This window comes from Geobacillus lituanicus (assembly GCF_050994965.1).
GTDB lineage: Bacteria > Bacillota > Bacilli > Bacillales > Anoxybacillaceae > Geobacillus > Geobacillus stearothermophilus.
Map to the genome: position 1 here is coordinate 2660397 of NZ_CP194773.1, position 57479 is coordinate 2717875.

58 protein-coding genes, 1 other RNA gene and 1 other annotated feature (2 of these 60 cut by a window edge) are annotated in these 57479 nt (G+C 55.7%); of the genes, 4 read left to right on the forward strand and 55 right to left on the reverse strand.

What is annotated here, in order from left to right; translation table 11 throughout:
• Positions 1 to 394, reverse strand: the 5' portion of a protein-coding gene (mtnN, locus tag ACR1UW_RS13655) for a 5'-methylthioadenosine/S-adenosylhomocysteine nucleosidase (RefSeq protein ID WP_033011949.1). Its footprint begins 311 nt before the window's first position; 394 of the gene's 705 nt are visible here — the first part of the coding sequence; its start codon is at positions 392 to 394; its stop codon lies beyond the left edge, outside the window.
• A 14-nt stretch (positions 395 to 408) separates the two neighbouring features.
• Complete coding sequence (locus tag ACR1UW_RS13660) at positions 409 to 1056, reverse strand: class I SAM-dependent methyltransferase (protein ID WP_033011948.1); 648 nt, start codon at positions 1054 to 1056, stop codon at positions 409 to 411.
• A gap of 202 nt (positions 1057 to 1258) precedes the next feature.
• Between ACR1UW_RS13660 and ACR1UW_RS13665 the strand changes: the two genes are divergently transcribed.
• Positions 1259 to 1468: a YrzA family protein gene (locus ACR1UW_RS13665; protein WP_063165193.1), complete on the forward strand. Its 210-nt coding sequence runs from the start codon at positions 1259 to 1261 to the stop codon at positions 1466 to 1468.
• 44 nt (positions 1469 to 1512) lie between these two features.
• Here the strand turns inward: ACR1UW_RS13665 and ACR1UW_RS13670 are convergent, their stop codons facing one another.
• The 22 genes from ACR1UW_RS13670 to ACR1UW_RS13775 form a co-directional block, all read right to left on the reverse strand.
• Positions 1513 to 2142 (reverse strand): YrrS family protein, encoded by a 630-nt coding sequence (locus tag ACR1UW_RS13670; protein WP_033011947.1) that lies wholly within the window; start codon positions 2140 to 2142, stop codon positions 1513 to 1515.
• Positions 2143 to 2192: 50 nt separating this feature from the next.
• Positions 2193 to 3965: a peptidoglycan D,D-transpeptidase FtsI family protein gene (locus tag ACR1UW_RS13675; protein ID WP_289651403.1), complete on the reverse strand. Its 1773-nt coding sequence runs from the start codon at positions 3963 to 3965 to the stop codon at positions 2193 to 2195.
• 114 nt (positions 3966 to 4079) lie between these two features.
• Positions 4080 to 4556, reverse strand: coding sequence for a transcription elongation factor GreA (gene greA / locus ACR1UW_RS13680; protein WP_011232025.1), 477 nt, complete (start codon positions 4554 to 4556; stop codon positions 4080 to 4082).
• Between the two features lie 107 nt (positions 4557 to 4663).
• On the reverse strand, positions 4664 to 5299 hold the full coding sequence (gene udk / locus ACR1UW_RS13685) for a uridine kinase (protein ID WP_033014751.1): 636 nt from the start codon (positions 5297 to 5299) through the stop codon (positions 4664 to 4666).
• Between the two features lies 1 nt (position 5300).
• Positions 5301 to 6569, reverse strand: coding sequence for a peptidase U32 family protein (locus tag ACR1UW_RS13690; protein ID WP_033011943.1), 1269 nt, complete (start codon positions 6567 to 6569; stop codon positions 5301 to 5303).
• A gap of 17 nt (positions 6570 to 6586) precedes the next feature.
• A complete protein-coding gene (locus tag ACR1UW_RS13695; protein WP_033011940.1) occupies positions 6587 to 7516 on the reverse strand; it encodes a peptidase U32 family protein in 930 nt (309 codons plus the stop codon).
• A complete protein-coding gene (locus ACR1UW_RS13700) occupies positions 7513 to 8166 on the reverse strand; it encodes an O-methyltransferase (protein WP_033014754.1) in 654 nt (217 codons plus the stop codon). Before ACR1UW_RS13700 ends, ACR1UW_RS13695 begins: the two co-directional genes overlap by 4 nt.
• A 178-nt stretch (positions 8167 to 8344) precedes the next feature.
• Positions 8345 to 9436 carry an endolytic transglycosylase MltG gene (mltG, locus tag ACR1UW_RS13705; RefSeq protein ID WP_095859702.1) on the reverse strand — a complete coding sequence of 364 codons (1092 nt, stop codon included), beginning with the start codon at positions 9434 to 9436 and terminating at the stop codon, positions 8345 to 8347.
• Positions 9437 to 9535: 99 nt separating this feature from the next.
• Entirely contained in the window at positions 9536 to 9835 is a 300-nt protein-coding gene (locus tag ACR1UW_RS13710; RefSeq protein ID WP_044743322.1) for a DUF1292 domain-containing protein, read from the reverse strand.
• Between the two features lie 15 nt (positions 9836 to 9850).
• Positions 9851 to 10267: a Holliday junction resolvase RuvX gene (ruvX, locus tag ACR1UW_RS13715; RefSeq protein WP_033011936.1), complete on the reverse strand. Its 417-nt coding sequence runs from the start codon at positions 10265 to 10267 to the stop codon at positions 9851 to 9853.
• A 3-nt stretch (positions 10268 to 10270) separates the two neighbouring features.
• Positions 10271 to 10537, reverse strand: coding sequence for an IreB family regulatory phosphoprotein (locus ACR1UW_RS13720; RefSeq protein ID WP_015375467.1), 267 nt, complete (start codon positions 10535 to 10537; stop codon positions 10271 to 10273).
• A gap of 69 nt (positions 10538 to 10606) precedes the next feature.
• Entirely contained in the window at positions 10607 to 13243 is a 2637-nt protein-coding gene (gene alaS / locus ACR1UW_RS13725; protein ID WP_498933730.1) for an alanine--tRNA ligase, read from the reverse strand.
• Between the two features lie 317 nt (positions 13244 to 13560).
• Complete coding sequence (locus ACR1UW_RS13730; protein ID WP_063330515.1) at positions 13561 to 14622, reverse strand: AI-2E family transporter; 1062 nt, start codon at positions 14620 to 14622, stop codon at positions 13561 to 13563.
• Positions 14623 to 14743: 121 nt separating this feature from the next.
• Positions 14744 to 14878, reverse strand: a complete 135-nt coding sequence (locus tag ACR1UW_RS13735; RefSeq protein ID WP_080729662.1) for a YrzQ family protein — start codon at positions 14876 to 14878, stop codon at positions 14744 to 14746.
• Between the two features lie 11 nt (positions 14879 to 14889).
• Positions 14890 to 15081, reverse strand: a complete 192-nt coding sequence (locus ACR1UW_RS13740; RefSeq protein WP_033011933.1) for a YrzR-like zinc ribbon domain — start codon at positions 15079 to 15081, stop codon at positions 14890 to 14892.
• Between the two features lie 15 nt (positions 15082 to 15096).
• Complete coding sequence (locus ACR1UW_RS13745; RefSeq protein ID WP_033011931.1) at positions 15097 to 15570, reverse strand: PRC-barrel domain-containing protein; 474 nt, start codon at positions 15568 to 15570, stop codon at positions 15097 to 15099.
• 25 nt (positions 15571 to 15595) lie between these two features.
• Positions 15596 to 17956, reverse strand: a complete 2361-nt coding sequence (gene recD2, locus ACR1UW_RS13750; RefSeq protein ID WP_237420615.1) for an SF1B family DNA helicase RecD2 — start codon at positions 17954 to 17956, stop codon at positions 15596 to 15598.
• Positions 17957 to 17974: 18 nt separating this feature from the next.
• Positions 17975 to 18637, reverse strand: a complete 663-nt coding sequence (locus ACR1UW_RS13755; RefSeq protein ID WP_498933733.1) for a tetratricopeptide repeat protein — start codon at positions 18635 to 18637, stop codon at positions 17975 to 17977.
• Positions 18638 to 18712: 75 nt separating this feature from the next.
• Positions 18713 to 19828, reverse strand: coding sequence for a tRNA 2-thiouridine(34) synthase MnmA (gene mnmA / locus ACR1UW_RS13760; protein WP_033011927.1), 1116 nt, complete (start codon positions 19826 to 19828; stop codon positions 18713 to 18715).
• Positions 19829 to 19842: 14 nt separating this feature from the next.
• Complete coding sequence (locus ACR1UW_RS13765) at positions 19843 to 20985, reverse strand: cysteine desulfurase family protein (protein ID WP_498933736.1); 1143 nt, start codon at positions 20983 to 20985, stop codon at positions 19843 to 19845.
• A 22-nt stretch (positions 20986 to 21007) separates the two neighbouring features.
• On the reverse strand, positions 21008 to 21424 hold the full coding sequence (gene cymR / locus ACR1UW_RS13770) for a cysteine metabolism transcriptional regulator CymR (RefSeq protein WP_011232042.1): 417 nt from the start codon (positions 21422 to 21424) through the stop codon (positions 21008 to 21010).
• Between the two features lie 148 nt (positions 21425 to 21572).
• Positions 21573 to 22868 (reverse strand): replication-associated recombination protein A, encoded by a 1296-nt coding sequence (locus ACR1UW_RS13775; protein ID WP_033011924.1) that lies wholly within the window; start codon positions 22866 to 22868, stop codon positions 21573 to 21575.
• A gap of 188 nt (positions 22869 to 23056) precedes the next feature.
• On the opposite strand from ACR1UW_RS13775, the gene ACR1UW_RS13780 reads away from it, so the two are divergent.
• Complete coding sequence (locus ACR1UW_RS13780) at positions 23057 to 23707, forward strand: RsfA family transcriptional regulator (protein WP_033011923.1); 651 nt, start codon at positions 23057 to 23059, stop codon at positions 23705 to 23707.
• A gap of 50 nt (positions 23708 to 23757) precedes the next feature.
• On the opposite strand, the gene ACR1UW_RS13785 is transcribed toward ACR1UW_RS13780, so the two are convergent.
• From ACR1UW_RS13785 to ACR1UW_RS13850, 14 genes are all read right to left on the reverse strand, one after another.
• Positions 23758 to 24519, reverse strand: coding sequence for a tRNA threonylcarbamoyladenosine dehydratase (locus tag ACR1UW_RS13785; protein WP_063330511.1), 762 nt, complete (start codon positions 24517 to 24519; stop codon positions 23758 to 23760).
• Between the two features lie 152 nt (positions 24520 to 24671).
• Positions 24672 to 24858, reverse strand: a non-coding RNA gene (ssrS, locus tag ACR1UW_RS13790) — 6S RNA.
• A 76-nt stretch (positions 24859 to 24934) separates the two neighbouring features.
• On the reverse strand, positions 24935 to 26707 hold the full coding sequence (gene aspS / locus ACR1UW_RS13795) for an aspartate--tRNA ligase (RefSeq protein WP_498933740.1): 1773 nt from the start codon (positions 26705 to 26707) through the stop codon (positions 24935 to 24937).
• A gap of 4 nt (positions 26708 to 26711) precedes the next feature.
• Positions 26712 to 27992, reverse strand: a complete 1281-nt coding sequence (hisS, locus tag ACR1UW_RS13800; protein WP_498933742.1) for a histidine--tRNA ligase — start codon at positions 27990 to 27992, stop codon at positions 26712 to 26714.
• Between the two features lie 47 nt (positions 27993 to 28039).
• Positions 28040 to 28270, reverse strand: a binding site (T-box leader).
• Between the two features lie 201 nt (positions 28271 to 28471).
• Complete coding sequence (ahpF, locus tag ACR1UW_RS13805; RefSeq protein WP_498933744.1) at positions 28472 to 30001, reverse strand: alkyl hydroperoxide reductase subunit F; 1530 nt, start codon at positions 29999 to 30001, stop codon at positions 28472 to 28474.
• Between the two features lie 14 nt (positions 30002 to 30015).
• On the reverse strand, positions 30016 to 30579 hold the full coding sequence (gene ahpC, locus ACR1UW_RS13810) for an alkyl hydroperoxide reductase subunit C (protein WP_044730728.1): 564 nt from the start codon (positions 30577 to 30579) through the stop codon (positions 30016 to 30018).
• 183 nt (positions 30580 to 30762) lie between these two features.
• Positions 30763 to 30936, reverse strand: coding sequence for a hypothetical protein (locus ACR1UW_RS13815; protein ID WP_042380609.1), 174 nt, complete (start codon positions 30934 to 30936; stop codon positions 30763 to 30765).
• Positions 30937 to 31016: 80 nt separating this feature from the next.
• On the reverse strand, positions 31017 to 31475 hold the full coding sequence (gene dtd / locus ACR1UW_RS13820) for a D-aminoacyl-tRNA deacylase (RefSeq protein ID WP_160269933.1): 459 nt from the start codon (positions 31473 to 31475) through the stop codon (positions 31017 to 31019).
• Positions 31476 to 31497: 22 nt separating this feature from the next.
• Positions 31498 to 33696, reverse strand: a complete 2199-nt coding sequence (locus ACR1UW_RS13825; RefSeq protein WP_498933747.1) for a RelA/SpoT family protein — start codon at positions 33694 to 33696, stop codon at positions 31498 to 31500.
• A 378-nt stretch (positions 33697 to 34074) separates the two neighbouring features.
• Positions 34075 to 34587, reverse strand: coding sequence for an adenine phosphoribosyltransferase (locus tag ACR1UW_RS13830; RefSeq protein WP_033011913.1), 513 nt, complete (start codon positions 34585 to 34587; stop codon positions 34075 to 34077).
• Positions 34578 to 36944 (reverse strand): single-stranded-DNA-specific exonuclease RecJ, encoded by a 2367-nt coding sequence (recJ, locus tag ACR1UW_RS13835; RefSeq protein WP_160269936.1) that lies wholly within the window; start codon positions 36942 to 36944, stop codon positions 34578 to 34580. Before recJ ends, ACR1UW_RS13830 begins: the two co-directional genes overlap by 10 nt.
• A gap of 23 nt (positions 36945 to 36967) precedes the next feature.
• Positions 36968 to 37903 carry a cation diffusion facilitator family transporter gene (locus tag ACR1UW_RS13840; RefSeq protein WP_498933749.1) on the reverse strand — a complete coding sequence of 312 codons (936 nt, stop codon included), beginning with the start codon at positions 37901 to 37903 and terminating at the stop codon, positions 36968 to 36970.
• A 126-nt stretch (positions 37904 to 38029) separates the two neighbouring features.
• Positions 38030 to 40282, reverse strand: coding sequence for a protein translocase subunit SecDF (secDF, locus tag ACR1UW_RS13845; protein WP_289643080.1), 2253 nt, complete (start codon positions 40280 to 40282; stop codon positions 38030 to 38032).
• 118 nt (positions 40283 to 40400) lie between these two features.
• Positions 40401 to 40691 (reverse strand): post-transcriptional regulator, encoded by a 291-nt coding sequence (locus ACR1UW_RS13850; RefSeq protein WP_044743337.1) that lies wholly within the window; start codon positions 40689 to 40691, stop codon positions 40401 to 40403.
• A gap of 107 nt (positions 40692 to 40798) precedes the next feature.
• Between ACR1UW_RS13850 and spoVB the strand changes: the two genes are divergently transcribed.
• Together spoVB and ACR1UW_RS13860 are read left to right on the forward strand one after the other, a co-directional pair.
• Positions 40799 to 42361, forward strand: coding sequence for a stage V sporulation protein B (gene spoVB, locus ACR1UW_RS13855; protein WP_498933752.1), 1563 nt, complete (start codon positions 40799 to 40801; stop codon positions 42359 to 42361).
• 64 nt (positions 42362 to 42425) lie between these two features.
• Positions 42426 to 42809 carry a TIGR04086 family membrane protein gene (locus ACR1UW_RS13860; RefSeq protein WP_498730424.1) on the forward strand — a complete coding sequence of 128 codons (384 nt, stop codon included), beginning with the start codon at positions 42426 to 42428 and terminating at the stop codon, positions 42807 to 42809.
• 127 nt (positions 42810 to 42936) lie between these two features.
• Here ACR1UW_RS13860 and ACR1UW_RS13865 read toward each other — a convergent pair whose 3' ends face one another.
• The 17 genes from ACR1UW_RS13865 to nadB all read right to left on the reverse strand — a co-directional run.
• Entirely contained in the window at positions 42937 to 44487 is a 1551-nt protein-coding gene (locus ACR1UW_RS13865; protein ID WP_171698435.1) for an IS1182 family transposase, read from the reverse strand.
• 177 nt (positions 44488 to 44664) lie between these two features.
• Entirely contained in the window at positions 44665 to 44937 is a 273-nt protein-coding gene (yajC, locus tag ACR1UW_RS13870; protein ID WP_044743340.1) for a preprotein translocase subunit YajC, read from the reverse strand.
• Positions 44938 to 44960: 23 nt separating this feature from the next.
• Complete coding sequence (gene tgt, locus ACR1UW_RS13875) at positions 44961 to 46103, reverse strand: tRNA guanosine(34) transglycosylase Tgt (RefSeq protein ID WP_100664074.1); 1143 nt, start codon at positions 46101 to 46103, stop codon at positions 44961 to 44963.
• 17 nt (positions 46104 to 46120) lie between these two features.
• On the reverse strand, positions 46121 to 47149 hold the full coding sequence (gene queA, locus ACR1UW_RS13880; RefSeq protein WP_498933755.1) for a tRNA preQ1(34) S-adenosylmethionine ribosyltransferase-isomerase QueA: 1029 nt from the start codon (positions 47147 to 47149) through the stop codon (positions 46121 to 46123).
• A gap of 15 nt (positions 47150 to 47164) precedes the next feature.
• Positions 47165 to 47371, reverse strand: coding sequence for a DUF2905 domain-containing protein (locus tag ACR1UW_RS13885; protein WP_063329408.1), 207 nt, complete (start codon positions 47369 to 47371; stop codon positions 47165 to 47167).
• Entirely contained in the window at positions 47368 to 48369 is a 1002-nt protein-coding gene (gene ruvB / locus ACR1UW_RS13890; RefSeq protein WP_033011976.1) for a Holliday junction branch migration DNA helicase RuvB, read from the reverse strand. The genes ACR1UW_RS13885 and ruvB overlap by 4 nt, the downstream gene beginning before the upstream one ends.
• Positions 48370 to 48402: 33 nt before the next feature.
• Positions 48403 to 48987: a Holliday junction branch migration protein RuvA gene (ruvA, locus tag ACR1UW_RS13895; RefSeq protein WP_033014800.1), complete on the reverse strand. Its 585-nt coding sequence runs from the start codon at positions 48985 to 48987 to the stop codon at positions 48403 to 48405.
• 104 nt (positions 48988 to 49091) lie between these two features.
• Positions 49092 to 49568 carry an intercompartmental signaling factor BofC gene (locus ACR1UW_RS13900; RefSeq protein ID WP_033011975.1) on the reverse strand — a complete coding sequence of 159 codons (477 nt, stop codon included), beginning with the start codon at positions 49566 to 49568 and terminating at the stop codon, positions 49092 to 49094.
• Positions 49568 to 49906, reverse strand: a complete 339-nt coding sequence (locus ACR1UW_RS13905) for a DUF3231 family protein (protein WP_160149214.1) — start codon at positions 49904 to 49906, stop codon at positions 49568 to 49570. Before ACR1UW_RS13905 ends, ACR1UW_RS13900 begins: the two co-directional genes overlap by 1 nt.
• Positions 49896 to 50636 (reverse strand): YebC/PmpR family DNA-binding transcriptional regulator, encoded by a 741-nt coding sequence (locus tag ACR1UW_RS13910; protein WP_277391490.1) that lies wholly within the window; start codon positions 50634 to 50636, stop codon positions 49896 to 49898. Before ACR1UW_RS13910 ends, ACR1UW_RS13905 begins: the two co-directional genes overlap by 11 nt.
• Before the next feature lie 139 nt (positions 50637 to 50775).
• A complete protein-coding gene (locus ACR1UW_RS13915) occupies positions 50776 to 51510 on the reverse strand; it encodes a YhcN/YlaJ family sporulation lipoprotein (protein ID WP_047818796.1) in 735 nt (244 codons plus the stop codon).
• A gap of 115 nt (positions 51511 to 51625) precedes the next feature.
• The gene (nadE, locus tag ACR1UW_RS13920) at positions 51626 to 52366 is read right to left on the reverse strand and encodes an NAD(+) synthase (protein WP_047818797.1); all 741 of its coding nucleotides are present in this window, start codon (positions 52364 to 52366) and stop codon (positions 51626 to 51628) included.
• A gap of 34 nt (positions 52367 to 52400) precedes the next feature.
• Positions 52401 to 53246, reverse strand: a complete 846-nt coding sequence (locus ACR1UW_RS13925) for a phosphotransferase (protein ID WP_498933759.1) — start codon at positions 53244 to 53246, stop codon at positions 52401 to 52403.
• Between the two features lie 81 nt (positions 53247 to 53327).
• A complete protein-coding gene (gene safA, locus ACR1UW_RS13930; RefSeq protein ID WP_498933761.1) occupies positions 53328 to 55118 on the reverse strand; it encodes a SafA/ExsA family spore coat assembly protein in 1791 nt (596 codons plus the stop codon).
• 158 nt (positions 55119 to 55276) lie between these two features.
• Complete coding sequence (gene nadA / locus ACR1UW_RS13935; RefSeq protein ID WP_498933763.1) at positions 55277 to 56380, reverse strand: quinolinate synthase NadA; 1104 nt, start codon at positions 56378 to 56380, stop codon at positions 55277 to 55279.
• Between the two features lie 15 nt (positions 56381 to 56395).
• Positions 56396 to 57226, reverse strand: a complete 831-nt coding sequence (gene nadC / locus ACR1UW_RS13940) for a carboxylating nicotinate-nucleotide diphosphorylase (RefSeq protein ID WP_498933765.1) — start codon at positions 57224 to 57226, stop codon at positions 56396 to 56398.
• A 28-nt stretch (positions 57227 to 57254) separates the two neighbouring features.
• Positions 57255 to 57479 carry the end of an L-aspartate oxidase gene (gene nadB / locus ACR1UW_RS13945; RefSeq protein WP_044744808.1) on the reverse strand. Its footprint extends 1332 nt past the window's final position, so the window shows 225 of its 1557 coding nt (coding positions 1333–1557); its start codon lies beyond the right edge, outside the window; the stop codon is at positions 57255 to 57257.

A 57479-nucleotide genomic window follows, 5' to 3' on the forward strand; every position in this document is an offset into this window, starting at 1 on the left:
CCTGCTTCGCCGCCTCAACAAGCACCCCATCGGCCCGGTAGCGCGCCGGCAAGCCGGGCACTTGCCCGTAGGCGTAGCCAAACGCCGTCACATCAACGTCATGGTGGACGACCTCATCGGAAATGACGAGATCGCCGACGCGCAACGACGGCAAAAATCCGCCGGCCGAGCCGGTGTTGATGACGAAATCAGGGCGGAATCGGTCAAGCAAAAGCGTCGTTCCCATCGCCGCATTCACCTTGCCGATGCCGGACTTGAGCAGCACCACCTCGGCACCGTCAAGGCGGCCGGTGGAAAACTCGCATCCGGCGATCACCGTTTCCTCGCGCCCTTCCATGCGTGCGCGCAAAATGGCCACTTCTTCTTCCATTGCTCCAATGATGGCTGCCTTCATCGTTCTCCCTCTTTCTATGTCGGTTGTTTCACCGCCTCCATCACCCAGACGAACGCGTTTTGCTGCGCAAAGGAGACGGAAAAGCCATGGCTGGCAAACAGCGAAGCCAATACGTCAAGCGTCGTGTAATATTCGCGCTCGAGATCGTCGGCCAAATCGTGGAAGCCGCGCTCCCGTGCGGCTTCGACAGCTTGGCGGAACGCCTTTTTGTCGCGAAACGCCGTATCGGCAAACACTATTTTACCACCAGTTTGGAGCAGTTGGCTATATTTGCCGAGCGCCTCGTCTTTTTCCTCATCCGTCAAATGGTGAAACGCGTACGTGCTGGCAATGGTGTCGACTGGCTCAGGAGGAACCGGAAATTGCAAAAAATCGCCGTCCATAATGACCGCCCGGCCGCCGAGCTTTTCCGCCGCTTTTTTTCTCATCGGCGCCGACGGCTCGATGCCGTATACCGTTTTGCCGCGCTCCAGCAGCTTTTTCGTCAAATTGCCGGTGCCGACGCCAAATTCAAGCACAACACGGCCGGCTTTATCAGCGACAGTGTTTAAAATGCGATCATAACCGGCAAACACATCGCGGTATTGCTCATCTCCCCCTTCGACTGATCGATCGTATGACTCCGCCCATTGCTCGAACAAATCAAGAAATTCCCTGCCCATATGGCCTCACTCCATAAAGTTTATAATTCCTATAAACATAGTATTCTTTAGATGATAACCTGCTCCCACCGTACCATAACTTCTTCCGCCGTTCAATGATCGTGCTCGCTGTCATTTGTATTGTTCCCCATCGCCGCTTCTATTGCGCGGGTGGATGGAAGCGGGAAAATTTGCTACACTGTCGATGAAAGGAGGCAAAGACATGGTGAACATTTCCCTTGATTTGATTGAAGACAAAGTGGAGTTTTTTGAAGCTGACGACTTGCGAACGCTTGAAAAAAAAATCAACGAGCAAATCGAGCATAACAAAGCGCTGCTGCTTTCCGTCCATCATGTGTCGCACCAAATGCATGTCATGGAAAACGGGAAGCGGTTTTACAGTGCCGTCGTCCACTTTAAGGCAAAAAAATGACAGGCGCCCCTTCTAAGCGGGCACCTGTTCCCCTTCAAAAATCGCTACGGTTTTTCCCGCAGCTTTTGCACTTTCGTCGGCTTCCATCCTTCATTCGTCACCCATTCAATATACACTCGGTAATGGGCGGTCTGGTCTCTCGTTGAAATCGTCGCCACCGCTTTGTTCGGCCCATTGTTGCCGATGAACCAAACGATCATATCGTCCGGCGCGATGCCGGTCGCATAGCTGACCGCATCGAGCATTTCCTTCCAGTCCACCGAATCTTTTTTAAACACCGTTTCATGCGGCTCTGATTGCGTCGTGCCGACCGGCTGCCATGCCGGGTTGACGATCTCTTTTTCAATATTCGACCCCGGCGGCCCCGGCGTTGCCGTCACGTCTTGTTCGGCTTCCTCTTCAGCCGGTTCGGACTCGTCCCCGGAAGCAGCTTCCTCCGTTTCAGACGGCGCGGTCGGTTCTCCCGTTTCGATTTCGACCCGCTTCGCCCCATCCGCCCCCGCAGCCGGCTTCGCCTCAGCATCCGCCGCTTTATGGCTCGGCTCGCCGCCGAACAATATGTTCCAACCGACAATGAGAATGAGCAACACCACAACGGCGATTGCTCCATTGAGCCAGCGGTTGATTTTCCGCCGCTTGGCGCGGGTGGCAAAACGTGTTCCGGTTTGTTGCATCGGCCTCTCCCTCCTTTATGTGGCCGCAACGAATTCATTATATCGATTCGTCACTCCTGGTCGTTTTTGTTTCGGTCATACGCATAAAGCGCCTCAACCGCCGCGGCAAACACATCATTCGTGGCCGCCTGTCCGCTCGGGCAGTCGAGCTCGACGACGGCGAGGGCGTATTTCGGGCGGTCAGCTGGGAAATAGCCGGAAAACCATTTATTGATTAATTCGCTGCCGCCCTTCGTTTTTCCTGTCTCCGCCGTCCCGGATTTGCCGGCCACTTCGTACGGAAGCGAGCGAAAGCGGCGGCCGGTGCCGTCTTCATTGATGACGACGCCGCGCAGCAGCTGCTGGAGCTGCCTTGCCGTTTGCGGCGCAAGCGGCTCCTTGTCCGTCGCCGGCTCGGGTGAAAACGAAAACAACGTCGTCCCGTTTTTATACAGCACTTTGTCCACGGCCCGCACCTTCAAGGCCTCGCCGCCGCGGGCGATCGTCGCCATCATGTTGGCGACGCCAAGCGGGGAGACGCGCACATCTTTTTGCCCAATGGCCGTTTGCGCCACGGCAAGCGGCACCCGCTTATCGCGCTTGTCGTGCCAAATCGTTCCTTTCTGCTCTTCTGGAAATTGACGGAAATGTTCCTCATGGTACACGGCTCCTTCCCAGCCGGCTGTCGGATACAACCCGAGCTTTTCCGCATACGTTTCCAATGCATCCGGGTCATGGCGAACGAGCTGTTTGCCGAGCGCGGCAAACGCGTTGTTGCAGCTGACGGCAAAGCTGTCGGCCAAGTTGAGCATGCCGTAGTCGTGCTCCTCATCCAGCGTCGTGCCGTCAATTTTTTTGCTGCAATCAAACATCGCAGCAGGCGAAGCCAGCCCTTCCTCAAGCGCCGCGGCGGCGACAACCGTTTTAAAGACGGAGCCGGGAATTTGCGGCAGCACCATTTGATTTTCCGCCCCGCGGTTTTTATACGGGTCGCGCGGATTCATATTGGGGCGGCTGACCATGGCGAGCACGCTGCTGTCGTCCACATCGAGCAGGACGAGCCCGCCTTTTTTCAACCCGTACCGGTCCACGATTTGCTCCATTTCTTGCTGGATATCACGATCGAGCGTCGTTTGGACAGTCGCCGGGTAAAACGGATTGCCCGGGTCGCTGTATTTCACATCAAGCCCAAACAGCGGCCTTCCTTCAGCGTCAACGTGGTACAACAGCTTCGTTTCGCCATCTGTGAGCAAAAACTCGTCGAACGCCTTCTCAAGCCCTTGAATGCCAACTTCAGCCTGCGGCGGGAGCGAACGCTTCGGATAGCGCGTGCGCAGAAGCTTCTCATCCTTCCGGGTAAAGCCAAGCAAATGCGGCGCATACACCGTCTCAAGCGGATATTGTTTCTTGACAGCAAAAACCCCGGGGATGCGCAAGTCGTTAATTTGCTTCATTTGGCTGGCGCTTAAGGCGAGCGGCTCGCCGTCTTGCTGCAGGATGAACGGGCCGTTTGCCTCCTCAAGCTGGCGGCGGATGTCTTCCACCGTAACGCCGGCGATGCGGGCGACTTGCTCAATCGGCCATTTCATCGTCGCCAAAAACGGAAACAGCACAAGCGACGGCACGTACCGCTTTGTCAGCGGGCGGCCATTCCGGTCGACGAACGAGCCGCGCCCGTCGTCAATCGTCAGCTCCTGCGTACGCTGGGCGACGCTTTCCGCGATTAAATTGCGGCCGGCAAACGATTCCGGATCAATGAGCTGGATTTGCGCTAACCGGCCGATCAGCAGCAGCAAGGCAGCCTGGATGAGCGCGATGGTGACGATTGTCCGTTTTTTCCACATAATGAAAACACCTCATCATCAGTTTCGACGAGGTGTTTTCCTTTCAAACGTGCCGTCGGCGGCGATTTGCTGCAGCCTTCATTCGGAGCGGCCCGGACGCGGCGGTCCGCCTGTTTATTTGACCGCCACGATTTTGACCAGCATTTCCCCGCCCGGTGTTTGCACCGTCACCTCATCGCCGACGCGGCGGCCGAGAAGCGATTTGGCAATCGGCGAGTCGTTGGAAATTTTCCCTTCGAACGGGTCGGCCTCGGCGCTGCCGACGATCGTGTACGTCTCTTCTTCGCCGTCCGGAAGCTCGATGAACGTCACCGACTTGCCAAGCGAGACGACATCCGGGTTTTCTTTGTCTTCTTCAATGATGACGGCGTTGCGGATCATGTTTTCAAGCATTTGAATGCGCGATTCCACAAACGCTTGCTCGTCTTTCGCGGCGTCATATTCCGAGTTTTCCGACAGATCCCCGAACCCGCGGGCGATTTTGATTCGTTCAACGACTTCTTTCCGCTTGACCGTTTTTAAGTACTCAAGCTCTTGTTCCAGTTTCTCTTTTCCCTCTTTCGTCATTGGATACTGCTTTTCATTCGCCATTTGTCTCACTCCTCTATGTTCTGCATTATGTAAAACGTACGAACAGAAAAACAACTGTTCGTACGCTTACTTGGTATATAATATATTGTTTTGTCTCTGTTATGTTATTATAAAAACGCTTTTTGTTCAAGAACTGTGCGAATTTTTGCCACCATTAAATCGATGGCGACCGCGTTTTGCCCGCCTTCTGGAATGATCACGTCCGCGTAGCGTTTCGTCGGTTCGACAAACTGGTTGTGCATCGGCCGCACGACGGACAAATACTGCTCAATGACCGAATCAAACGTGCGGCCGCGCTCTTTCATATCGCGGATGAGGCGGCGGATGATGCGAATGTCCGGGTCGGTGTCGACGTACACTTTGATGTCCATCAAATTGCGGAGCCGCTCATCCTCCAAAACGAGAATGCCTTCCAAAATAATGACATCCTTCGGCTCGACGCGGACGACTTCGTTCGAACGGGTATGCAGCTTATAGTCATACACCGGCTTGTCGATCGGCTCGTAGCGAAGCAGCCGATGAACGTGCTCGATCAACAAGTCGTTGTCAAACGCCAACGGATGGTCGTAGTTCGTCTTCAGCCGCTCTTCAAACGGGAGATGGCTTTGGTCCTTGTAATAAAAATCTTGCTCGAGCACAAGAATCGAGTGATCGCCGAAATGGTCATAAATTGCGCGGGCGACGCTCGTCTTTCCCGAGCCGGAGCCGCCGGCGACGCCGATGACAACGGGCTTGTCCGCCATCTCAATTCTCCTTTCTCATCATGTTGTACGGGAAGAGAGGGCGTTTGACTCGCACCTTGACGATTTGCAGCGGGTGGCGGGCCGCATCGAGCTCGTTGCCGTCTTCATCCCAAATAGTATCGATCACTTGGGTAAAGTTTTCGATTTCCGGGCCGAAAAATTCGACCTCATCACCCGGTTTAAAATGGTTGCGCTGCTGGATGGTGGCGATGCCGGTCTCCGGATCGTAGCCAAGCACAAGGCCGGCAAACTCATGTGTCGTCTTCCGGCTGTGCGTGCCGTACATATGGTTCGTATAATCCGGAAACCCGTCAAAAAACGACGGCGCTGTTTCGCGGTTGGCGCACTTGTCAAGCTCCCGCACCCACTCTTCGCGGATCGTGAAATGATCCGGGTCGGCACAGTAGGCGTCAATCACTTTCCGGTAGACGCTCACAACCGTCGCCACATAATGGATCGACTTCATCCGCCCTTCAATTTTCAAGCTGTCAACGCCAAGCTCAATCATCGCCGGAATGGCGCGGATGAGGTTTAAATCTTTCGCGCTCATGGCAAACGGAGCATCGCCCTCAGCAAACAGCGGGATTTCCCGTCCGTCAGCCAGCTGGTACAAGTCATAGTCCCAGCGGCACGACTGGCAGCACCCGCCGCGGTTCGAGTCGCGCGCCGTCATATGGTTGCTCAACACGCAGCGGCCCGAGTAGGCGGAACACATCGCTCCGTGGATGAACGCCTCGATTTCGATATCGACTTTTTCTTTGATTTGCCGAATTTCCTCGGCGCTCACCTCGCGGGCGAGCACGACCCGCTCGAGCCCTTCCTCTTTCCAAAACTGGACCGCTTTCCAGTTCGAAAGCGATTGCTGGGTGCTTAAATGCACTTCAAGCTTCGGCGCCACCCGGCGCGCCGTCTCAATAATGAGCGGGTCGGCGACGATAATGCCATGGACGCCGGCATCTTCGAGCGCCCGCAAATAGTCGTCAAGGCCGGGAATGTTTTCATTATGCGCATAAATGTTGGCCGTGACGTATACTTTTGCTCCGTATCGGTTGGCAAATTCAACTCCTTCGCGAATTTCGTCAATCGTGAAGTTGTCGGCGTTGGCGCGCAGGCTGTACTCTTGGCCGCCGATAAAGACGGCATCCGCCCCGTAATGGACGGCAATTTTCAGCTTTTCCAGGTTGCCGGCCGGCGCAAGCAATTCCGGTTTTTTCACAATGACGCGCTTGCCGTCAACGATTTCGGAAATGCGGTCGTTTTTCAGCAGCATTCGTTCTCCCTCCTTTGTCAATAAATCGTCTCTTTGAAGAAAAATCCGGTGTCCAATCGGCGGTGCGGCGGTTGGAGCGCCTCAACGGCGGCAAGCAGCTCCTCTTTTTCCCGCTCATACTGCTCGCGGTCTTTGGCGCACATATCAATGGCGCGGCGGTACAGCTTTGTCACTTCCGTAATGTAGCGAGGCTCATGCAAAATGCCATCGATTTTGAAGCTGTCAATGCCGGCTTCGATCATGTCGCCAAGCTCGTCGATGATGCAAACATCGTTTGGGCTCATAATATGCGTGCCGTTTTCATCTTCAAAAATCGGATATTTGTTGTCGCGCTCCTTGTCGTATAAAAACATCCCTTTTTCATATTTTTTTCGTTCAATTTCCATCACTTTTCCTTGATACTCGAAGTAGTTGCCGATGAGCGAACGCTTCGATTGGTACATGCACGTCGCCCCATGCACTTGCACTTCGATTTCCACTTCGGCATGGGCTTTGATTTCCAAAATGGCGTCCATGTTCAACTCGCGGGCGAGCACAGCGCGCTTCGCTCCTTTTCGCCCCCAATAGTTGCACGTATACCAGTTCGTCGCCGTCGTTTCCGTGCTCCAGTGGAGCTTCATATGAGGGGCGGCCTCGCGAACCGTCAACAGCACGGCCGGGTCGCCAAACACAATGGCGTCAGCGCCGGCGGCGGCGACAAAAGCGATATAATCGCCCAGTTCATCGACTTTGTCATTATGAAAAATGGCGTTCATCGCCACATACACGTTCATGCCGTGCCGGTGAGCCGCTTCGATGGCCGCAGCAACGTCGGCGCGGGAAAATTCGCCGGCAAGCCGCAAGCCATAGCGCTGTTCGCCGATCATTACAGCGTCCGCTCCCGCTTCAGCCAATTCCTCAATATGGGAAACGCTCGTCGGCGTGACGAGCAATTCCGGTTTTTTCATTCTCGTTCACCTCGTTTTTTCGATATAGCCAGCCCGTCGCCAACGGGAATGATGACCGTGTCGTAATCGCTCCGGGCCATCAGCCATTCATTGTAGCGCCGGATTTTTTGCGCGATGTTCCACAGCCGCTTATTGCCCGCAGGCTCTTCAGCCGCGACAAGCCCTTTAAACAGCACGTTGTCGCTAATGACAAGGCCGCCCTCGGCCAGAAGCGGCTCATACAGCGTAAAAAAGCGCTCATATTGCCCTTTGGCCGCGTCGATAAACAGCACATCAAACGGCGCCGCCGCTGCCGCATCCGCCACAGCGTCAAGCGCATCGCCCAAAATCACCTCAATCCGTCCGGCTATGTTCATTTTCTCGATATAAAAACGGGCGCGCTCGTACCGCTCCCGGTCTTTTTCAATCGTCACAATGCGCACATCCGGCAGCGCCTTCGCCATCCGGATCGCCGAATAGCCGATCGCGGTGCCGATTTCCAAAATGCGGCGCGGCGCAGCCAAGTTCAACACAAACAGCAGCACCTCCATGCTCACCGGATCGATGATCGGCACGCGCTGTTCGCGGGCGTACCGCTCCATTTCCGCGATTTCTGCATCCGGCGCCGGGCGCAGCTGCCGCAAATAACGGACGATATGTTCTGAAAGCAAGAGGACTCCTCCTCCGTCGATCATGTCATCAGCATGAAAAATAAGAGCCGCCAACCGACTCTTATCGTTGGCCGCCGCCCGATTCAGGCGGCGGCGCTGTTCAACTTTATTATAGTATCATAAACGGGCAAAAAAGCGAAGCCGTTTTGCCCATTGAGCAAGCAACTTCCAGTTTGCGCTATTGTTTCCCAATGTATTTCGCTTTTTCGCGGTTATGCTCAGCGAGCGTTTTCGTGAAAATGACGTCGCCCGCCGGAGTGGCCAGAAAGTATAAATAGTCGGTCGCAGCCGGCTGAAGCGCCGCTTCGATCGACATCTCGCCGGCGTTGGCGATCGGACCGGGCGGCAGCCCTTGATGAATGTAGGTATTATACGGCGAATCAACTTGCAAGTCTTTATACAGCACCCGATCTTTATGTTTGCCGAGCGCGTACAGGACGGTCGGATCGGTTTGCAGCGGCATGCCGATGCGCAGCCGGTTGTAAAAGACGCTGGCGATTTTTTCGCGGTCGGCTTTCTCGGTCGCCTCTTCTTCGATTAACGACGACATGGTCAACAATCGATGCGGCGACAATTGTTTTTCTTTCATCGTCTCTTTGTATTGACCGAGCACCTCCGCCGTTTTCGCGACCATCGCCTCAATGATCTCCGGAAGCGGCGGCTTTTGGTCGGCAAACACGTAAGTGGCCGGAAACAGGTAGCCTTCAAGCGGATAACGAATGCCGCGCTGAAAAATGTCCGCTGTCAACAACTCAGGGTACGTGCGGCGAAGCTGTTCAATATACGCGCGATCGTTCAACAGCTTCATCACGTCTTCCTGCTTGTACCCGGTTTTGGCGGCGATGATGGCAGCGATTTGCACAAGCTGCGACCCTTCTGGAATGGTGAGCTTCAATCCGATTTTTAGCGACCGGCCGGTTTGCAATAGCTCGATGATGCGCGCCATCGGCATCGCCCGCGTCAGCTCATACTCCCCCGCTTGAAAGCCTGATTCGTTTTTCCAGCGAACATAGAAGCGAAAGACGGCCGCACTTTTAATCAGCCGCTTTCGTTCAAGCTGTTCGGCAATATCCGCCGCCGATGAGCCGACCGGAATCGACACATGGACAGGAGTGCGGTCGTTCGGAGCAACCGGCTGGAACGCCGAACGGATGTAGAAAAAACTGCCGGCGCCGGCGATGACGATTGCAGCCAGCAGGACGGCGCAGACGATCAAGACGGTTTTCCGTCCAAGCCGCGCCTTGGGCGCCTTGAAACCATTCTGGTTCATTTCCAGCCTCCTTTCATCGGCCATATTATACTACAACTTTCGGCATTTTTCGCCTTTGGACGCTAAAAAACGGCCGCCCGCAGGCAGCCGTTTTGTCCGTTACGCCTCGTCTTCTCCTTCTTGCTCGGCGCAAAACGTATTCCACACTTCTTCAATCATATCCCATTCTTCTTCCGTTTCGATCGGGAGCAGCTCGCCCTCTTCGTTTTCATTGCCTGGGACAAAGGCTGAGACGTGCACCTCTGTCTCGCCGTCCTCGTCTTCGGCTTCGGCGCCGACCGGATAGTAAAACACGTACGATTTGCCAAAATCGTCCGATTCAAACGTAAACAAAATTTCGCACAGCTGCTCGTTGCCATGTTCGTCGACAACGGTAATGTGACGGTCTCCGTGTTCCATGTTTTCTCCTCCAATTTATCGTTTACTGTCCAAATATGACTGCAAAATGACGGCCGCCGCCATTTTGTCAATGACTTTCCGCCGCTTTTTCCGGCTGACATCGGCGGCAATCAGCATCCGCTCGGCGGCCATCGTCGACAGCCGTTCATCCCAGAGCACAACCGGCAAAGAAAACTCCTCGCGCAGTTTGGCGGCGAACCGCTCACTTGCCTCAGCGCGCGGTCCGAGCGTGCCGTTCATGTTTTTCGGCCATCCGACGACGATCGCATCGACGCCGTACTCATCGATAAGGGCGCGCAGCCGCTCTAAACCATAATCGCCGCGCTCCTCATCGATGGCGATCGTCTCGAGTCCTTGCGCCGTCCAGCCAAGCTCATCGCTCACCGCGACGCCGAGCGTTTTCGTTCCGAGATCAAGCCCCAATATCCGCATCGGTCAATCCTTTCGTTGCCCCTGTAAATAGAATTTCACCAATTCCTCGATTAATTCGTCACGTTCGATTTTGCGGATGAGCGCGCGCGCATCTTTATGGCGCGGGATGTAAGCCGGGTCGCCGGACAGCAGGTAGCCGACAATTTGGTTGATCGGGTTGTAGCCTTTTTCTTGCAAGGCGTCATACACCGTCAACAACACTTCGCGGACATTCGTTTCCGCCGGCTCTTCGGAAAAATGAAACTGCATCGTTTGATCAAACGAGCTCACCGTTTCCACCTCGCTCTTTGTTCGGGCCATCCCCTTCTCTTACATCCATTGTACACGATCCGCGCCCATTTAGGAAATGGATTTCACCCACGTTTCGACATAGTTGAGCGCCTCGGCGACTTTCTGCGCATCTTTGCCGCCTGCCTGCGCCAAATCCGGCCGTCCGCCGCCTCCTCCGCCGCAGCGTGACGCCACTTCTTTCACCAGTTTGCCGGCGTGGAATCCTTGTTTCACCAAGTCGTCGGTCACCGCAGCAATCAGCTGCACTTTTCCGCCTTGCACCGCCGCCAAGACAATGACTGCAGTGCCTAGTTTTTGCTTCAAGTCATCGGCCATCGCCCGCAGCTGATTCATGTCGTTCGCCTGCACTTTCGCGGCCAACACCGGCACGCCGTTTACGTCTTTCACCTGGCGGGTGAGGTGCTCTGCCTCCATATGCGCGAGGCGGGCTGACAGCGATTCGTTTTCGCGCTCGAGCTCTTTCAGCTCGGCAAACAGTCCGTCAAGACGCGCATTCAATTCTTTCGGGCTTGTTTTCAGCTTTTGCGCCGCCTCTTGCAAAATAGCCAGCTGTTCGCTCATAAAGCGGTACGCCGCTTCCCCGGTCACCGCCTCAATGCGGCGCGTGCCGGCGCCGATGCCCGATTCGGAGACGATTTTAAACAGGCCGATGGCTGACGTGTTTGGCACATGGCAGCCGCCGCACAGCTCCAAGCTGTAGTCGCCCACCTTCACGACGCGGACGATGTCGCCGTACTTTTCGCCAAACAGCGCCATCGCGCCCATCGCTTTCGCTTCTTCAAGCGGTTTGTAGAAAATGTCGACCGGAAGGCTTTTCCAAATTTGCTCGTTGACGATCGCTTCAATGCGCTCAAGCTCCTCCGGCTTCACTTGCCCGAAGTGGGTAAAGTCAAAACGGAGCCGGTCTGGAGCGACGAGCGAGCCCGCCTGGTTGACATGGCGGCCGAGCACGTCTTTCAGCGCCTGATGGAGCAAATGGGTTGCCGTATGGTTTTTGATAATGCGGGCCCGTTTCGCTTCATCGACGCGCGCCGTATACACCGCACCTTTTTTCACCGTACCGCTCTCGACGACGATCGAATGAAGATGCTGTCCGTTTGGCGCTTTTTGCACATCTTTGACGACCGCCGTTCCCGTCTCGCCGGCAAACGTTCCTTGGTCGGCGATTTGGCCGCCGCTTTCAGCGTAAAACGGCGTCACATCGACGATGATTTGCGCCTCTTCGCCGGCGCGGACTTCCTCGACAAGCTGTCCGTCTTTGACGATGGCGAGAACGGTGGAAGAAGCGACGAGCTCATCGTAGCCGACGAAGCGGCTTTCGTCTTTAATGTCGCCAAGGACGCCGCCTTGCACCTGCATCGAATCCACGTCTTGGCGGGCGGCGCGTGCCCGTTCGCGCTGCCGTTCCATTTCTCGTTCAAACCCGTCATGGTCGACTTTCATTCCCGCTTCTGCCGCGTATTCCTCCGTCAGCTCCACCGGGAAGCCGTACGTATCGTACAGGCGGAACACGTCCTCGCCGGGGATGACGTCGCTTCCTTCGGCTTTGGCCTTCTCAATCACGTCGCTTAAAATGGCGAGCCCTTCGTGAAGCGTCTCATGGAACCGCTCCTCCTCGCTGCGGATGACGCGGGCGATAAAATCGGCTTTTTCTTTCACTTCCGGATAATAGTCGTGCATAATTTCGCCGACGACCGGAACGAGTTCGTACATAAACGGGCGTTCAATGCCGATGTGTTTCGCGTAGCGCACGGCGCGGCGGAGCAGGCGGCGCAATACATAGCCGCGGCCCTCGTTTGACGGCAGCGCCCCATCGCCGATCGCAAACGTCACCGCGCGAATATGGTCGGCGATCACTTTAAACGCGACGTCTTTCTCCCGGTCTTCGCCATACCGTTCGCCGGAAATTTGCTCGGTGGCGCGGATGATCGGCAGGAACAAGTCGGTTTCAAAGTTTGTCGGCACATCTTGCAAAATCGAGCACATCCGCTCCAAGCCCATGCCGGTGTCGATGTTTTTCTTCGGCAGCGGCGTGTACGTGCCGTCCGGATTATGGTTGAACTGCGAAAAGACGAGGTTCCATACTTCCAAATAGCGGTCGTTTTCCCCGCCCGGGTACAGCTCTGGGTCGTTCGGATCGTTGCCGAACGCTTCACCGCGGTCGTAAAAAATTTCCGTATTCGGGCCGCTCGGGCCTTCCCCGATATCCCAGAAGTTTCCTTCGAGGCGGATGATCCGTTCTTCCGGCAGGCCGATTTCGTTGCGCCAAATGTTGTACGCTTCCTCGTCTTCCGGATGGACCGTGACGGACAGCCGTTCCGGATCAAAGCCAATCCATTTGTCGCTCGTTAAAAACTCCCATGCCCAATGAATCGCTTCACGCTTGAAATAATCGCCGATCGAAAAGTTGCCGAGCATTTCAAAAAACGTATGGTGGCGCGCCGTTTTCCCGACATTTTCGATATCGTTCGTGCGAATCGATTTTTGCGCATTGCAAATGCGCGGATTTTCGGGAATGATGCGGCCGTCAAAATACTTTTTCAACGTCGCGACGCCGCTGTTGATCCACAGCAGCGACGGGTCGTCAACCGGAATGAGCGATGCGCTCGGCTCCACCGTATGGCCTTTTTCCTGGAAAAACTCTAAAAACATGCGCCGCACTTCGGCAGATGTCAGTTTCTTCATGATGATCCTCCCCTTTGTTTTTTCTATAAAAAAACTCCCATCCCTTGGCAGGGACGAGAGTTGCGCTCGCGGTACCACCCTGTTTATGGGCAGAAAATGCCCATCACCTCTTCGGCCGTAACGCAGCCTTGCGTCAGGTTTTGCCTGCGCTCCGGATTAGCCTTCTGTTGCCCTTCATCTGGAATTTCTTTCAGCCGCGGAAATTCCTCTCTGTGCGCCGGTTGCGCGTTAAGATGGACTGCAACATACTCGATCCGTCATCGCGTTATGTATTCGCTTTGTTCATTGAAAGATTATAGACAAGCAGCAAGCGTTTGTCAATGCGGGGCGTAATGTTCTTTCCAGTGCGATACGGCCACTTTCAGCACCGCTGCAGTCGGGACGGCGAGGATGAGGCCGAGCACGCCGGCCAGCTCGCCGCCGGCAAACAGCGCGAACATAATGACAAGCGGATGCATATGAACGCTTTTGCCGACAATGAACGGTGATAAAACGTTCCCTTCAAGAAACTGCAAGGCAAAAATGATGATCAGCACGATGATCACCATTTTGAGCGAGATGGTCGCCGCCAAAATCACAGCCGGAATCGCGCCGAGCAACGGGCCGAAGTACGGAATGATGTTCGTCAGCCCGATGATAAATCCAAGCAAAAGCGGATAGTCCATGCCGGCGAGCCAAAGGCCGAGCGACGCCGCAAGGCCGATCGCTGCACAGACGAACAGCTGGCCGCGAATATAGCCGCCAAGCGATTCGTCAACATCTTTTACAAACGCCATCCCCGGTTCGCGCCACCGCTTTGGGGTCATGTACCAAACCGTTCTTTTTAGCACCTCAATGTCTTTTAGCATATAAAACACGATAAATGGGATGAGCAAAAGCGTCGCCGCCGAACCGATGAATGATTTGGCGGCGTCGATCGCCATCGTCACCGCGCCCGCCGCCGCCTTTTCGATTTGAACAAACACCGCTTCAATGCGCGTATGCACTTCCATCGGCCATGTCGATGTTTCATCATGAATATGGCGGGCCCACCGGCGGTATGTATCCATTAATGACGGCAGCTGCTCGTCCAATTCCCGCAGCTGGGCGATGAATAGCGGCACGCCGCGGTAAAGCCCGTAGCCGACAGCTCCGAAAAACAAAACGTAAATGAGCAAAATGGCCAGCGCGCGCGGCATCCCTTTGCCGTGAAGATACTCAACAAGCGGATGCAACAAATAGGTAATAAACGCCGCCAGCAAAAACGGGGCTAAGGCGGTGGCGACAAAATCGACGACCGGCCACCATACGTCTTTCATCCGGACGATTAAATACACGATTGCGGTAACTAACAGCCACTTTCCAATGCGCAAAAATGACAGCCATTGCTGCTCGCCCATCGCCACACCTCCTACCGTTTAGTGTAGGAGATGAAGTTGGAAATATGCTCCCGTTATCTCTTCCACTATTTCACAAAAAAGCAAGCCGCCCCCGCCGCGCGGGCGGGAAGCGGCAACGGCTTTAACGGATCGCCTGCATCAAGCGGCGGCGCATTCTCCGCATCGTGCGGCCGTTCGTCCAACCGTTGCGCTGGGCGAGCTGGTATGCAGCGACACCCAACCCGACGGCCAACAACGACGTCATCGTCCGGTTCATGCTTGTCCCCCCTAATATGGGATCGTGCGCTCATGGTCGTCAAACAAGTCATCCAAGGAGCTTAACGTCCCGTCTTCCTCGACTTGATGGGCGTGGATCATCCCTTTCGAGACGGACAGCTCAATGAAGCAATCCCAGCAATAATACTGGTTGACACCAATTTTCCCCAGATTTTTTCGCTTGCAATTGGGGCAAATGAGCATCGACAGCCACTCTCCTTACATCATAGTTTCCACGGTGATGACGCCTTCCCTGGCGGTGAACGGAACTGCCTCCATCCGTTTCTTTCCTTCGGTCAAATCAGAAAAAAATCCCTCGCTGATCTCGTATCCATCAATCTTGCCCAATTGCCCGTCAAAGTATACATCATCCAGCAGTCCGATCGCTTTTCCGTTCGCAGCAACGACCATGCTGCCGGCAAGGCCGCGTTCACCGTAAAGAGAGTGGCCGCTCTCGGCAGAGGGAAATGGCTGGAAGCTGTCAGCATCATGGATGATGACTTTATCGTTTTGCAACGACTGCACGGCGGAAAGCGGCAAGTAGCGGCGGCGGCCAAACAAACCGCCCCGTTCCGCTACCAACCCTTTGACCGTGCCGTGGCTGGTAAACCAAATGTCCGCGATCGTCCCGACCGCTTTCCCTGTCGTTTGCTCATAAATGGGAAGCCCTTTGACGTCGGAAAACGTCCGCATCATTCTCCCACCTTTCCAGCCACCTTTAACTTGTCTCATCATCCATAAAGTCATACGGCGTAACGTTTTCCATCCCGATGTTCGCATCCTCAAACGGCAGCTCCCTTTCACCCAACGGCGCCGCCGCGGCCGTCAGCTTTTCGGCGAGCGCCGTCTGGCGGCCGCTGTCGCTCCGCTGGGCGACGCCAAGCCGAAACGCTTCCTCTTCGCCGCACAAGATGAGAAATTGTTTGCTTCGCGTCACCGCCGTATAGAGCAAGTTTCGTTTCAACATCCGGTAGTAGCTTTTTACGACGGGCAAGATGACAATCGGAAATTCGCTCCCTTGTGCTTTATGGACCGAGCAGCAATACGCATGCGTAATTTGCGCCAAGTCTTGCCTTGTGTATGTGACCTCAATGCCATCGAATGAGACGACGAGCAAATCTTGCTTTTCAATATTTTCCTTGGCGTAAAAAATGGCAACGATTTCGCCGATGTCGCCGTTAAATACATTGTCTTCCGGTTGATTGACAAGCTGCAGCACTTTGTCGCCGACCCGGTATACGACCTCGCCGACCGCCAGCTCCCGCTTTCCGGCAGCCGGAGGGTTGAACAGCTCCTGCAGCACTTTGTTCAACTGGTCGATGCCGGCCGGGCCGCGGTACATCGGGGCGAGCACTTGAATATCTTTGACGGAAAACCCTTTTTTGCGGGCGTTGTCGGCGATTTGCCGGACGACGTCCGCCACTTGTCCGGCGCGGCAGCGGATGAAGGAACGATCCGCCTTGGGAGCGGTCAAGTCAGCCGGCACCATCCCGCGCTTCATCTCATGGGCGAGCTCAATGATCGACGACCCTTCCGTCTGGCGGTACACGTCAGTCAGCCGCACGGACGGAATAACGCCTGATTGAAGCAAATCTTTCAGCACTTGTCCAGGCCCCACAGAAGGCAATTGGTCTTCGTCGCCGACGAAAACGACTTGCATGCCGTTTGGCACCGCTTTGAGCAGCTGATTGGCCAGCCATGTGTCGACCATTGACATTTCGTCCACAATCAGCAGCCGACCGGCGATCGGCTCATCTTCATCGCGGCTGAACCCTTCCGCCCCGTTCCAGCCGAGCAGCCGGTGAATCGTCGCGGCTGGCAGCCCGGTCGCCTCGCTCATCCGTTTCGCCGCCCGGCCGGTCGGTGCGGCAAGCAGCACGGGAAACGGCTCGTCATGTTTATAATCAGCGGGATCAAGCGAGATGCCGTTGAGCGCGGCAAACAGCTCGACAATGCCTCGAATGACCGTCGTCTTCCCCGTGCCCGGACCGCCGGTCAAAATAAAAAGCGGCGAGGAAAGGGCGCGCTCGATGGCCTCTTTTTGCTGGGGGGCGTATTGCATGCCAAGCCGCTCCTCAAGCGCCCCAAGCGCCAATAAAAACTCCGACTCGGCAAACGCAGCCGGAGGCGGCTGCCCGAGCAGCCGCTTAATGTTGGAGACGATCCCTTTCTCGGCGAAGTAAAGGGAGGGGAGATAATAACGCCCTTGCTCGGCGATCAGCTTCCCTTCCTCGCTTAACATCAGAAGCGTTTGGCCGATCGCTTGTCCATCCACCGCACCGCTCTGCCTTCCATCAAGCAGCTCCCCGATGCGCTCCATCAGCTCTTCCTCGCGCAAATACACGTGCCCTTCCTGCAAGCACGCCTGTTCGAGAACAAACAGCGAAGCAGCGCGCAGCCGGGCCGGATGGCTGCCGGAAATGCCGAGCTGGCGGCCGAGCTCATCGGCGCGTCCAAAACCGATTCCTTCAACGTCCTCAACAAGTTGGTACGGGTTTTGATGAATGACATCCATCGCTTCCTCGCCGTATGCCTGATAAATTTTCATGGCAAGCTGCGGGCCGAACCCAAACTGGGCAAGGGCAATCATCGTTTGTTCCAATCCTTCGTGAGCGCGGAGCGATTCGTACAATCGTTTCGCTTTTTGCTTCGTCAGCTTCGGCACTTTCAAAAGCGCATCCGGGTCGCGCAAAATCGCAGCGATCGCGTTTTCGCCAAGCGCCTCGACAATCGCCGCCGCTGTTTTTTTGCCGATCCCTTTAAACAAGCCGCTCGACAAATAATGGATGACCCCTTCTTTCGTGTTGGGAAGCTGTTTGCGGAACTGTTCGGCCGCATACTGTCGGCCAAAGCGCGGGTGTTGGCGGAACTGGCCGTAAAAGACATATACGTCTCCTTCATGCAAGCGTGGAAAATAGCCGGTGACGATGACTTCCTCCTCGACCGGCTCCTCATTCGTCTCTTCAACGCGAATGCGGGCGACGGTATAAAGCGTTTCCTCATTGTGGAAGATGACTGACAAACATGCTCCCTTAATGAACGTGCGTCCGTCCAAGGCAAGCGTTTGCTGCTCTTGCAAGAACGATCCCCCGCCTTTTTACGGCGCAAGCCGCTTTTCCATCAGTTTTTTCCCGTACCCGGCGAGCAGATGATCCGGCTTGGCGTCCAGCGCGGCCGCAAACCAATCGCGGGCGGCTGCCCAGTCGTCTTGATACGCATAAATGACGCCTAAATTGTAATACGCATCAGCGTGGCCCGGCTGGAGCGCAATCGTTTTTTCAAAATACCGTTTCGCCTCTTCCACATATTCGAGGTGGGCAAGGCAAAGACCAAGTTGAAAGAGCGCTTCAGCATCCGTTTCATTCAGTTCGGCCGCCCGTTGCAAATACGGCAGCGCCAGGCGCGGCATCTCCAGCCGCAACAGCGACATGCCGAGCATAAAATGTGTATCCGCATCATTCAGCCCGAGCTGAAGCGCCCGCTCAAACATGTCTTTCGCCTGGGCGAACTGCTCGCGTTTGTAATGCACTGTGCCGATGCCGTAATACGCGGCCGCCGCCCGCTCATCGAGCGCCAGCGCCTGTCGGAAGCAGTCGAGCGCTTTCTCTTCCTCGCCGGCCGCAGCCAAAACGGTGCCGATGTTAATGTAGCCGGCCGGGTCTTCAGGCTGTTCCTGGACCGCTTTTGAAAAGCAACGGAGCGCCTCTTCATGCTCCCTGGCGCGCATATGCAAAAGCCCTTGTTCGTTCCAATTGGCCACCGCTCATCCCCCATTTCCTGCCGTTCGTTTTGCCTGCATGTCTGATCCGCGCTGCAGCGGCGCACAAAACAGAGATCAGCCGACATACCAAAGCTTTTCGCCGTTGCGGAACACTTCATCGATGATGCCGCCGCCAAGACACTCCTCGCCGTTGTAGAACACAACCGCCTGCCCCGGCGTCACCGCCCGCGCCGGCTCATCGAACACGACTTCGGCTTTGCCGTCTGGAAGCGGTCGAACTTCGACGCCGACATCCGGCTGGCGATAGCGGAATTTCGCCGTACAGCGGAACGGCGCTTCCGGTTTGCGGTCAGACACCCAGTTGACATCGATCGCTTTTAATGATGTGGAGTACAAATAATCGTTTTCAAACCCTTGGGCGACATACAACACGTTTTCGCGCACATCCTTGCCGACGACAAACCACGGCTCGCCGCCGCCGCCGATGCCAAGGCCGTGGCGCTGGCCGATCGTGTAATACATCACCCCGTCATGCCGCCCTTTCACTTCGCCGTCAAGCGTTTTCATTACCCCTGGCTGAGCCGGCAAATACTGGCTTAAAAATTCTTTGAAGTCCCGCTCGCCGATAAAGCAAATGCCGGTGCTGTCCTTTTTCCCGGCGGTGGCAAGCCCTGCTTCTTTCGCAAGGCGGCGGACGTCCGCCTTGTGCAAATGGCCGATTGGGAACATCACTTTTGACAGCTGGGCTTGGCCGAGCTGGTTCAAAAAGTACGTCTGATCTTTGTTCGGATCAGCGCCGCGCAGCATTTTATACTCGCCATCGCGAAATTCGACGCGGGCGTAATGGCCGGTCGCCACGTAGTCGGCGCCGATCGACATGGCGTGGTCCAAAAACGCCTTGAATTTGATCTCTTTGTTGCACATCACGTCCGGGTTCGGGGTGCGGCCGGCTTTGTATTCCTCCAAAAAGTACGTAAATACTTTATCCCAATATTGCTTTTCAAAGTTGACCGCATAGTACGGAATGCCGATTTGATTGCAGACGCGCACGACATCTTCATAATCTTCGGTCGCCGTGCAAACGCCGTTTTCATCGGTGTCGTCCCAGTTTTTCATGAAAATGCCGATCACATCGTACCCTTGTTCTTTCAGCAACAAAGCGGCAACCGACGAGTCGACCCCGCCTGACATGCCGACGACGACGCGCGTTTCGTGCGGGGCTTTGTTCATGATGCTTCACCTCCTTACCGATTGGTCAGCCGCTTGACGATGTTGACCGTTTCTTCCGCGGCTTGCTCAATTTGTTCCTTTGTATTGCCGAGCCCAAAGCTGAAGCGGACGGACGAGCGAATGCGCTCCGATTCTTTTCCGCACATGGCCACGAGCACATGCGACGGATCGATCGACCCGGCCGTGCATGCTGAGCCGCTTGAGGCGGCAATGCCCGCCAAATCGAGATTGACAAGCAGCGATTCCACGTTCGTTCCCGGGAAGGCGACATTTAAAATGTGCGGCAAGCCGTCTGGACTGCCGTTGACCACATAGTCGATGCCCGAAGAGCGGAAAATATCGATCATCGCTTCACGCCAAGCCGCATATTGCTTGCGTTTGTCGCCCCTCGTCCGCTCGGCGATCTCCGCCGCCTGCGCCAAACCGATAATGCCCGGCACATTTTCCGTTCCGGCGCGCCGCTTCCGCTCTTGCTCCCCGCCGAAAAGGAGCGGGGTGATTTTCACCGTTTCCCGGACATAAAGCGCGCCGCTTCCTTTTGGGCCGTTAATTTTATGGCTCGAAAGCGACAGCAAATCAATCCCGTACTCATTGACATCGATCGGAATGAGGCCGTATGCTTGGACGGCATCGGTATGGAAATAAGCCGGATGGTCGCGCAAAAGCGCGCCAATTTCGCGGATCGGCTGAATCGTGCCCACTTCATTGTTGGCGAACATGACCGATACGACAATCGTCTCGTCGCGCAGCGCGGCTTTCACGTCATCCGCCGAGACCATCCCTTGTTCATTGACCGGCAAATACGTCACCTCAAACCCTTGCGTCTCTAAATATTCACAGGCGCGCAGCACGGCGTGGTGCTCAATGGCAGTCGTAATAATATGACGGCCGCGGCTGCGGTTGGCCATCGCCGTCCCGATGAGCGCGAAGTTGTCGGCTTCCGTTCCCCCGCTTGTGAACACGATTTCCGTCTCTTTCGCCCCGATCGAGCGGGCGATGACAGCCCGCGCCTCATCAACGCCCCGGCGGCTTTGCCGGCCAAAGTAATGGATGCTAGACGGGTTGCCGAACTGTTCGGTCATCCAATGGACCATGCCGGCTGCCACTTCCGGGTGAACGGGAGAGGTGGCGGCATGATCCAAGTAAATCCGTTGCACCGGTCATTCCCCTTTCTGTTGCTTAAATATAAAACATATATGCCCCTTCGTCTCCATCGCTATACTTCGCCAAATCTTCAAGCGTCGTGCTGTCAAGCACTTCCTCGACCGCATCGCGGATGCGAATCCATAGCTCGCGCTTCGCCGGCTCCTCCTCTTCCAGCTCCTCAACCGGGGTCAACGGTCCTTCCAGCACGCGCAAAATGTCGCCGGCGGTAATTTTCGCCGGATGCTCGGCAAGCACATAGCCGCCATACGCCCCGCGGATGCTTTTGACAAGCCCGGCGTTGCGCAGCGGCGTCACAAGCTGCTCGAGGTAATGTTCTGATAAATTGTTGGCTTTGGCAATCGAACGAAGCGAAATCGGACGGTCGCCATATTTTTTCGCCAATTCAATCATAATCGTCAGCCCATACCGGCCTTTCGTTGAAATTTTCATCATATCCCCCCTAAAGAAACGACATCATGAAGAGGCCGGCAAAATACAAACTTCCGCGCAGCCATGGCATATATCGATGAACCATGATCGTCATGTTCCCCCTCTTGGAAAATCGCCTGTGTTATTATACCATAAATGCCCCGCACGTTCACGGACTAGCCTTGCCGCCATGCTTTAACTGCTCAAGCCGCCGGTACACCTTGGCGTAATGTTTTTCCTCGCCATGCTCTTTCGGTTCATAATAGCGGACGCCTTCTAGAGCGGAGGGCAAATACGCTTGCGCCACCCAGCCGTTCGGATAATCGTGCGGATATAAATAGCCTTGTCCGTGCCCAAGCAAAGCCGCTCCTTTGTAATGGGCATCTTTCAAATGATCGGGAATGTCGCCAAGTTTGCCGGCGCGCACATCGGCCAGCGCGGCATCGAGCGCCTTGTAGGCGCTGTTGGATTTCGGGCTCAAGCAAAGTTCGATCGTCACAACCGAAAGCGGGATGCGCGCTTCCGGCAGCCCGATCCGCTCCGCTGCCGCCACCGCCGCCTGCACCTTCACGCCCATCATCGGATTGGCAAGCCCAATATCCTCATAGGCGATCACAAGCAGCCGCCGGCAAACGGCCGCCAAGTCACCGCCTTCAAGCAAGCGTGCCAAGTAATGAAGGGCGGCATCGACATCGCTGCCGCGCACGCTTTTTTGAAAAGCCGACAGCAGCGAGTAATAGTGATCGCCATATTTGTCATGGACAAAGCCGCGATTCGCCGTGCATGAAGCGACAACCGTTTCATCGATATACAGGCGGCCGTCGCGCTCATCAGCCGCCGCCACCGCCGCCTCAAGAAGCGAAAGCGCGGCGCGCGCATCCCCGCCGGCCGCCGCGGCCAAGCGCCATAGAAGCGCCTCCTCGATCATGATCGACATCTCTCCAAAACCGCGTTCCGAATCGGCGAGCGCCCGTTTCAAAATTACGATTAAATCCTCGGGCTCAAGCCGTTTCAGCTGCTGAATTTGCCCGCACCGGCTGCGAATGGCTGGGTTCACTTCGTGAAACGGGTTTTCCGTCGTCGCCCCAATGAGCGTGATGAGCCCTGATTCCATATGGGGGAGAAGCACATCTTGCTGGGCTTTATTTAGCCGGTGGATTTCATCGATAAACAAAAGGACATTGCCCGACCAACGCGCCGCCTCAGCCGCCTCTTCGATCTCCTTTTTTCCGGCGGCCGTTGCGTTTAAAGCCACCAGCTCCCGTCCGGCCGTGCGGGCGATGGCATAAGCGAGCGACGTCTTTCCCGTTCCCGGTTCCCCATACAGCAAAAGCGACGGCACCCATCCTTTTTTTACCATTTTATAAAGCGGCGTCCCCGGCCCGATCAAATGCGCTTGTCCGACAATCTCATCGATCGTCCGCGGGCGCATCCGCACCGCCAGCGGCTCTGTCGTATTTCGCATGCGAATCCCTCCTGCGTTTCATTGTACAGCGGCGGCGGCGGTTTCGCCAAATCGAATCTTCCGCTTTGCGCCTTTACCGGCCTCGCCGGCGGAAAGGATATGCCGAAAATCGACAACCTGGAGTTTAAAGTGGAAAAAGGACGGAAAAACTATTATCATATCAACATTACATTTGCGGGGTGGACAGCATGAAGACGAGACAAGATGCATGGTCGCATGAAGAGGATGTACTGCTTGCAGAAACGGTACTGCAATACATACGCGAAGGCAAAACGCAGCTCGCCGCCTTCGAAAAGGTCGGAAAACAGCTGCGGCGGACGGCGGCGGCATGCGGGTTTCGCTGGAACGCCGAGGTGCGGAAACGGCACCTTGAAGCCATTGAACAGGCAAAAAAACAGCGAAAAGAACGGAAACGGGCATTGGAAATGATGAAAAAATGGCAAAAGGAGGCGGCCGCCGTATCGTTCGGCGCCCCTGACAATCCGAAGCTTGCCGAGGGATCGTCCCCGTTTCTCCCGGCTACCCCGTTGACGCTTGACGAGTGCATTTCCTTTTTGCAAAGGCTGCGGAACGACGTTGAGCAGCTGGAAGCCGCCCGCCGGGAAAACGAGCGACTGAAACGGGAACGGGCGGAGTGGCAGGCTCGCAATGAACAGTTGGCCAAAAAGGCCGAACGCTTGGAAGCGCGCCAGACGACGGTGCGCGAAGATTACGAGGCGCTCGTCAAAATTATGGCCCGCGCCCGTCAGCTTGCCTCCGAAGAAGGCGACCGCTTTTCCCTCGCCCAGCTTCTTCTCTCCGAAACGGGCGGACAAGTCGAACCGATGGCCCATTCATAACGAAACAAGAGGCAATGGCATGCATCGCCCCTTGTCTGCCCATCGTTTCCTCATTCGCCGACGCGGGCGATGGGGATGTCTTTTAACAATTCATTGATGACGTAAGACGCCATAATGAGCCCGGCAACCGACGGAACAAACGCGTTCGATGATGGCGGCATTTTCGCTTTGCGGATCGGCGAAGCATCGTTGCCGACGACTTGGCGAACGTCTTCGCGGATTTTCACCGGCTTCTCATCGGAAAAGACGACCGGAATGCCGCGGCGAATCCCTTCTTTGCGCAGCTTGGCGCGGATGACTTTCGCAATCGGATCGGTGTGCGTTTTTGAAATGTCGACTATGCGAAAGCGGGTCGGATCCATTTTGTTTGCCGCCCCCATGCTCGAGATGATCGGAATGCCGCGCTTAAGGCATTGTTTCATTAAATGCACTTTATACACGATCGTGTCGGACGCATCGATGACAAAATCCAAGTCATAGGCAAAAAACTGCTCATACGTCTCTTCCGTATAAAACATTTGCAAAGCGATGACCTCGCACTCCGGGTTAATGTCAGCAATGCGCTCTTTCATCAGCTCGACTTTCGGGCGGCCGATCGTTGACAATAGGGCGTGGATTTGCCGGTTAATGTTCGTAATGTCGACATTGTCGCGATCCACCAGCACCAACCGGCCGACGCCGGAGCGGGCGAGCGCTTCGACGGCGAACGACCCGACACCGCCGACGCCAAGCACCGCCACGGTGGCGTTTCTTAATGTTTGCAGCCCCTCAGGGCCGATGGCCAATTCATTGCGGGAAAATTGGTGAAGCATGGCTCTCCTCTCCATTTGCTCAGAAATTGATAGTGATGCCGCTTCTTATCGTACATGAAGTCGCCCGAAGCGGCAACGGCTTTTTGTTGGCAAAAGAAAACCCCTATGCTGTTTCCGGCATAGGGGCGTCATGTTTCCATCCTCGTATGCATACCAGTCCCAATCGTGCCGTCGATGCCTTCGTTTTGAACCCGCTCCCACATAGGTGGGTGCCCTGTTCCAAGGTTTGCGCTTCCCCTGTGACGAAGGGGCGTGCACGCCGCTTGGAAACCCCGGGCTCCCGGATCATCTACTGTTCGGTCAAAACGATGGGTGACTCGACGAACACATTAGGACGGTGTGTTGCTTTGATTGTATCATATTTTTTCGCGTTTGTGAACCTCTGCCGCCAATGTTTCTCCTTCCAACGGCGCCATTATTCCTCACGAGGAAGCACAACGGCCAAATGCAGCTCCTCGAGCTGCTTTTCGCTGACCGGGCCCGGCGCTTCCGTCAATAGGCAGCTCGCACTCGCCGTTTTCGGGAAGGCGATCGTGTCGCGCAAGTTCGTGCGCCCCGCAAGCAGCATGACGAGCCGGTCGAGGCCGAGGGCGATGCCGCCATGCGGCGGGGTGCCGTATTCAAACGCCTCAAGCAGGAAGCCGAACTGGCGTCGCGCTTCTTCTTTGCTGAACCCTAAAGCCTGGAACATTTTTTCTTGCACGTCGCGCTCGAAAATGCGGAGCGAACCGCCGCCGAGCTCGTACCCGTTTAACACTAAATCGTACGCCTGTGCACGGACGGCGCCCGGGTTTGTCTCAAGCAGCGGAATGTCGTCGCGCACCGGCATCGTAAACGGATGGTGGGCGGCGTAGTAGCGTCCTTCTTCTTCGTCGTACTCCAACAGCGGCCAGTCGGTGACCCATAAAAACGCCAGTCTCGTTTCATCGATCAAACCGAGCTCTTTGCCAAGCTTCAGCCGGAGCGCCCCAAGCGCAGCGGCGACGACCGCAGGCCGGTCAGCGACAAACAGAAGCAAGTCTCCGTCGTCGACAGCGAGCAGCTGCCGCAATGCCGTCTGTTCGTCGGTGGTGAAAAATTTGGCGATCGGCCCTTTCAGCTCATCCCCTTCCGCTTTCAGCCAGGCGAGCCCTTTCGCCCCGTAGCGGGCCGCAAATTCGCCTAACGCGTCGATGTCTTTGCGCGAATAGCGGCTTGCAGCGCCTTTGACGTTGATCGCCTTCACTTGCCCGCCTTCCTTGACCGTGCGGGCGAACACTTGAAACGCCGAATCCCGGACGGCTTCGGATACATCGACGAGCTCAAGGCCAAAGCGCACATCCGGTTTATCGGAACCGTAGCGGTTCATCGCTTCGGCATACGTCATGCGCGGAAACGGGCGCGGGATATCGATGCCTTTGGCCGCTTTGACGACCGCCGCCATCATCCGCTCCGTTAAATCGATAATATCTTCCTGGCTGATAAACGACATTTCAATATCGATTTGCGTAAACTCCGGCTGGCGGTCGGCGCGCAAGTCTTCATCGCGGAAGCAGCGGGCGATCTGGTAATAGCGCTCAAAGCCGCCGACCATGAGCAGTTGCTTAAAAATTTGCGGCGACTGCGGCAAAGCGTAAAACTCGCCAGGGTGGACGCGGCTTGGCACTAAATAGTCACGCGCCCCCTCCGGCGTGCTTTTCGTCAACATCGGCGTCTCGATTTCCAAAAAGCGCTCGCTATCCAAAAAGTCGCGCACCGCTTTCGTCACTTTATGGCGAAGCGCAAGCGTCTGAAACATGACCGGGCGGCGCAAATCCAAATACCGATACTTTAAGCGCACATCTTCCGCCGCGTCCGTATCGTCGGAAATGGCAAACGGCGGCGTTTTCGCTTCATTGATAATGTCAATTCGCTCGGCTTGGATTTCAATGCGGCCGGTCGCAATGTTCGGATTGACCGTCTCCGGTGCGCGGGCGACGACCGTTCCTTCGACGCTCACCACATATTCGCTCCGCACGCGTTCCGCTGCCGCCAACGCCTCGGCCGAGACGTCGGGGCTGGCGACGACTTGGACAATGCCGGTCCGGTCGCGCAAGTCAATGAAAATGAGCCCGCCTAAGTCGCGGCGTTTTTGCACCCACCCTTTCAATATGACGCGCTCGCCAACCGCTGTTTCCGGCACTTCCCCACAATAATACGTCCGCTGCATCGTGTTACTCCTCCCGTCCTGTCCGTTTTGCCAAAACATGCGCCAGTTCGCCAAACGGCACTTTCATCTGCTCGCCGCTGGCCATGTCTTTAACGGTTGCCGCCCCGCTTTCCAGCTCTTCGTCGCCGATCATGGCGACAAACGACGCACCAAGCCGGTCGGCCGCTTTCAGCTGAGCTTTCATTTTCCGCCCCAAATAGTCTTGATCAACGCGCAGTCCGGCGCGGCGCAATTCATAGACGAGGCGGACCGCTTCCGTTTTCGCCTGCTCGCCGACGGCGACGACATAGCAATCGAGCCCGCGGCGGACCGGCAGCTCGACCCCTTCCGCCTCGAGAGCCGCCAGGAGGCGCTCAATGCTGAGCGCAAAGCCGATGCCCGGCGTTTCCGGGCCGCCGATTTCTTGGACGAGCCCGTTGTAACGACCGCCGCCGCACAGCGTCGCCCCCGCCCCGAATCCTTCGAGATCGCTCATAATTTCAAATGTCGTATGGTTGTAGTAGTCGAGCCCGCGCACGAGCCGGGAGTCGATGACAAACGGAATGTCGAGCACCGCCAAATAGTGCTTCACTTTTTCAAAGTAAGCGCGCGATTCATCGTTCAAATAGTCCAAAATCGACGGCGCCGTCGCCATCAGTTCATGGCCGCGGTCCTTTTTGCAGTCGAGAATGCGAAGCGGATTCGTCTGAAGACGTGCTTGACAATCTTCGCACAGCTCATGAATGCGGCTTTCAAAATGGCGAACAAGCGCCTCGCGGTGCGCCCGGCGGCTGTCAAGGTCGCCTAGGCTGTTGATCACCAACCGGATATGCTGCAGCCCGAGTTCGTTATAAATGTGCATCGCCAGTGCGATCACTTCCGCATCGACCGCTGGATCGCTGCTGCCAAGCACTTCGACGCCAAACTGCACAAACTGGCGGAACCGCCCCGATTCAGGCCGTTCATAGCGGAACATCGGTCCAGTGTAATAGAGCTTGACCGGCTGGTTCGGGCTGCCGTACAGCTTATGCTCGACAAACGCTCTGGCAACCGGCGCTGTTCCTTCCGGGCGGAGCGTCAACGCGCGGCCGCCTTTGTCTTCAAACGTGTACATTTCTTTTTGCACGATGTCGGTCGTATCGCCGACCCCGCGCAAAAACAGCTCCGTATGTTCAAAAATCGGTGTGCGGATTTCCTCATAGCCATACCGTCCGCAAAGGCTGCGGACGACTTGCTCGACATGCTGCCATTTTTCCGTTTCACCCGGCAGCACATCCTGCGTCCCTCTTGGAATTTGAAACGGCATGTTCAATCCTCCTTTGCCCAAAATAAAAACGCCCTTGTCCCCATGACCATAGGGACGAGAGCGTCATTCCCGCGGTGCCACCCTAATTGAAGCCGATCGGCTTCCGCTTGTCGCCATTAACGCATGGCACACGTTCCCCTTTACTGGCGCAAAGCGCGTTCAAAGAGAAACCTACGGAGTGTCTTTCGTTAAGCCATCATGGAGAAGCGCTCGCAGCCTTGGGCGCTTCCTCTCTGGCCATGTGGGCCTTAACTACTTTTCTCCATCATCGGTTGTTCCGTATGAGAAAGATGTAATTTTATATTACGAATAATCTCGGCCGTTTGTCAAGTTGTCCTAGCGGCTGTGATCCATGGTTTTTCGCAAAGAGAAAAAACCTTGATGTCTCATCGTATTTTTGATCTTAGTTAAAAAAAGAGAGCCAATTCGTTGAACCGCCCCTCCATGGGATCGAAGAGGCGGTCCACCTTCGGCCCTCTTTAATGGCGAATCAAATAATCAAACGCGCTTAACGCCGCAGTTGCACCCGAGCCCATCGAGATAATGATTTGCTTATAGGCGCTGTCCGTGCAGTCGCCGGCGGCAAAGACACCTTCAAGGCTCGTCGCGCCGCGTTTGTCGACGACGATTTCACCGAAGCGATTCCGTTCCACCGTTCCTTCCAACCATTCGGTGTTCGGCACAAGGCCGATTTGCACGAACACGCCTTGCAATTCGATATGATGTTCTTCTCCTGTTTCCCGGTCAATGTAAGTCAAGCCGTTGACTTTGTCCGTGCCGGTGATTTCCGTCGTTTGCGCGTTTTTTATCACCGTTACGTTCGGCAAGCTGTACAAACGGTCTTGCAAAACAGCATCCGCCTTGAGTTCAGGGGCGAACTCCAGCAGCGTCACATGGCTGGCAATGCCGGCGAGGTCAATCGCCGCTTCGACGCCGGAGTTGCCGCCGCCGATGACCGCCACATGCTTGCCTTCAAACAGCGGGCCGTCGCAGTGCGGGCAGTAGGCGACGCCTTTGTTTTTGAACTCGTCCTCGCCCGGCACCCCGAGATTGCGCCAGCGAGCGCCGGTGGCGATAATGACCGTCTTGCTTTTCAGCACAGCGCCGTTTTCTAGCTCGACTTCAATCAAGTCTTTTTTCTCGAGCCGTTTTGCGCGCTGTGAACTCATGACGTCGACGTCGTACTGCTTTACATGTTCTTCTAGGCTGGCCGCCAGTTTCGGCCCTTCCGTATATTTGACGCTAATAAAGTTCTCGATAGCGAGCGTGTCCAAAATTTGCCCGCCGAAACGCTCCGCGACAATGCCGGTGCGGATGCCTTTGCGCGCTGCATAAATCGCCGCTGCCGCTCCAGCCGGTCCACCGCCGACAATGAGTACATCAAACGGATCCTTATTGGCAAAATCGGAAGCATCTGGTTCGCTTCCTAATTTGGCAAGAATATCTTCAATCGACATGCGGCCGCTCGCGAACAGTTTGCCATTTAAAAAGACCGTCGGCACAGCCATGATCCCTTTTTGCTCGACTTCTTCCTTAAACGCCGCTCCGTCGATCATCGTATGGGAAATATTCGGGTTGAGAACGCTCATGGCGTTCAACGCTTGAACGACGTCGGGGCAGTTGTGGCATGTTAAGCTGACATATGTCTCAAAGCGGTATGTGCCCCGTAAGTTTTGAACGCGCTTCACGACGCTTTCGTCCACTTTCGGAGGCCGCCCGCTCACTTGAAGGAGCGCCAGCACAAGCGACGTAAACTCATGCCCAAGCGGCACGCCAGCGAACGTCACCCCTGTGTCTTCGCCAACCCGGTTGACGCTGAAGCTCGGTGTTCGTTCCAGTTTTGCTTTCTCCACCTTGATTTTTGGCGACATGGCCGTCAGTTCATCGATCAAGGCAAGGAGATCGCGGGAAACTGGATCGTCTCCCGCGCTTACCGTCAAGACAATATCATTTTCAAGCAATTGCAAATACTGAGCTAGTTGCGCCTTGATGTCAGCATCCAGTAGCATCGCCTAAGCCCTCCTTAAATTTTGCCGACAAGGTCAAGGCTCGGCTTCAGCGTTTCCGCTCCTTCTTTCCATTTCGCCGGGCAGACTTCACCCGGATGGTTGCGCACGTATTGGGCCGCTTTAATTTTATCAATCAGCGTGCTTGCGTTGCGGCCGATGCCGTCCGCATTGATTTCCACCGCTTGAATGACGCCGTCTGGGTCAATGATGAACGTGCCGCGTTGCGCCAATCCTTGTTCTTCATCGAGCACATCAAACATGCGCGACAGTTGATGCGACGGGTCGCCGATCATCACGTATTCGATTTTGCCGATAGCTGGCGATGTATCGTGCCATGCTTTATGCGTAAAATGGGTGTCGGTCGAAACCGAGTACACTTCCACGCCAAGTTCTTTAAACGTTGCGTAGTGGTCTTGCAAGTCTTCGAGCTCCGTCGGGCAGACGAACGTAAAGTCCGCCGGATAGAAGCAGACGATGCTCCATTTTCCTAAAAAGTTTTGCTCCGTCACTTCGACGAAGTCACCGTTGTGATACGCTTGTGCTCGGAATGGTTGCACTTTTTTTCCTACGAGTGACATTCTTCATCTACCTCCTGTGACTGCTGGTTAGATTATAATAATTTTAATACGATATTCATTATCATATGGGCGTCCGCATTTGTCAACACATATGCTTAAATTTCTTTCCATTCCCCTCTGTCATTTTCACACACCACGGCGCGCGCCTGTAAAAACGCACAACAAATTCCCGGCCGGCTTTGTTTACGGGCGGAAGCGCTGCTGCTTCAACATTTGCACATCCCGCAGCGTCACGCCGAACTCCGAAGCCAGCTCAAAGGCGCTATAGTCAGCTTCCACACGCATCCATTCATGGAAATCGGCAGAAAGCACATCGCTTGCCTGGTGCGCCTGTTCACTTTTTCTCGTCTGCCGCATCGCCCTCCTCCTTTCTCTGCTATGCCACTGTTTTCATCTTTCCCATTTTTCGCCGAAAATAAAAAAGAAACCGGGAAACGTCATCCGTTTCCCGGTTTGTCCGCACTATCGATGATCAGCGTGACCGGCCCATCGTTCGTCAGCGAGACGTCCATCATCTCACCGAACACGCCGGTTTCCACGCGGACGCCTTTTTCGCGCAAGAAAGTGTTGAACGCCTCATACAGCGGCAGGGCATGATCAGGCTTGGCCGCCGCCATAAAGTTCGGCCGCCGCCCTTTCCGGCAGTCGCCATAAAGGGTGAACTGCGACACGGACAACACTGCCCCGCCGACCTCAAGCAGCGAGCGGTTCATTTTCCCCTGTTCGTCTTCAAAAATGCGCAAATGGGCGATTTTCTCTGCCAAATAGGCGGCGTCGGCTTCCGTGTCGTCGTGCGTGACGCCAAGAAGCACCACAAGCCCGGCGGCGATCGCCCCGACGACCTCGCCGTCGACGGTGACTTCTGCCTGCTTTGCCCGCTGAATGACCGCTCTCATCGTCTTCCTCCTTTCGCCGCCTCTAATTGTTCATGAGGCGCTGAACCGAATAAATGTCGGGAATTTGCTTAATGCGTTCCACCACTTTTTGCAAATGGCTGATATTATGAATGGCGATCGTCATATGGATCGTCGCAATTTTATGGCGATGATCCGAGCGGCCGGAGACGGCGGAAATATCGGTGCGCGTTTCGTTCACCGCCTGCAGCACTTCATTGAGCAAGCCGCGGCGGTCAAACCCGGTGATTTCAATGTCGACGTTATACTCGCGCTCGCCGCCTGTGCCGCTTTCCCATTCGACCGCAATGAGCCGGTCGGCCGCTTCTTCCGTCTGGACGTTCGGGCAGTCGGCGCGGTGGACGGAAATGCCGCGGCCGCGGGTGATAAAGCCGATAATCTCATCGCCCGGCACCGGGTTGCAGCAACGCGACAGGCGGATGAGCAAGTTGTCGACCCCCTGGACGCGAATGCCGCAGTCGCGCTTTTTTCCAGCCGGCAGCTTCGCTTCAAAAACGGCTTCGGCCAGCTTCCGCTCCTGCTCTTCCAAATCGCGCTGCTTCCGCCATTTTTCCGTCAACCGATGGGCGATTTGCGCCGCCGTAATCCCGTGGTAGCCGACTGCCGCATACATATCGTCTTCATTCGAAAAATTAAATTTTTCCGCAACGCGCTTGACGTTGTCCGCCGTCATCACTTCTTTCGGTTCAAAACCGAGGCTGCGCACTTCTTTTTCGACCATTTCTTTTCCTTTTTCGATATTTTCTTCACGCCGCTGTTTTTTGAAAAACTGTCGGATTTTGTTGCGCGCCTGCGACGTCTTGGCGAGCTTCAGCCAGTCCTGGCTTGGACCGTACGAATGTTTCGACGTCAAAATTTCCACGATGTCGCCCGTCTGAAGCTTATAGTCAAGCGGCACCATTTTGCCGTTCACTTTGGCGCCGATCGTTTTATTGCCGATTTCCGAATGGATGCGATAGGCGAAATCGATCGGCACCGACCCGGCTGGCAGCTCGATGACGTCGCCCTTTGGCGTGAAAACGAACACCATATCGGAAAACAAGTCCATCTTGAGCGATTCCATGAACTCTTCGGCATTGCTCGCGTCGTTTTGCCACTCCAAAATTTCCCGAAACCAAGACAGCTTTTCTTCAAACGAGTTCGGCTTGACCGTTTTCCCTTCCTTGTACGCCCAATGGGCGGCAATTCCGAACTCGGCGATTTGGTGCATTTCGAACGTGCGGATTTGCACCTCGAGCGGCTCGCCTTTCGGGCCGATCACCGTCGTGTGGAGCGACTGATACATGTTCGGCTTCGGCATGGCGATGTAATCTTTGAAGCGCCCCGGCATCGGCTTCCAGCACGTATGGATGATGCCGAGCACCGCGTAGCAGTCTTTAATGCTGTTGACAATGATGCGGACGGCAAGCAAATCGTAAATTTCATTAAACTGTTTGTTTTGCATTACCATTTTTCGGTAAATGCTGTAAATATGCTTCGGGCGTCCGGAAATTTCGCACGGGATGTGCACTTCATTAAGTCGTTCGCGCATCTCTTGAATGACCTCTTCCAAATATTGCTCGCGCTCGGCGCGCTTTTTCTTCATCAAATTGACGATGCGGTAGTACTGCTGCGGATTTAAATAGCGAAGCGCCGTATCCTCAAGCTCCCACTTAATTTTCGAAATGCCGAGCCGATGGGCAAGCGGGGCGAAAATTTCAAGCGTCTCGTTGGCGATGCGCCGCTGCTTCTCCGCCGGCAAATGCTTCAGCGTCCGCATGTTGTGCAGACGGTCGGCCAGCTTGATTAAAATGACGCGGATATCTTGCGCCATGGCCAAAAACATTTTTCGATGGTTTTCCGCCTGCTGCTCTTCCTGCGACTTATATTTAATTTTGCCGAGCTTCGTCACCCCGTCGACAAGCATCGCCACTTCCGCGCCGAACTCGCGCTCAAGGTCTTCTTTTGTCGCCTCGGTGTCTTCGATGACATCATGCAAAAACCCGGCGGCGACTGTTGTGGCATCCATTTTCAAGTCGACCAAAATGCCGGCGACTTGAATGGGGTGGATGATGTATGGTTCGCCCGATTTCCGAAATTGGTCGCGGTGGGCGTGTTTGGCAAACTCGTACGCCTTTTTCAAAAAGGCAACGTCCTGTTCCGACAAATAACAGCTCGCCTGTTCAAACACTTGCTCCGCTGTCAACACTTGTTCATTCGCCATATGGTTGGATCACCTTTGATTTCCGTAAAATAAAATCCATGCGATAAGACAAAAGCACCGTCACGTTAATAAGAAAGAGCACTCGTGCGAGTGCCCCTTTTTTACTATTGTATCCGAAGAAGCGAATCATGTCGACCATGTGAACTACCCACCACCTACGCTTCGCTTAGAGGAGGGGGCTTCAAGCGACTTGTGTGTGTTCGCTGAACGGTAAGCCACACACAAGAACCCTTTACGCTTCCCTTCGTTCCGAAGGTGTCCGTTCTAGCCATATTCTATCATATTCGTTGGCTAACGCCAACCGAAATTCATCTCCCACTTTCACTGGTGCTGGCGCACCTTCACGTTTAGAAGTAGGAGACTTCTTTCGGAGGGAAGTTAAAACTGCATGAGCGCCAAAATATCGTAGCCTTCCAATTTTTTGCGGCCGCCAAGCTCCGTGAGTTCAATCAAAAACGCCAAGCCAGCCACCACTCCGCCGAGCTGCTCGACCAAATCGATCGTCGCCCGCATCGTGCCGCCCGTCGCCAGCAAGTCATCCGTAATCAACACACGTTGGCCTGGTTTAATGGCGTCTTTATGCATTGTCAGCACGTCTGTCCCATACTCGAGCCCGTACTCGACGCGGACGACTTCGCGCGGCAATTTTCCTTCCTTGCGCACCGGCGCAAATCCGACGCCGAGCGCATAGGCGACTGGGCATCCGATGATAAAGCCGCGCGCTTCCGGACCAACGACGATATCGATTTGTTTTTCGCGCGCATATTGAACGATTTGATCGGTCGCGTATTTATACGCTTTTCCATTATCCATCAACGTCGTAATATCTTTAAACAAAATGCCCGGTTTCGGAAAGTCCGGCACGATCGTAATATATTGTTTTAAATCCATTGTACGTTTGCCTCCTCGTGCGTTTGCGAACGTGTCATGTCCAACAAACAGCGGTTAAGCTGCTCATAAGTAGAATATAATAACTGTTGCTCCACCTCAAGCTCGTCCCGCCAGCGGCGGTACGTCGGCGATTCGTGCAAATCGCGCTTCGCCGGCGCGCGGACGAGCGAAATGACGCCGTTTTGCTCCGTAATAAACTCCAACTCCAAAAACACTTTCGCCATAAAATGAACGGTCTCTTCCGTCCAACCGCGGGCGCGCGCCAATTGCCCGCCCCGCTCGGCAAGCGGGAACGAACGGTATTTGTGCAACAGCGCATAAAACCATTTAAAATGATCGCGCGTCGGGAACGTACGGAAAAATCGGGCTTCCGGCTGGGCGAACAGCGCATAAATGCGCGCCGGCTCCTTGCCCCCAAGCAAGGCGGCAAGCCGCCCGAGCGTCGGCGGCAAATCAAGCAGCACAACGTAACGGCCGCTAATCTCCAGCGCACCCGCCTCTTCGTCCGTCAGCACGCAGCGAAGTTCCCCGCGAAACGAGGCTAAATCAGGGCGCGCGCCCGTTCCTTGGCGAAACATGACAAGCAGCCGCTTTTCTTTTGGCAACCGCTCAAGAAAGGGACGGACGTCGCGGCAGCCGCGGATGTCAAACAGCTGGCAGTGGCTGACCGCCAGATCACACAGCGACAGCTGCGCCTTCGCCAGCCCGTTCCATTCATTCACGGAAAGCTCCCCGACTGCCGAAACGCGCGCCCCCGGGGCGATTTCCTCACACAGCGGTCCGAGGCCAAAACCAATGGCGTCGACTGAGGCGCCCTCCTGCGCAAACACCGCCTTCATATGGGCGCCGTTCGCTCCGACGCGCCGCATCGTTTCAACGGACGCCCCTTCAATGAGAACAAGCGGCCGCGGATTGCCGACGCCAAACGGAGCGAGCCGTTCGAGCCCGCGGGCGGCGTCGAGCGTCAGCTCAGCGACCGAACAAGAGGCGTCAATAAACGTCAGCGGCGTCAAGTCGTCATCGGACAGCGTTTCCGCGGCGATGGCATTCAGCCGCCGCCGCAATGGTTCTACATCGTCAAGCGCCAACGTCATTCCTGCGGCCATCGGATGGCCGCCGAAATGCGGCAACAGGTCGCGGCACCGCGACAAACTGGCGAACAAGTCGAACCCGTGGATGCTGCGTGCCGACCCTTTGGCGATCCCTTTTTCCCGGTCAACCGCCAGCACCACCGCCGGGCGGTAAAACTGCTCGACGAGCTTGGAGGCGACAATGCCGACGACCCCGGCATTCCACCCTTCGCCGGCGACAACAAGCACGCGGTGTTCTTCAGGGGGAAACTGACGGCGCACCATCTCGGCTGCCTCGTCCGCAATTTGCGCCACCAACTGCTGGCGTTCGCGGTTTAACTCGTCCATCTCCGCCGCCAGTTGCGCCGCTTCGTCCTCATCGTCCGTCATTAAGAGCGCCACCGCCGGGTCGGCGCCGCCGAGGCGCCCGGCCGCATTCAACCGCGGCGCAATGACAAAGCCGACCGTTTGTTCATTTAAAGCGCCGGCATCAATGCGGCATTGCCGCCAAAGGGCGCGCAGACCGGCGCGCTTCGTTTCTCGCAGCGCTTCAAGTCCTTGGGCGGCGAGAATCCGGTTTTCCCCAACGAGCGGCACTAAATCGGCAATCGTTCCAATCGCCACCAAATCAAGCAAATGGTGCGGCACTCGCCCAAGCAGAGCATGCGCGACTTTGAAGGCGACGCCGACGCCGGCCAAGTCGCGAAACGGGTATGTACTTCCTTGCTTTTTCGGATGAATGATCGCATACGCCTTCGGCAGCACCGGCCCTGGTTCGTGATGGTCGGTCACAATGACGTCAAGCCCCCACTCGTTAGCGGCGGCGATTTCATTGACCGCCGCAATTCCGTTGTCGACGGTCACAATCACGGAAACGCCCCGCTCTTTGGCGGCGCGGAATGCCGCCATATTCGGGCCGTATCCTTCCGTAAAGCGATTGGGAATGTAGAACTCGACTGACGCTCCCGCCTCCTTGAGCGCGCTCATCATGACGGACGTGCTGCAGACGCCATCGGCATCGTAATCGCCGTACACAAGAATGCGCTCGCCCGCCTCAATCGCCCGCCTGAGGCGCTGGATGGCCCGCTCCATCCCATCAAGCAGAAACGGATCATGAAACGGCTGCCGAAGCGGATGAAGAAACGCAGCTGCTTCCGCCGCCGTTCGCACGCCGCGGCAGACGAGCAACCGCGCCAACAGCGGCGCAAGGCTGGCTTCTTCAGCCAGCCGCTGTACAATCTGTTCGTCGGGGCGACCCACTTCCCAACGCGTTTTCGCTTGCAACATGTCCCCCACCTCAACTCTTCTTATTATACAAAAAGAAGAAAAGGGCAGGCAACGACGTTACGTGTTTTTTCCGGGTCGTACGGATTGATATGCACCATCACGTCGCGGACGCGCGGCAAAGTGAGCAGCTTTTCTTTCACTTTTTTCCCGATCCGGTGCCCCTCCTCAACGGTCAACCGTGGATCAACTGCAATCTTTAAATCCACAATGACATAGTGGCCATGCTCGCGTGCATACAACTCGTTAATTTGCCGCACATCGGGAAACGAAAGGACAGCCTCGCGCAAATAGCCGGTTTCTTCCTCGTGCAGCACGTGGTCAATCGCCGTATGGATCGAATGGCGTCCAAGCTCCCATGCCATTTTCAACACAAGAATCGCCACGAACAGCCCGGCAAGCGGATCAGCGTACACAAGCCAGCCGATCCCCCATTTTCCGCCGAGAATGGCGGCGCCGACGCCGGCGAGCGCGGCGAGTGAAGAGAAAACGTCGGAGCGGTGCTCGTAAGCGTTGACGATTAATGCATCGCTTTGCAGTTTTTTTCCAAGCCGGTATTTGTAGCGGAACATCGCTTCTTTGACAACGATCGACAACAGCAGGACATAAATGGCCGCGATCCCCGGCGGCGACAGCGGGGCAAAAAAGGATTCAAGCGCGGAACGCCCGATCTCGAGCCCGACGAGAAACAGAAGGACCGCCACAATAATGGCGGCGATGGATTCCGCCTTTCCGTGCCCGTACGGATGGTCTTCATCCGGCGGGCGCGCCGCGGCGCGCAACCCGACCCAAACAGCAAACGAGCCGGCGACATCGGACGCCGAATGAGCGGCGTCGGCAATTAACGCCTGGCTTTGGCTCCATATGCCGACGGCCGCCTTGACGACGGCGAGCGCCATATTGCCGGCGATGCCGACGACCGCTGCTGTTTTCGCCTGCTTGAATCGCTGTTCGTTTTCCATCTCCTTTGTCCCCCACCTTTTGCGTTTCGCCTGCTTTGCATCTGGCCATTAGTGTAACCCATTTTTCCCTTATCGTTGCGAAAGAAAAAGCACCGGAAAAAGCAAGCGCTGTTTCCGGTGCGGTCATTATAAGTTCGGTTCGGCTTCCGGTGCCGCTTTTTTTGCCCCTTTGCCTTTTTTGAGCTCCCGGCCTTTCCAAACGACCCAGAGCTGCGAGGCGATGCAAAGCGACGAGTATACGCCGCAAACAAGCCCGACAAGCAAAGCGAGGTTGAAGTTGCGGATCGCTTCGCTGCCGACCAAAAGCAAGGCGACGACGGTAAACAAGACGGTCAAGACGGTGTTGATCGAACGCGTAAACGTTTGCTGCAACGCCCGGTTGACGATATGCTGCAAGTCGCTGACCGTTTTCGGCTTCCGCCTTTTCATAAGATCGCGGATGCGGTCAAATGTGACGATCGTATCGTTGATCGAGTAGCCGATGATGGTCAACACGGCGGCGATAAACGTCAAGTCGACTTCCAGACGCGTTAAGCTGAACACGGTAATGATAAAAAACGCATCGTGCAATAAGGCGACAATGGCTGCGAGCGCCATTCGCCACTCAAAGCGGATCGTCACGTAAAGAATGATGCCGATGGATGAAATAAGCACAGCAATGAGCGCATTGCGGGCGAGCTGCTTGCCGACGATCGGCGAGACGGTGCTTACGTTCGGCTCAAATCCGTACGCTTCTTTCAACTCGCTTTTCAGCTTCGCAATTTCGTTTTTATCAAGCACGCCAATTAAGCGAACGACGCCGGTTTTCCCATCCGCGCCGGAAAGGATGACCTCCTTGGGTTCATGACCGAGCTCCTTGAAATAGCCGCGCAGCTCACCGGCATCGATCGGGCGGCTGCTCGCCACCTCAATGCGCGTCCCGCTTGTAAAATCAATGCCGAGATTCAACCCGAGCGCTGCCAGCGAAATGACGCCGGCAAGCGTCAAGGCGCCGGAGAACAGGAAAAACTTTTTGCTATGTTTGACAAAATCCCAGCGGTCAAACTTCGTCGGCACTTCCGTTTCATCGGTCGTTTCAGCGATGTTTAAGATCTCCGACCGTTTCACCCCGAACCATTCCGGCTTTTTATCCAACCAGCGGCTCGAGACAAGCAGTCCGAGCAGCAGACGCGTGCCGTAAACCGCCGTGACGAAGGTGACGACAATGCTGATGATGAGCATCGTCGCAAACCCTTTGACCGAGCTTGTCCCGTAAATGAACAAGACCGCGCCGGCGATGATCGTTGTAAGGTTGGCATCAAAAATCGTCGCAAACGAGCCGCGGTTGCCGGCGCGAAACGCCGACAGCATCGACTTGCCGAGCTTAATTTCTTCCTTGATTCGCTCGTACGTAATAATGTTGGCATCGACCGCCATCCCGACCCCTAAAATGAGAGCGGCGATGCCCGGCAGCGTCAAGACGCCGTTCATCCAATCAAACAACAGCAAAATCAAATAAATATAGACGGACAACGTAATGACGGCAATGACTCCCGGCAGCCGGTAAAACCAAATCATAAACACGAAGATGGCAGCGATACCGATGATGCCGGCCAACATCGTTTTTTGCAAGGCGTTTTTCCCGAATTGGGCGCCGACAGACGTCGAGTAAATTTCATGCAACTCGACAGGCAGCGCGCCCGCGTTCAACAAATCGGCGAGCTGCTGCGCTTCTTTCACCGTAAAGTTGCCGACGATCGACACGTCGGTCTGGTTGAACACTTGGTTGACAGACGCGGCAGAAATAAATTTTGGATCCGCCTTGCCTGCTTCTTTTCGGTACGAATCGACTCCTTCTTGAAAATCGAGCCAGATGACCAAAATGTTGTTCGGCGGCCCCATCTTATACACTTTTTCCGTCACTTGGCGGAACTTGTCAGCATCTTTTAGTTTAATCGCCACGCTCGGCCGGCCGTTTTCATCAAACGACAGTTTTGCCCCGCCTTGGACGAGGTCGCTTCCGTCCATCAGCACGTTGTCATTCACATCGCGGAACGTGAGCTTCGCCTGCGTCGCCAAAATTTGGCGCGCTTCGTTTTGATCTTTCACTCCGGCGAGCTGGACGCGGATGCGATCGTTCCCTTCAATGTCGACGCGCGGCTCGCTGACGCCGAGGACGTTGATCCGCCGGTTTAAGGCGCTGACCGTGCTTTGGAGCGTTTCATGGTCAATTTTGTCGCCTTTTTTCGCCGGCTTCACTTCATACAGCACTTCAAATCCGCCTTGCAAATCAAGGCCCAGCTTTATGTTATGTACAATTCCTTGAATCGTCGGCCCCATCACTCCTGCAAACAACAACAAGAGGAGAAAAAAGGCGACGATGCGGCTTCGCTTTACCATCCGTTTTGAAATCCTCCTTTGGCTCATCTTGTCGGCCTAGCCGCCGCAGCGTCATCGTGAAACGGATCCGCTTCGACTTTCATTATGGGACAGCGGACGGCTAGTGTCAATTTTTCCGCTATAACAAATCGTGAAGAATGCGCTCCAGCTCATCCCCTCCGGTCAACCGCTGCTGCTCGTACGACCGCATCGTCAAAAAGGCCATATATTCCCCCGGCGAAAGCGACAAAATGTCGCTCACCAGTTCATGCAGCTTTTTTTCCGCCGCTCCATGTTTCCACCTGCGCGTCCGCAAACATTCCCACAGCCCGTCAAGCGTCACTTGCGTATAGCCGAGCAGGCGAAATTCATCATATTTGCACTCGAGCGCCGGCATAAGCTGTTCGCGCAGCTTTTGCTCGTGATCCATTCCCCACCCTCCTGCGCCATGCCAGCCATGATCCTTGTCATGCTTGGCCATATGTCTCGCATATATTGTATAAAAGATTAAGGCATTTGAGAAGGCAGGGAACGAAAATGTCCAAATTTTTGCAAGGGACGGTCATTTTAATCGCCGCCGGCTTTATTACAAAAATTCTTGGCTTCATCAACCGCATCGTCGTCGCCCGAATGATCGGCGATGAAGGGGTCGGGCTGTACATGATGGCGGTGCCGACGCTCGTGCTGGCGATCACCGCGACGCAAATCGGGCTGCCGGTCGCCATCGCGAAGCTTGTCGCTGAGGCGGAAGCGGCCGGCGACCGGCAACGGGTGAAAAAAATTCTTGTCGTGTCGCTCACGACGACCGGGGTGCTGAGTCTCGTATTCCTGCCGGCGCTCATTGTTGCAGCGCCGTGGCTTTCGCGGACGATGTTCACCGACCCGCGCATATACTACCCGCTCGTGGCCATCGCCCCGGTTGTGCCGATTGTCGCCATCTCGTCGGTGCTGCGCGGTTACTTTCAAGGGCGCCAACAAATGAAGCCGCACGCCTACTCGCTTTTGATTGAACAAATCGTCCGCATCAGCTTGATCGCTCTATGCACAAAGCCGCTCCTGCCGTACGGCGTCGAATACGCCGCCGCCGGCGCCATGGCATCTTCCGTCCTTGGCGAACTGGCCGCCTTACTGTACTTGTTGTTTTTATTTAAGTTCAAAAAGTCCATCCGCCTGCGGACGAACTTTTTTCGCTACGTACATGCCGGTAAAGAAACGTTCTTCCGCCTCATGCGGATCGCCCTGCCAACGACCGGCGGCCGCCTGATCGGCTCGCTTTCCTGGTTTTTCGAGCCGATTGTCGTCGCCAATAGCTTGGCGTTAGCCGGTGTAGCCACATCGATTGCCACAAGGCAATACGGCCAGTTGGTCGGCTATGCGATCCCGCTGCTCACGCTGCCGTCATTCATTACGTACGCGCTCTCAACCGCGCTCGTTCCTGCCATCAGCGAGGCGGTGGCGCAAAATAAGCCGGTGTTGGTCGAATACCGGATCGCCCAGGCGATGCGGCTGTCGCTCGTCACCGGCGGCCTTTCCGCCGTTGTCCTGTATATTTTTGCCGAACCGTTAATGCGGTGGATGTATGGCACAAGCGAAGCAGCCATCTTTATTCAGGTGATGGCGCCGTTTTTCTTGTTTTACTATTTCCAAGGCCCGCTGCAAGCCGTGCTGCAAGGGCTTGATTTGGCAAACGCCGCCATGACGAACAGCTTGATCGGCGCGGTGGTGAAACTCGCCTGCATTTTCGTTCTTGCCTCGCGGCCAGGGTTCGGCATTATGGGGGCAGCGCTGGCGACATCGGTCGGCACAGTGCTTGTGACGCTTCTCCATTTTGCCACCGTCGCCAAAGCGGTGTCGTTTTCCATTCATGTGCGTGAGTATGGGAAAGCGCTCATCGCCATCACCATAGCCGGCGCGGCCGGCTACATGCTCTACCATCATCCGCCGGCGGCAGCCCCTTCATCGTCATGGACGCTGTTTGCGATGACGGCAACCATCGCTTTGTATACCGCTTCCCTTCTCGTCTTCCGGCTGATCAAACGGGAGGAGCTCGTCTACCTGCCCGGACTGCACTGGCTGGCCGGAAAAAACAGAAGAAAATGAACTTCTAAACGTGTCCAACGGCGAATATATTGTGGTAAACGATTGTAGGCAAGGGGGGAGCACGGTGTCACGGCTTGGCAGCGCACTCGTATATGGGGTCGCCACCATTTTCGTGTTGGCGGCGCTTGTTAGCTTCGTTTTTTCGTTGCTTCTTAAGTGGACGGACATTCATGAATCGTCGCTTACATGGATCATTTTTGCCGTCTCAGTCATCTCCATGTTCATCGGAGGGATCGTCGCCGGCGGAAAAAGCCAGGAAAAAGGGTGGCTTGCCGGCGGGTTGACCGGCCTTTCGTTTACGGCAATTGTCTTTTTGTTTCAGTTTCTCGGCATCGAAAAACCGTTTACCATCGAACAATGGCTATACCATCTTGGCTTTTTGATTGCCGCCTCCCTCGGCGGCATCGTCGGCGTCAACTTGTCTCCGGTGCGCCGCGAGCGGGCGTAAGCGGGCGCATCAATGCAAGGGGCTGACCCAAAAGTCCGCCAAAAAGCGGACTTTTGGAGTCAGCCCTCTCTGGTTTTTGTATATTTTACCAAACGGAACAAAATTCCGACTCTGTTCTCCCCCTCATTTACGCCACCAAGGACAATTGCTTGTCCCTAGCGGCTTTTTTGAGAAGATTGTGGGCAGCACAAACCAGCCCCCATTCGATGGAAACTTTTTGGAGGCCTCGCAGGACAAAGCGACGAAACCCGCGATTTTGTTTGATTTGCCCAAATACACTCTCAATGTCGGTTTGGCGTTGGCGGTATCGGGCTTGCCCTTCTTCACTCTCCAACCGTTCGCGGGCTTTCTGTTTTTGTTCATGATAGACGGGGTTCCATTGCGTGGTTCGTCCATACTTGGAAGTCGTGCAGGCCGAACGGAACGGACATCCTTCGCATTCATGGCATTGGTAGTGTCGGGTGACCGAGGTGTATCCTGATTCCGTGGTCTGTTTCGAAGTTCCGGTGCGAACCAGCTTTTTCCCATTGGCGCAAATCCAAACGTCTTCTTCTTCCACATAGGTCCAATTCTGCTGATGATGCGGATTTTTCTTGACCTTGCGCGTGTTCTCCTTCTCATACGTATGGTACTTGATCAAGGCCGATATGTGCTTCTCTTCCAGCTTCACGTAGTTCTCTTCCGAGCCATAAGCCGCGTCAGCGATCAAACGTTCGGGTTCCACGCCGTACTTCTCTCGAACGGTCTCCAAATGCGGGAGAAGACAACGAGTGTCGCCCGGCCTCTGATGAAGGGAATACCCCAAAATAAATTGGCCGGAAGAACCCACCTGTACGTTATAGGCCGGCTTGAGCTGGCCGTTTCGCATGTGATCCTCCTTCAACCGCATGAAGGTGGCATCCACATCGGTCTTGGAATAGCTGTTGCGATCCCCGCATACATGGAGTTGGTGTTCATACTTTTCACTGCGGGGCAAGTAGTCCTCCTTCATCTTCTTGATGGCCTTCTTCAACGGTTGGTTGTCCGGCTCGGCCTCCAACCGTTTTTCCCACTCCTCGGTTTTCTTTCGGATTTCTTCTGACGTAAAGGCCGGCGAAGGGTCGATGTCTTCCGCCTTTTCTTCTTCCACGATCGCCTCGATCTGGGCAATCAGCCGATCGACATTGGCTTGGAGTTTCTCCTGGTACTTCTCAGCCGATTTGCGCCAAACGAAGGTGTACCGGTTGGCATTCGCTTCAATTTTCGTTCCATCCACAAAATAATCTTCCATCTTGACATAGCCGTCGGCCACGAGCAGCGTGATCATTTCCCGGAACAGGTCGTCAATCAGGTCTTTCATCCGCTCCGAACGAAACCGATTGATGGAGCGGAAGTCCGGCTTTTGAAATCCACTTAGCCACATGAGGGGAAGGTGGACTTCGAGCTGCCGTGCAATCTCACGGCCATGATACATTTTTTGGGTGTAAGCGTAAAGGAGAATTTTGGTCATCATTTTCGGATGATAGGCGGAGGCGCCCCCTCCTTTGTAGTAAGCAAGAAACGTCTCCATCGGGATGCGTTCAACCATCTCATGAACCACGTGGGCCATGTTATCCCGTGGAATGAGATCGGCGATGTTGCTTGGCAAAGAGAGGTTGTCCATGGTATACTCTTTAAAGGAAATATGATCATGTTTCATAAAAGAATCGCCCTTCTTTCGGTGGTAGTGGTTTTGGTGACTCTATTCTACCAGAAAAAAGGGCGATTCTTCTATATTTGAGGCAAAAAAGTGGGGGCTGATCCCAAAACGCATTCGCGTTTTGGGTCAGCCCCTTTTGACGGCGGCCTGGCTTAGGCGCCGCCCTCTGAGCTTCCACTATGCCTTGCTTTCCGCCACCACTTCTCTTACCGCAGAGCGGTCGAACGTCAACCGCGTGCCGTCGCCGGCGCGGACGATGATTTTGTCTTCATCGACCGAGTCGATAATGCCATGCAAGCCGCCAATCGTGACGATTTTGTCACCTTTTTTCAAGTTCGCCTGCATTTGCTGGATGGCGCGCTGCCGCTTTTGCTGCGGACGGATGAGCAGGAAATAAAAAATGACGAAAAACAGCACGATCGGCAAGATGTTGGCAATCGCCGCGTTCATGCGATCCCCTCCTTTCTGGGCAGCTAAAAGTTTTTCGCGTTCGGCTTGTTGAAGCCGTAGCGTTCGAAAAATTCCTCACGAAAATCGGCAAGCCGATCTTCACGGATCGCTTGTCTCACCTGCTCCATTAATTTTATCAAAAAATAGACGTTATGGTAAGACGTGAGGCGGATGCCAAATGTTTCATCGCATTTGATGAGATGGCGAATGTAGGCGCGCGTATAGTTCCGGCACGTGTAGCAGTCGCAGTTCGGATCAAGCGGCGAAAAGTCGCGGGCGTACTGGGCATTTTTAATGACGACCCGACCTTCGCTCGTCATCACGGTGCCGTTGCGGCCGATGCGCGTCGGCAGCACGCAATCAAACATGTCGATGCCGCGGATCGCCCCGTCAATCAGCGAATCGGGCGACCCGACGCCCATTAAATAGCGGGGCTTGTCCGCTGGCAAAAGCGGCGTCGTAAACTCAAGCACCCGATTCATCACGTCTTTCGGCTCGCCGACCGACAATCCGCCGACCGCATAGCCGGGAAAATCGAGCGACACTAAATCGCGGGCGCTTTGGCGGCGCAATTCCTCATACTCGCCGCCCTGGACGATGCCAAACAGCCCTTGCTCGTCCGGCCGGCGGTGCGCTTTCAGGCAGCGCTCGGCCCAGCGGCTCGTCCGCTCAACCGACCGTTTCATATAGTCGTACGTCGCGGGATACGGCGGACATTCGTCAAACGCCATGATAATGTCCGCACCGAGCGCATTTTGAATTTCCATCGCTTTTTCCGGCGATAAAAACAGCTTATCGCCGTTTAAATGGTTGCGGAAATGGACGCCTTCTTCCTCGATGCGGCGGAATTCGCTCAAACTAAACACCTGGAAGCCTCCGGAATCGGTCAAAATGCCGCGGTCCCAGTTCATAAACGCGTGCAGGCCGCCCGCCTCCTCGACGATGTCATGGCCCGGCCGAAGCCATAAATGGTACGTGTTGCTCAAAATGACGCCTGCACCCATTTCCTTCAACTCTTCCGGCGACAGCGTCTTGACCGTCGCGAGCGTCCCGACCGGCATAAACATCGGCGTTTCAAACGACCCGTGCGGCGTATGGAGAATGCCAAGGCGCGCCCCAGTCTGCCGGCACGTTTTGATCAGTTCAAAGCGAATCGGTGTCGTCAACGTGCTGTTCTCCTTTCTCAAATGATGAGCATGGCATCACCGAAGCTGAAAAAGCGATACCGTTCCTTCACCGCTACCTCATAGGCATGCAAAATGTGCTCGCGTCCGGCCAGCGCACTCACGAGCATAATGAGCGTCGACTTCGGTAAATGGAAATTCGTGACCAGCCCATCAATCCCTTTGAACTCATAGCCCGGATAGATGAAAATGTCGGTCCAGCCGCTTTCTGCAACAAATCGGCCGTTATGTTTGCCGGCGATCGTCTCAAGCGTCCTCGTCGACGTCGTGCCGACAGCGATAATTCGGCCGCCGTCCGCACGCACGCGGTTCAAGATCGCCGCCGTTTCCTCGCTCATTTGGTAAAACTCGGCGTGCATATCATGTTTCTCGACGTCATCCACTTGCACCGGCCGGAACGTGCCAAGCCCGACATGAAGGGTGATGAAGACGATATGCACCCCTTTTTCGCGAATGGCGTCAAGCAGCTCTTCGGTGAAATGCAAACCGGCGGTTGGCGCCGCTGCCGAACCAATTTCACGGGCGTACACCGTCTGATACCGTTCCGGGTCGTCAAGCTTTTCTTTAATGTACGGGGGCAGCGGCATCTCGCCAAGTTCGGCCAATACTTCATAAAACAGGCCGTCATACGAAAACTCAAGCACTCGCCCGCCGTGCTCAAGCGTATCGAGGCAGACGGCTTCAAGCTTCCCCTCGCCAAAGGTGAGTTTCGTTCCTGGCTTGACTCGTTTTCCCGGCTTGACGAGCGTCTCCCAACGGTCGCCGTCCAATTGCTTTAACAGCAGCACTTCGACCGTTCCGCCCGTTTCCTCTTTTTCGCCGTAAAGCCGCGCCGGCATGACGCGCGTATCGTTTAAAACGAGGCAGTCGCTCGGATTCAAGTACGAAATAATGTTGCGAAACGTTTCATGGCGAATGGCGCCCGTTCGTTTATCGAGCACCATGAGCCTTGATGCCGCCCGGTCTGGAAGCGGCGTCTGGGCGATCAATTCTTCGGGCAAGTGGAAATCAAACAAGTCGACTTTCATGCTGTTCCCCTTCCTTCAGCGAAATCGGCTGAGCACATAAAAAATCAAAGAGAGCACAACGCTGAGCAATATGGACGTGACAACCGGAAAATAAAACGTCATATTCCCTTTCCGGATGACGATATCCCCCGGCAGGCGGCCGAGTTTGACAAACTGCATGACAAACCCGACAATGATGAGCACAACGCCAATCGTCATGATCAGCTTTGGCAGGCTGTTCACCGCTTCGGAACCTCCATTTCGAAATGGGCATACGCCGCCGGCGTTGCGACACGCCCGCGCGGCGTCCGCTGCAGCAAACCGATTTGCAGCAAATACGGCTCATACACTTCTTCAATCGTCTGCGCCTCTTCCCCGATCACCGCCGCCATCGTTTCAAGCCCGACCGGGCCGCCGGCGAACTTCTCAATGATCGCTAAAAGCAGCTTATGGTCAATGTGATCAAGCCCGAGCCGGTCGACCTGCAGCCGCTCGAGCGCCTCGACAGCGAGCGGCAGGGTAATTTCACCGTCCCCGCGCACTTGGGCAAAATCGCGAACGCGGCGGAGCAGCCGATTGGCGATGCGCGGGGTGCCGCGCGCCCGGCGCGCGATCTCGGAAGCGGCTTCGCTGCTAATGATAATACGTAAAATCGCGGCCGCCCGTTCAACAATGTGGGCAAGCTCATCGACTCGGTAATATTCAAGACGGCTGATGACGCCAAACCGGTCGCGCAGCGGCGCCGACAGCGCCCCGGCTCTCGTCGTCGCCCCGACGAGCGTAAATGGCGGCAAGTCAAGGCGAAGCGAGCGCGCTTCCGTTCCTTTGCCGATCATAATATCCAGGCAATAATCCTCCATCGCCGGATAGAGCACTTCTTCAACCGTCCGCGGCAACCGGTGGATTTCGTCAATAAACAGCACATCGCCAGGCTCAAGAGAGGTCAAAAGCGCCGCCAAATCGCCGGGCCGCTCGAGCGCGGGGCCGGACGTCGTCCGCAGCCTGACCCCCATTTCATTCGCAATCACAGCGGCCAGCGTCGTTTTCCCAAGCCCCGGCGGCCCATACAGCAGCACATGGTCAAGCGTCTCCTCGCGCAGCTTGGCCGCTTCAATGAACACCCGCAAGTTTTCTTTCACTTTATCTTGCCCGATATACTCATGCAAATATTGCGGACGCAAACTCGGTTCCAATGCCGCCTCGCCGCCTAGGGCAGCGCTGGATACGATCCGGTCATCCACCGCCATCCCTCCCTTCTCGGTTTCCTCCTTTCCTTACTTGAGCAAGAGCGCCAACGCCCGCTTCACATATTGCTCCGTCGACATCGCTTCACTGCGGAGCGCCGGAATGATTTTTTCAATTTCCCGCTCGGCGTAACCGAGCGCCTTGAGCGCAGCGACCGCCTCAGCCAGCTCTCCGGAAAGCGGGGCGGCCGAACGTGCAGCCGCCGGCGCCGCAAGCGCTCCGAGCTTCCCTTTTAAATCCAAAATCATTTGCCGAGCCGTCTTTTTGCCTACGCCTGGAAACTTGCATAAAAACGCCTCGTTTTCTTCCTCGATGGCCCGCGCCAGTTCATCAGGACGCCCGGCCGCCAAAATGGCAAGACCCCCTTTCGGACCGATGCCGGACACTTGAAGCAGCTTTGTGAACAAGTTGCGCTCTTCGCGCGTGGAAAACCCGTATAAAGCGTGCACATCTTCGCGCACATATTCGTATGTATACACCGTCACCACCGCCTCGCGGCTCTCGCGAAAGGCAAACGGATTCGGCGTAAAAATTTCGTAGCCGATGCCATGATGGTCAATGACGATATATTCCGGGCAGACGTAGTCGACGTACCCGCGGATAAACTCGATCAATGGAACGCTCCTCCCCTTTTCTCGTCCTTTCATTGTATCATATGATTTCATTATAGCAAAAAGAAATCCCGTGATGCGCATCGCACCACGGGCTTGTCGCCGCTTTACTGGACAACCGCAAAATGGCGGTACATTTCAATCACTTGTTCGTATTGTTCTTTCGAGAGGACGCGAATTCCTTGCTTTAATTTTTGCTGCTGGCGGCTTTCGAGCTTTTGCACGTCAATTTGGAAAAACGACTGGATAATTTCGCTCGATCGGCCCGGTTTGCCGTTAAAAATGGACAACGTGCCATCGTCTGTAATCCCGAAATAGCCGTTCGTTTTCAACAGCGGCGAAATGTCGTTGACCGTTTTGCGAAAAACGATCGTTCGGTCATCAAGATTGATAAGCTGCCAGTCGCGGTACTTCTTCCATATTTCCGTCAATGAATCGACCGTTTCCGTGACTTTCTCCTCGCTCATCTCTCCGTCTAAGTAATGCTGCTGCAACACAATGGTCATCTTGACCGGCGCAGCCGACACCCCATGGACCGGCAGCACGGCGGCAACAGCCAACAGAAGGGTGGAAAGAATTCGCATCATCCCGTTCCTCTCTTCCAGCATGGTGATTCCCTTACGCTCTTAGTTTCACCGTTGCTCTCCATTTTATTCCTATTCTGCTTAGCTTTTTTGCAAAGCGAGTTGCCGCCGGTCACCTGTGCAAAGGCCGTGAGCGTCGCTTTGCCAATTTCATTGTTGCGCGCGATCGTAAACAAATGGGCAACTTCAATGGCCAAGAGCGGACGGCGCGGGCCGAACCAGCCGGTTAAAAAGCTTTGCCGCTCGATAAATTCCACCTCTTTTGGATAGACCATATACGGCGGACGGACGTACACCCCTTTTTCAAGCAACAATTGGCGGGCGCTGTCATTCGTCAAGCACCGATTCGTCCAGGTTATGGTATACCTCCTGAACGTCGTCATCATCTTCAAGGGCGTCGATCAACTTCAACATTTTTTTCAAGTCATCGCCTTCGAGCGTCGTATACGTTTGCGGAATCATCGTGATCTCTGCGCTTGCAAACGTCAGCCCATGCTGTTCCAGCTGCTCCTTCACCGATTCAAACGACTCGGGCGCTGTATAAATTTCAAACGACTCATCGGTCGTTTCCATCTCCTCAGCACCGGCTTCGATCGCCAACAGCAGCAGCTCATCCTCGTCGATATCGTGCTGCTCGCGATCGACGATCAGCAGCCCTTTACGCTCAAACAAGTAGGAGACGCACCCCGTTTCCCCTAAGTTGCCGCCGTTTTTCGAAAAAGCGGCGCGTACGTTTGCGGCGGTGCGGTTTTTATTGTCGGTCAGGCAAACGACCATGACGGCGACGCCGCCCGGTCCGTATCCTTCGTAGCGAATTTCTTCATAGTTCGTTTGTTCTTGGTTTCCAGTTGCTTTTTTAATGGCCCGTTCAATATTATCGTTCGGCATGTTGGCTGCTCTTGCCTTCTCAATGACAAGACGCAAGCCGGGATTGGCCGCTGGATCTCCCCCGCCCATTTTCGCGGCAACGTAAATTTCTTTGGCCAGTTTCATAAACAGCTTGCCGCGCTTCGCATCTTGGGCGTTTTTCCGCCGTTGGATATTTTTCCATTTCGAATGTCCAGCCATCGGTCTTTCTCCTCTCATCGCAACGGAATGTTCCGAATACTACTATAACAAAAAACGCCGCAAATGTCAGCCGGAGCCGTCCATCAGGACACAAAAGGAGGCTGGCCCGAGACGCGGGTTCGGGTCAGCCCCTGCTTGGCTAGCGGGTGTTTCTCGGCCGCTCTTGAATCGTGTCATGATCGATGAAAATGGTGCGCAAATCGCGGCGGATTTCGTCCATGTTGATCGGCCCGCCTTGGCGAATGGTGTTGTCAATCGTGCGGACGCGGTGGTACATGCTCGGATTGGATGTAACGCGCACCCGTTTGCCCTTGGCGTACGGAGCAACTGCTTTGGCGACGCGCTGCTCGAGCCGCTCCGGATGGCGGGCATCGGTCGCAATAGCGATGAGCGCTTGGTCGCCGTATACGACGGCGCGCGCATCATCGACTCCACCGACTGCAGCGGCGCGGCGCGAAAGCTCCTCGGCCAGGCCGCCGTCATAACTCCGGTAATATGATGGATGCGGGTCGACGCTCAACGAATTTAAATGTCCGTGATAGTTGTAATCGCCGTCGCCAAAATCGACATCACCTGGAAGAGCCGGAACATCCGTATCAAACCGGGTCGCCGCCGGTCCGCCGAAGCGGCCTTCGTCCGCCAAATAATCAGTCGCCGGTCCGCGGCGCGCCCATATATAGTTGTTGTCGTAGTTGAGCGCGTTCGTCCCATAGCGGCCGTAACGGAAATCGTCGTTTCGTTCCGTCGAATAGTAGCCGATCGGCCTTGTCGCGTTGTTATAATGCTGAGCTCCCTCATTGGCCCCGTAATTGGCGCACGAAGCGAGCAAGCCGGCAGCCGACAGCACCCCAATCCATTTGACCGCTTGTCTCAATGGAAAACCCCCCTTGGTTTCCTTCGCCCACGGCTGGCCGAAAGCCAGCCTTACGTTTAGATTGCGGAAAACAAAGGGGGTTTATCGCTGTCAGTTCGCACCAATGAGGCAACAGCTAAAACTTCGGCGGCGCGATGGCCAGCTGCCGTTTATGATGCGAGCGTTCGTGCAGTTTTTCAATAATGTTCCGGTCCCGTTCCGGAATGTCTTCTCCTTTCAAGTATTTATCAATCATTTCGTATGTCGTGCCCATCTCGCTTTCATCCGTCTGCCCTTCCCACAGTCCGGCGCTTGGAGCTTTCTTGATAATTTCTTCCGGGACGCCGAGCAGACGGGCCATTTCACGCACTTCGCCTTTCGTAAAGTGGATGAGCGGCACTAAGTCCACTCCGCCGTCGCCGTATTTCGTAAAGTAGCCGGTATGCCATTCGGCGGCGTTGTCCGTTCCGACGACAAGGTAGCCGTAATTGTTGGCGACCGCATACAACGTCGTCATGCGCAAACGCGCCCGTGTATTGGCATCGCCGAGGCGCGCGCGCTCTTCGCTCCATTCCCCGATGGCTTTCAGCTCGGCCTCGACCGCGCCAAACAACGTCCGGTGCGCCTCGGTCAAATCGATGACCAAATGCCGGATGCCGCAGCTTTTCACCACTTTCAGCGCATCTTCCATATCTTTCGGATTGCTTTTGCAAGGCATGATCAGCCCCAGCGAATCGTCCGGAAAGGCGCGCTTAATCAAATGGGCGACAACGGCTGAATCGATGCCGCCGCTAATGCCGACGACCGCCCCGTTTAAACCGGCTGATGAGACTTGGTCACGCAACCATTGCACGAGTTTGTCAATTTTTTCTTGCATCCGCCCTCGACTCCTTTTCCAAAGATTCCATTTCTCATTGTAGCATAGCATAAAGGCGGCGGACAAACCGTTCTCTCCGCTTGCGGTCAAACACAAGAGGGCGGCGGCGCGCGGCGGCTGACCGCCATTCGCGAAACACATCGGCCGGAAACAAAAGCGCGTGCAAAAACCAGTGCCGGTTCAACCAGCCGCGAAGCGGCGCAAACCGGGCCAGCGCCGCATGCGACCACCCGATATATGGCAAAATCCGGTTTGCATATTGCCAATAATCAAGCCCGGGCGAAGCGAGAGCAGCCGCATCATAATCAATGAGGCTCACGTGTCCGCCCAGCGTGCGCAAAAAGTTATGGGGCGCCACATCGCCGTGAATGATGGCAACAGGCTCCGCCGCCAACTCGGCAGCGTAGTCGCCGCACGTTGACAAGCAATAATGCGCCCAATGCAGGACAAAGGAAAGATCCTCTTTATCCATCATCGTTTCAATGAATGGCAAGTTCTGGCGAAAGTCCTGATACCGACGGTGCCATTTTTCATACAGCCAGGCATAAGACAGCGGCAACGCAGCCTGTTCGTTGCGAACGATCGCTGCCGTCGCCGTATGATAATGGCGCAACACACGGAGCCCGTCGGCAATGTCGCTCTCATTGACAAAGGCAAGCGGGCGTGCGCCGGCCACGTATTCAGTCAGCAGCCAATACCACCCCCCCGCCTCGACCACGCCTCCTCCCCCAATCGGGAGGACGGTCGGGGCAGCGCCAAAACCGGCGCGGCGCAAGGCGCCAAGCAGCCAAGCTTGCCGCTTGGCGGCGGCCGGCGAGCGATACGCTTTGGCAACGAACGTCCCGCATCCAGCCTCGATCACCATCACGTGCGGTTTCAACGCTACAGCCCGGTGAATGGCCAGCCGGTGACAACGGTGCAGAAGAAAAAGAGACGGCCGACGGCGTCTCTTTCGATTGGATTATTGTTCTTCACCATGTTCGCTCTCCTCATCCGGCGGCCCGGCAAACAGGCGCGGGCTGGCGGCCGGCGGAGCAGGCGAAGGCGCATACCCAGGCGGGCTTGTCGGGTAGACGACGCCCGGCCACGGAAGCGGCGCCGCCTGTTGTGGGGCATACCCGTATGGAGCCGGCGGCACGTACATGCCAGGCGGTGCATACCCCCCATAGTGCGGAACCGGCGAATATACAGGCATATAGGCAACTGGCGGATACCCAGCCGGAGGCGCATACACCCCGGGCGGCGCGTATCCCGGCGAAGCGAAAGCGGCTCCCGCTGGCGGCGCCGGCGGGATGGCAGCCCCATGTCCACCCGGCCCAAGAAGCGGTGGGGACTCCGCCGATTCACTGCTGCTTTCACTGATGCCTGGATAAGGTGCTGCGCCGCTTTCTGGGCTTTCCCCGGCCGGCGGATTGGGCAGCGGAGAATACGGCGGCATCGCTGGCAACGGCGGCACATAAAACCCTGGCCCCGGCAAAATCGGCGTCACCAGCACACATCCTTGATCACTGCCAAACGCCGGCGCTGGCGGCGGCGCGACCGGAACGTATGGAATGTTCGGAAGCGGCGGCGCTTCATCACTTTCCGGTTCCATCTGCTCCCCTTTCAGTTTATCCGGGCTTTCTCCTGTTTCCTCTTTCATAATGCCAGGTAAAATATTGCTCGGCTTCGGCGGAATCGGCGGCAGATTCGACAACGATTTGGCAAATGAAACGTGAGAGGACGCAGCGGCCGGCGGGATCGTATGCACAAACGGCGGTTCGACAGTCGGCGTTTTCGCTCCCTCGGCGTTCGCGGCATTTGGCGCCCCATTGACCGGCACATTCGGTGTTTCATTTACTGGTGCGTTTGGTGTTTCGTTGACAGGTACTTTCAGCTCCTCTTTCCCCGTCGCTTTCGGCGCTTCGTTGACCGGCGCCTTCGGTGCTTCCTTCACCGCCGCTTTCGGCGCTTCGCTGACCGGCGCCTTCGGTGCTTCCTTCACCGCCGCTTTCGGCGCTTCGTTGACCGGCGCCTTCGGTGCTTCCTTCCCCGCCGCTTTCGGCGCTTCGCTGACCGGCGCCTTCGGTGCTTCCTTCCCCGCCGCTTTCGGCGCTTCGTTGACCGGCGCCTTCGGTGCTTCCTTCACCGCCGCTTTCGGCGCTTCGCTGACCGGCGCCTTCGGTGCTTCCTTCCCCGCCGCTTTCGGCGCTTCGCTGACCGGCGCCTTCGGTGCTTCCTTCCCCGCCGCTTTCGGCGCTTCGTTGACCGGCGCCTTCGGTGCTTCCTTCCCCGCCGCTTTCGGCGCTTCGTTGGCCGGCGCCTTCGGTGCTTCCTTCCCCGCCGCTTTCGGCGCTTCGTTGGCCGGCGCCTTCGGTGCTTCCTTCCCCGCCGCTTTCGGCGCTTCGTTGGCCGGCGCCTTCGGTGCTTCCTTCCCCGCCGCTTTCGGCGCTTCGTTGGCCGGTGCGTCATTCGCCGGCGTTTTGCCTTCTGGAGCAACGGCGCCGAACTCTGTATCAATGTCGATCGAAACGAACGGTTTGGCTTCCGCGTATGGGTGCTCTTCTATTTTCGCTTTTTTCGGCGGCGCCTGCCATTTTGTTTCTTTTTTGACCGGCACTCCCGCCGTCGGCACTTTGATTTTCATTCCGGGCATAATCATATCCGGGTCGCTTACATGCCCATTTATTTTTTTTAATTGTTCAAAATCAACCCCATATTTTTGGGCTATTTTCCAAAGAGTATCTCCCTTCTGAACAATATGGATTTTCACTCCGCTCCCCCTCCTACACCGAGACTGTTTGCACTCTATCCGACCGATGCTTGTTTCCCGATATCGTCTTTCAACACAATGTATGACGATGAGCGCCCATTTATGATAAAAAAATCCCCGGCCGGACGGAAGCGATTCCGTCACGCCGGGTTGGGGAACTAGGCAAGAGCAAGCATGCGGTCAAGCGCCGCTTTCGCCTGACAGGCCACTTCGTTCGGAACGGTGATGCGGTTGACGACCACACCTTGTTCCAGTGATTCAAGCGCCCAAACGAAATGCGGCAAATCAATCCGATTCATCGTCAAACACGGACACATGTACGGATTTAAAGAAATAATCTCCTTATCCGGATGTTCGTTCTTTAACCGGTTGACCAAGTTCATTTCCGTCCCGATGGCCCATTGACTGCCGGGCGGGGCGTTGCGGATCATTTCGATAATATATTTCGTCGATCCGGCGTAATCCGCCTGCTGGACGACTTCCCAGCTGCATTCCGGGTGAACGATAATGTTCATTTCCGGTTTCGTCCTCCGAATTTGTTCGATTTGCCGGACGGTGAAGTTTTCATGCACCGAGCAATGCCCTTTCCAAAGGATGACTTTGACATTGTCAACCGGCCCGCTGCATTGCAGCGACTCTTCACGCGGATCCCAGACCGCCATCTCATCGAGACCGACGCCGAGCGCATAGGCGGTGTTTCTCCCTAAATGTTGATCCGGCAAAAAGAAAACCCGCTCTTTTTGCGAAAACGCCCATTTGACCATGTTTTTCGCGTTGGACGACGTCACCGTCGCCCCGCCATGGCGGCCGACAAACGCTTTAATCGCCGCCGTCGAGTTGACATACACAAGCGGGATGATCGTTTCGCCAAATAGATCCGTGAGCGCTGCCCACGCCCGCTCGACTTGGAAAAGATCAGCCATATCGGCCATCGAACAGCCAGCGCGCATATCGGGCAAAATGACCACTTGTTCCTCTCTCGTCAAAATGTCGGCCGTTTCCGCCATAAAGTGGACGCCGCAAAATACGATATACTCCGCTTCATCGTTTTTTGCCGCCAGTTGGGCCAGTTGAAGCGAATCGCCGGTCGCATCGGCAAACTGGATGACTTCATCTTTTTGGTAGTGATGCCCAGGGATAAACAAGCGGCGGCCGAGCCGCTCTTTTATCGACCGAGCGCGGGCCTCGAGCTCGCTTTTTTCCATCGTTCTATAGCGCTCTGGCATGTCATCGAGCCGTTTTAGCTGCTCCAGTACGTTCATTATTTTCTCCCCCCGTCATTGTAAATCAAAACTAATGTCAAGCGCTCGAGCGGAATGGGTTAAAAATCCGAGCGAAATGTAGTCGACGCCGGTCGCGCCGTACGCTGCTACGTTGGCGAGCGTAATTCCCCCGGACGCTTCGGTGATGATCGGCTTTGGCACGAGCCGGACAAACGAACGCACTTCATCCGGCGTCCGGTTGTCAAACATAATGACGTCTGCCCCCGCTTCGACCGCCTCGAGCACTTCCGCTTCCGTTTCCGTTTCCACCTCGATTTTCACCATATGGCCGAGCCGCTCCCGCACCGCTTTGACCGCGTCGGCGATCGATCCGCAAAAGGCGATATGGTTGTCTTTGATCATGACGCCATCATACAAGCCAAAGCGATGGTTGTAGCCGCCCCCGCACGTGACGGCATACTTTTCAAGCATGCGCAGCCCGGGAGTTGTTTTCCTTGTGTCGCAAATGCGCGTATGACTGTCACCGAGCAAATCGACGGCTTGGCGCGTCACGGTGGCGATGCCGCTTAGGCGCTGAAGCAAATTCAAAATGACGCGCTCGCCGGACAACAGCGCTCTGACCGGGCCGGATGCAGCGGCGATCGCTTCGCCGGCTGCGACCCGCTCGCCGTCCCGTTTCATAATCGATACTTCGACGCGCGGATCCAGCAGCTGATAGCCCGCCGCAATAATGCCGACGCCGGCCACCACCCCGTCCGCTTTGGCCATAAACATGCCTGATGCCCGTTCATGAGCCGGAAAAATCGTCTCGCTCGTCACATCGCCGTCGCCAATATCTTCAAGAAAAAACTGTCGCAACAGTTGTTCGAGCTTCAACCGGTTCATCTTTCATCCCTCCGTTTTCTTTGCCGCTTTACCTCCCAGCCCCAAGGCGGGCCCACTCTTCTTTCGTCCGCACGAGGCGCCGCCCCCGCCACTCCGGGCGTTCACGCGGAAAATCGCTCCGGTAATGGCCGCCGCGGCTTTCCGTGCGCCCAAGCGCTGATGAAGCGACAAGCCAGCCCACTAGCAACATATATCCTGTTTCAATCTCCTCTGCCGACAATCGTTCAAGGTCGCCATCCAGCCAATCCGGCAA

Coding starts and splice junctions, on each gene's coding strand:
- ACR1UW_RS13785 (WP_063330511.1), bottom strand. CDS start 24,519: ATGCTTCACCAATTTTCCCGCAATGAATTGGCCATCGGCCCTGAGGGG.
- ACR1UW_RS13815 (WP_042380609.1), bottom strand. CDS start 30,936: ATGCGGCAGACGAGAAAAAGTGAACAGGCGCACCAGGCAAGCGATGTG.
- ACR1UW_RS13695 (WP_033011940.1), bottom strand. CDS start 7,516: ATGAAAAAACCGGAATTGCTCGTCACGCCGACGAGCGTTTCCCATATT.
- ruvX (WP_033011936.1), bottom strand. CDS start 10,267: ATGCGGATATTGGGGCTTGATCTCGGAACGAAAACGCTCGGCGTCGCG.
- yajC (WP_044743340.1), bottom strand. CDS start 44,937: ATGAACGCGGCGATTGCCAACATCTTGCCGATCGTGCTGTTTTTCGTC.
- nadC (WP_498933765.1), bottom strand. CDS start 57,226: ATGAACCGGTTGAAGCTCGAACAACTGTTGCGACAGTTTTTTCTTGAA.
- nadA (WP_498933763.1), bottom strand. CDS start 56,380: ATGAACGTACTGGAGCAGCTAAAACGGCTCGATGACATGCCAGAGCGC.
- ACR1UW_RS13825 (WP_498933747.1), bottom strand. CDS start 33,696: ATGGCGAATGAACAAGTGTTGACAGCGGAGCAAGTGTTTGAACAGGCG.
- recJ (WP_160269936.1), bottom strand. CDS start 36,944: ATGTTGCAAGCGAAAACGCGTTGGGAAGTGGGTCGCCCCGACGAACAG.
- ACR1UW_RS13745 (WP_033011931.1), bottom strand. CDS start 15,570: ATGCGGACGTTTTCCGACGTCAAAGGGCTTCCCATTTATGAGCAAACG.
- udk (WP_033014751.1), bottom strand. CDS start 5,299: ATGGCGGACAAGCCCGTTGTCATCGGCGTCGCCGGCGGCTCCGGCTCG.
- ACR1UW_RS13665 (WP_063165193.1), top strand. CDS start 1,259: ATGGTGAACATTTCCCTTGATTTGATTGAAGACAAAGTGGAGTTTTTT.
- ACR1UW_RS13710 (WP_044743322.1), bottom strand. CDS start 9,835: ATGGAACACGGAGACCGTCACATTACCGTTGTCGACGAACATGGCAAC.
- dtd (WP_160269933.1), bottom strand. CDS start 31,475: ATGAGAGCGGTCATTCAGCGGGCAAAGCAGGCAGAAGTCACCGTCGAC.
- ACR1UW_RS13900 (WP_033011975.1), bottom strand. CDS start 49,568: ATGCGAATTCTTTCCACCCTTCTGTTGGCTGTTGCCGCCGTGCTGCCG.
- secDF (WP_289643080.1), bottom strand. CDS start 40,282: ATGGTAAAGCGAAGCCGCATCGTCGCCTTTTTTCTCCTCTTGTTGTTG.
- ACR1UW_RS13740 (WP_033011933.1), bottom strand. CDS start 15,081: ATGCTCATTTGCCCCAATTGCAAGCGAAAAAATCTGGGGAAAATTGGT.
- ACR1UW_RS13690 (WP_033011943.1), bottom strand. CDS start 6,569: ATGCTGCTGAAAAACGACCGCATTTCCGAAATCGTTGACGGCAAGCGC.
- ahpF (WP_498933744.1), bottom strand. CDS start 30,001: ATGCTACTGGATGCTGACATCAAGGCGCAACTAGCTCAGTATTTGCAA.
- mnmA (WP_033011927.1), bottom strand. CDS start 19,828: ATGAACAAAGCCCCGCACGAAACGCGCGTCGTCGTCGGCATGTCAGGC.
- ACR1UW_RS13865 (WP_171698435.1), bottom strand. CDS start 44,487: ATGAAACATGATCATATTTCCTTTAAAGAGTATACCATGGACAACCTC.
- greA (WP_011232025.1), bottom strand. CDS start 4,556: ATGGCGAATGAAAAGCAGTATCCAATGACGAAAGAGGGAAAAGAGAAA.
- mltG (WP_095859702.1), bottom strand. CDS start 9,436: ATGAACCAGAATGGTTTCAAGGCGCCCAAGGCGCGGCTTGGACGGAAA.
- ACR1UW_RS13840 (WP_498933749.1), bottom strand. CDS start 37,903: ATGGAAAACGAACAGCGATTCAAGCAGGCGAAAACAGCAGCGGTCGTC.
- ACR1UW_RS13660 (WP_033011948.1), bottom strand. CDS start 1,056: ATGGGCAGGGAATTTCTTGATTTGTTCGAGCAATGGGCGGAGTCATAC.
- aspS (WP_498933740.1), bottom strand. CDS start 26,707: ATGCAGCGGACGTATTATTGTGGGGAAGTGCCGGAAACAGCGGTTGGC.
- ACR1UW_RS13850 (WP_044743337.1), bottom strand. CDS start 40,691: ATGGATCACGAGCAAAAGCTGCGCGAACAGCTTATGCCGGCGCTCGAG.
- nadE (WP_047818797.1), bottom strand. CDS start 52,366: ATGCAAGAAAAAATTGACAAACTCGTGCAATGGTTGCGTGACCAAGTC.
- ACR1UW_RS13735 (WP_080729662.1), bottom strand. CDS start 14,878: ATGAACCGGACGATGACGTCGTTGTTGGCCGTCGGGTTGGGTGTCGCT.
- ACR1UW_RS13775 (WP_033011924.1), bottom strand. CDS start 22,868: ATGCGAAATACGACAGAGCCGCTGGCGGTGCGGATGCGCCCGCGGACG.
- ACR1UW_RS13730 (WP_063330515.1), bottom strand. CDS start 14,622: ATGGGCGAGCAGCAATGGCTGTCATTTTTGCGCATTGGAAAGTGGCTG.
- alaS (WP_498933730.1), bottom strand. CDS start 13,243: ATGAAGAAACTGACATCTGCCGAAGTGCGGCGCATGTTTTTAGAGTTT.
- ahpC (WP_044730728.1), bottom strand. CDS start 30,579: ATGTCACTCGTAGGAAAAAAAGTGCAACCATTCCGAGCACAAGCGTAT.
- ACR1UW_RS13670 (WP_033011947.1), bottom strand. CDS start 2,142: ATGCAACAAACCGGAACACGTTTTGCCACCCGCGCCAAGCGGCGGAAA.
- spoVB (WP_498933752.1), top strand. CDS start 40,799: ATGTCCAAATTTTTGCAAGGGACGGTCATTTTAATCGCCGCCGGCTTT.
- ACR1UW_RS13910 (WP_277391490.1), bottom strand. CDS start 50,636: ATGGCTGGACATTCGAAATGGAAAAATATCCAACGGCGGAAAAACGCC.
- ACR1UW_RS13675 (WP_289651403.1), bottom strand. CDS start 3,965: ATGTGGAAAAAACGGACAATCGTCACCATCGCGCTCATCCAGGCTGCC.
- ACR1UW_RS13830 (WP_033011913.1), bottom strand. CDS start 34,587: ATGGATTTAAAACAATATATTACGATCGTGCCGGACTTTCCGAAACCG.
- hisS (WP_498933742.1), bottom strand. CDS start 27,992: ATGCCGTTTCAAATTCCAAGAGGGACGCAGGATGTGCTGCCGGGTGAA.
- cymR (WP_011232042.1), bottom strand. CDS start 21,424: ATGAAAATTTCAACGAAAGGCCGGTATGGGCTGACGATTATGATTGAA.
- ACR1UW_RS13780 (WP_033011923.1), top strand. CDS start 23,057: ATGAAGACGAGACAAGATGCATGGTCGCATGAAGAGGATGTACTGCTT.
- queA (WP_498933755.1), bottom strand. CDS start 47,149: ATGAAAGTCGACTTGTTTGATTTCCACTTGCCCGAAGAATTGATCGCC.